Below are 55,924 nucleotides of genomic sequence, written 5' to 3'. Positions count from 1 at the left end.
AGTCCGGTCGCCGCCGGCGGGCGGGTGCTGACCACCACGACGTACGACTCACGTGGTCTCGCGGTACGCACCGACGAGCCCTACTACGACGCCTTGGCACCGGGGACCGACTTCCACCGGCCCGATGGCGCGTCCGTGCCTGGCTCGACCGTCAGCGTGTACGACGGCGCAGGCCGGGTCACCGCCACCGTCAAGCTCGCCGGCAGCCAGGAGCTGTGGCGGACCACCACGTCGTACGGCGGTGACTCGGTGACCGTGAACCCGCCAGAGGGGGACACCGTCACCACCACGGTCTCCGACGCACGCGGACGGATCACGTCGAAGCTGCTGTACCACGGTCGCACCCCGACGGGTGATGCAGACACAACCCGCTACGCCTACACCAAGGCCGGTGCGCTGGAGGCCGTCACCGATCCGGCCGGCAACGTCTGGCGGTTCGGCTACGACCTGCTCGGCCGCAAGACGTCGGCGAACGACCCGGACGCGGGCGCTTCGACCATGACCTACGACGACGCCGGTCAACTGCTCACCACCACCGATGCCCGCGGGAAGACCGTCGCGACGACGTACGACGCGCTCGGCCGCGTCGTGCAGACCCGGACCGGATCGGCTGCCGGCCCTGTGCTGAGCGAGTTCAGCTACGACACGCTGCCGGCCGGCAAAGGCATCCTGGCCTCGGCGACCAGCTACCACGACGGCCACGCCTACGTCAGCCGGACCGACTCGCTCGACCCGGCCGGACGGCCGCTCCGGACGACGGTGACCATTCCGCCCGTCACCGGCTACCTTGAACTCGCCGGGGACTATTCCACGACGTACACCTACAAGCCGGACGGCAGCCTGTCCGGCCGGACGCTGCCGCGCCTCGGCGACCTGTCGGCAGAGACCTTCACGCACACGTACGACTCGCTCGGCCTGGCCGACCGCCTCACCGGGGCGACGACGTACATCGATGCCACGGCGTACAACCAGGTCGGCGAGGAGTCCAGCGTCGTACTCGGGCCGAAACCGGCGGCGGGCCAGCCGTCCACCCAGGTGACCAGGTGGTCTGCCTTCGACCCGGCCACCCACCGGCTCACCCAGCAGCAGCTGACCAGAGTTGTCGACGGCAGCACCACCGCACAGAAGATCGATTACGGCTACGACCCCGCCGGCAACGTCACCCGGATCGTCGACCACGCAGCCGGCTCGGTCGCCGACACCCAGTGCTACCAGTACGACTACCTGCGCCGGGTGACGCAGGTTTGGACGCAGGTCACCGGCTGCGCCGAGACCCCGTCGTCGACAGTGGTCGGCGGTCCGGCGCCGTACTGGCAGGCGTTCGGCTACGACGTCACCGGTAACCGCACCAGCAAGACAATCAAGGGTCTGGGCGGCGCGGCAGACGTGGTGACGAGCTACGCGTACCCGGCTCCGGGGCCGTCGGCGGTCCGGCCGCACGCCCTCACGTCAGCGACCAGGGCGACGGACACCGTCGAGTACGGCTACGACGCCGCCGGTCACACCGTGACCCGGCCAGGCCCGGCCGGAACCCAGACACTCGACTGGGACGACGCCGGACGGCTGGCCCGGATCAGGACCGCAACCACCGAGACGTCGTATCTGTACGACGCCTCCGGCGCGCCGCTGATCCGGCGCGACAGCGGACGGGCGACCCTGTTCGTCGGTGGCGGCGAGGTGGTGCTCGACACCACGTCCCGGGTGCTGACGGGGCGTCGCTACATCGAGGGTGTCGGGGTCCGGACCAAGGCCGACGGCGTGCTGTACCTGGGTTCCGACCACCACGGCACGGCCGGAACCGCGGTCAAGGCCGACGACCCGGCCTCGATGGACGTACGTCGGATGGATCTGTTCGGCAACCCTCGCTCCGGTTCGGCCGGCTGGCGCGGTGGCGACAGGGGATTCGTCTCCGGCACGCCGACCGCCGGCACCGGTCTGACCAGGCTCGGGGCACGCGAGTACGACCCCGAGCTCGGCCGGTTCGTGTCCGTCGACCCGATCGCGGACTACCTGGATCCGCAGCAGCTGAACGGCTACGCGTACGCGAACAACAACCCGGCGACGATGTCCGACGCCACCGGCCTGAAGTACTTCATCGGCGACGACGTACGCCGCCGGCCGGCCAGAGGTGCGAGCGCGGACGTCTCCTTCAATCCGGCGAAATGGCGTCAGCACGCGACGGGGCAGATGCGCACCGGTGCGACGAGCTGGGACTCGGGAGCAGCCAGGATCCGAGCCCGCCGCCTCTGCCAGGCGGAAGCCATCGCCTGCGGCATCCGCCAGGCCAAGGAAAAAGCCCGCCTGACCGCCATCGCCAGCCGCAACGAACGGGCCCCCCTGTGGCACCGCGCCGCTCTGAAGGATGCCCGCTTCGACATCGACACCTCCAGGCCCAAGCAAAGGGATTACACAACCGCTCTTCCAGCCGGGCTCGAGTTCCGCGCCGGCCTGAGAGCGATCGGGGTGGGCGCCGCCGGACCGGCGCACGGCCTCGTCGGCCTGATCGCGGATCTGATCGGCCGGAGCAACAGCATGGTCTCGAAATGGGCGGCGATCGGCGATCCCGCCGCCAGGAACCAGATCGAAGGGGCGAAGCAGGACAACGCGATTGCGGAGTTCCTCGGCGCCGACGATCTGCTGCAGGTGGAGATGCCCAGCACAGACAACGGATCGCACACCGACGTCTATGTGACGTGGGCACGGCGGATGATCAAGGAGGGTAGACCGGTCTGGCTCGCGACTCGGGTTTCGTCCGAGCAGTTGGCGAGACCGTTCTTCGACTGGGAGGTACAGTACGCCGCCATGTACCACGAGTTCCTCGACGCCGGGTACACCCTCGACCGTGAGGACAACGCACTCGTACCCCCGGGGTAGCCGAGGGCAGGTATGCGACGGTGTTGTGCCAGAGGCGGGAGTTGAACCCGCACGCCCGGGGGCGCCGGCACCTAAAGCCGGTGTGTCTGCCGTTCCACCACTCTGGCTGGGGGAGGGTCGCCTCCCCTAGGTGGACATCCTAGGGGAGGCTGAGGGAGGGGCTGGAATCTCGTCTGTCAGCGGCTTTGCAGGGCGTCGATGAAGACGCTCTTCAGGTCGCCGGGGTTGCGGGCGACGTACGCCGCGCCGCCGGTGGCTCCGGCGAGGGCGCTGAGTTCGTCGGCGTTCGCCTCGGGGCCCATGCCCAGGGCGATGATGCGGACCGGGCGGGCCGGGTCCTGCAGGCTGCGGAGGGCCTGCACGGCCTGGGCGAGGGTCGGGCTGCCGGGGTCGTCGTTCTTGCCGTCGGTGAACAGCAGGACGGTGTTGACCGCGTTCGACTTGTACTCCTGCCGGACCTGCGTGACCGCGGCGATCGCGGTGTCGTACAGCCCGGTGCCGCCGTTCGGGATCGGGCCCTGGATCTTCAGCTGGGCGGTGATCTTGCCGCGCTGCACCTTCGACAGCGGCGCGATCGGCACCAGCGGCTTGTAGTCGGCGCCGAGCTTGCCGATCTTGGTGGAGAACGTCCACAGGCCGAGCTGGGCGCTGTCCGGGAACAGGTTCAGGCCGCCGATCGCAGCCTCGATCGTGAGCTGCATGCGGGTCTTGCCGCCGACCTTCTCGGCCATCGAGCCGGAGACGTCGATGACGGCCAGCGAGTGCGTGGACAGCGACAGCCGGGTCCAGTTCTGCAGCGTGGTGTTGATCGCCTGGCTGGTCGGCTTGGTCAGCTGGGTCATGTCCCCGACGCCGCGGCCGCCGCTCAGCGGGCTGAACGTGGTGTCCCGGAAGCCGGCTTGGTCACGGGCCTGTCCGGCGCTGTCGGTCAGCAGTTCGCCGGCCAGCGCCTGCGCGGCCCCGTTCGCGGCGTCCGTGTCGGACTTCGCGGTGACCACGATCGGGTAGTCCAGGTACAGCGTGCCCGTGCCCGGCTGGATCGCGCGCAGCTGGGTGTCCGGGTGCGACTCCTGGTACTTCAGGAAGCTCTGCTCGGTCGCCGGGACGACGGTCTTGCTGCCGTCCTGGTCGGCGCGGCCGAACAGCGCGTTCACGTCGGAGTACGGCTTGGCCATCGACCCGAGGTGCTGCGCGAGCGGTACGACGAGTTGCGAGACCTGGCTGTCGGACGCGGACGTCTTCTGCCGCTCCATCTGCACCGCCAGCAGCGTCAGCGCGCCGGGGGAGGAGTTCAGCGGGTCGAGCAGGGCCGGCTCGCTCGCGCCCAGGACGCGCAGCCAGGACGACGTGTCGCCGAAGTTGTCCCGCCGGCCGACGATGACCATCGGCGACGTGGCGATCGAGGCGACCGCGACGTTCGGGACGCTCTGGCCGTCGTCGGCCTGGGCGACCCACAGCGAGGAGTCCGGCACCCACAGGTCGGGCCGGTTGTCGCTGCCGTGCGCGACGTCCCGTGCGACCTGGGCCGACGGCGCCGCGCTGATGGTGATCTGCAGGCACGGGGCACCGTCCTTGCCGCCCTTGGCCGCGACCGCCTTGGCGGCCGCCTCGAGCGGCGCCTGCATCTCGGGCGTGGTGGACAGCTGGATCTGCGTCGGGTCGGCGCAGGCCTTACCGGAACCGAGGAACCCGTCGGCGCCCGATTCGGACCCGAAGGAGCGGACCACGAAGACGGCGCCGAGTGAAAGCACCAGTAGTCCGACAGCGGTGATGTACACCGAGCGACGGTTGTTGTTACTACGCGTCACCGCAGAGGAATGTTTTCCCATCGCGGCAGGTTCCTCCCTCCCAGAGGCTGACTGCGCGCGCAGATTACCCGGTTTCCTTACGTCACCGCGAAGGCCGGCGACGGTCGTGACACACCCGTCGCTGAACCGTAGCCGTCCCCGGAGTACGGCTCTTTCACAGGAACGCTTAAAAACTCACCCTGCGTATCGACTCCACTCCGAAGCGCTGAGCAAGTGGTGTGATCCAAATCACAACAAGAGTTCGCTCAAACGACCGTTCCATGGACCACCGTCATGAAACGGTCGAAGGTTTCCGTTGCGGGTGGGGCACTCGTTGGGCACACACTCACAGCCGCTGGCGAGGCGGTCCCGGTCTCATGCACTGGGCTGCCGGGTAGACGTTTCACAGCCACCTGCCCGGTAGCCCGGGTCTTCTGGTCGGCTCCACGTCCGTTTAACGTCTCCGCACCACTCGCGGCGTCCGCCAGCGCGGCGAGGTTCCTCGCCGCGTTCTCGTCACGGTCCATCACCAGACCGCAGGAGTTACACCGGAACACGCGTTCGGACAGGAGCAGCTTGGCTTTCACCACTCCACAGTTCGAACAAGTCTTACTGGAGGGATACCAACGGTCGGCCACGATCAGCCGCCCGCCGTTCCACTTGGTCTTGTACGCCAGTTGTCGGCGGATCTCGCCGAAACCCGCGTCCCAGATCCGACTGGCCAGCCTGCGGTTCTTCAGCATGCCGGCAACGTTGAGGTCCTCCACGACGACCGTCCCGTACTCGCGGGCAACCGCCGTGGTCAGCTTGTGTAGCGCGTCGGCACGCTGACACGCGACGCGGTGGTGGACCCGGTTGCGCTGAACGTTGGCACGCCGCCATCTCTGCGACGGCACCCGGCCGTTACGACGGTCCGGACCGACGCGGCGGGACACACGGCGCGACAGCTTGGCGAGCGGTGCCGTCGAGCAGTTCGAGCGCCGGGGTCTCGTGCAGCCGCACCCGGCCGATCCGCGGCAGTATGGCGTACCGCTCATCGCAGCCGATGGCGCCGGTGGTGAACCGGCACGACTTGACCGCCTTGTGCTTGGTCTTGAACCGCGGGAACCCCATCGCCCGACCTTGCCGCTGACGGCTACGCGAGTCGGCCCAGTTCTTCAATGCGGCGGCCAATTGGGTCAGGCCTGAAGCGTAGGCCTCCTTGGAGTAGTCAGCCCACCATGGTGCGACCGTCGGCTTGGCCTGGTTCCAGGCTTTGCGCAGTGAGTACATCGACCAGGAGATCACCGGTGTCAAGAGCTCGTCTGGCACGCCGTAAGTGCGCTCCGCTGCCCTCTGGTCCAGACCTGCTTTCACCCGGCCCAGACCCCAGTTGTATGCCTTGCGCGCCGCACCACAGTGCCCATCCAGGCATCGGACCTGACGGGGCGTGGGATCCAGCGCGTACTTGTATGCCCGCAGCGTCACAACGGCAGCGCAAGACATGTCACCATTCTCGCCGACCCCACCGACACAGATCAGGTGCCCGGCACCCCGGCTTGGCCCCTAGGCCTCCCCGAGGCCATTTCGGTCCGACCCTGCCGCGGCAGGCTCACAGGCCCAGGTCGCGGCGGAGCTTGGCGACGTGGCCGGTCGCCTTCACGTTGTACTGCGCGACCGCGATCTTCCCGTCCGGGTCGACGACGAACGTGGACCGGATCACGCCGGTCACCTTCTTCCCGTACATGGTCTTCTCGCCGAACGCGCCGTACGCGGTCAGCACCTCCTTGTCCGGGTCGCTGAGCAGCGGGAACGTCACGCCGTCGCGGTCGCGGAACTTGGCCAGCTTGGCCGGCTTGTCGGGGGAGATGCCGAGGACGGCGTACCCGGCGGCCTGCAGCGAGTCGAGCGAGTCGCGGAAGTCGCAGGCCTGCTTGGTGCAGCCCGGCGTCATCGCGGCCGGGTAGAAGTAGACGATCACGTTCTTGCCGCGCAGCCCGGCCAGCGCCACGTCGTTGCCGTCGGCATCGGGCAGGGTGAAGTCGGGTGCGGTGTCGCCGACGGACAGACGATCGGACATCAGGTCCTCCACGGGTTGGTCTCCTGCGCGCAATGTTACGTGCGCGAAAACTGCTGTCCGTTGGAGGTGCGAGCGGCGGCGCGGTAGGTGAAGATGCGCAGATGAGCCGCATACCGTCCCGCCAGTTGTTCGACGGCTATCTGGATCCGCGTCGCCCGCATGCGGGGGCGTACGACGAGATGTTCGATCCGGTCGACGGCGTACGGACGGCGTACAAGCGGCTGCACGACTCGTTGCAGCCGTTGCAGCCCACCGACCTGACCACGCGGTCGGAGGCGCTCGACCGGGCGCTGGTGGACCAGGGGATCACGTTCAGCCTGTCGGGTGAGGAGCGGCCGTTCCCGCTGGACCTGGTGCCGCGGGTGATCACGGCGTCGGAGTGGGCGCGGCTGGAGCGTGGCGTCGTGCAGCGGGTCCGCGCGCTGGAGGCGTTCCTCGCCGATATCTACGGGGACCAGCAGATCGTCGCGGACGGCGTACTGCCGCGCCGGCTGATCACCTCGTGCGAGCACTTCCACCGGCAGGCGGCCGGCATCGCACCGCCGAACGGTGTCCGTATCCATGTCGCGGGAATCGACGTGGTGCGTGACGAGCAAGGTGACTTCCGGGTGCTCGAGGACAACCTGCGCAGCCCGTCCGGGGTCTCGTACGTGATGGAGAACCGCCGGACGATGGCGCGGGTGTTCCCGGACCTCTTCGCGAAACACCGGGTCCGCGCGGTCGGCGACTACGCCGTCCACCTGCTCCGGGCGCTGCGGGCTGCCGCTCCGGCGAGCGCCACCGATCCGAACGTCGTCGTGCTGACACCGGGCGTCTACAACTCGGCGTACTTCGAGCACTCGCTGCTGGCCCGGCAGATGGGCGTCGAGCTGGTTGAGGGGCGGGACCTGTTCGCGCGCAACAACGTCATCTACCTGCGGACCACCGAGGGCGAGCAGCGGGTCGACGTGATCTACCGGCGGATCGACGACGACTTCCTGGACCCCGTGCAGTTCGTACCGGACTCCGTGCTCGGTGTCGCCGGTCTGGTGAACGCGGCGCGCGCGGGCAACGTGGTGATCGCCAATGCGATCGGCAACGGCGTCGGCGACGACAAGCTGATCTATACGTACCTGCCGGAGATCCTGAAGTACTACCTCGGTGAGACGCCGCTGCTGCCGAACGTCGACACCTACCGGTGCTGGCTGCCGGCGGAGCAGACAGAAGTACTGGACCGCCTCGACGAGCTGGTCACGAAGCCGGTGGAGGGCTCTGGCGGGTACGGCATCGTCTTCGGGCCGGACGCGTCGCCGAAGGAGCTGCAGGCGCAGCGGCGCCGCATCCGGGCCAATCCGCGCGGCTGGATCGCGCAGCCCGTCGTACAGCTGTCGACCGTGCCGACGAAGGTCGGTGAGCGGCTCCAGCCGCGCCATGTCGATCTGCGGCCGTTCGCGGTCAACGACGGTGAGGACGTGTTCGTGCTGCCGGGCGGGCTGACCAGGGTGGCGATTCCGGAAGGCAGCCTGGTCGTCAACTCGTCACAGGGCGGCGGGTCCAAGGACACCTGGGTCCTGGCGCCCCGCGCCTCCGGAGAGGACGCCGAGCTGCGCGGTCCGGGGCTCGGAACCCCCAGGGTGAAGCCCGACAGTACGCCGGAGCAGGGCCCTGAGCTGAACGTCGCCCAACAGCAGCAACAACAGTGATGGGGAGGTGCTGACGATGCTCGCACGCAACGCCGAGTCGCTGTACTGGATCGGCCGGTACGTCGAACGCGCGGACGACACCGCGCGGATCCTGGACGTCTCGGTGCACCAGCTGCTCGAGGACGCCACTGTCGACGCCGACACGGCCAGCCGCCGGCTGCTCACGGTCCTCGGGATCACTCCGCCGGACGGCAGCGAGCTGGACGTGTGGGGCCTGACCGAGCTGGTCGCGATGTCGCCGGAGACCGGGTCGATCGTGTCCTCGATCGCCAGCGCGCGGGAGAACACCCGGGTCGCACGGGAGGTCGTGTCGAGCGAGCTGTGGCAGTGCATCAACGCGATGTGGAACGCCGTCCCCGAGCGGCAGCGCGCCGCGCGCCGGGTGGGGCCGCACGAGTTCTTCACGTTCGTGGAGGACCGCGCCGCGATGTTCGCCGGGCTGGCCGACTCCACGATGAGCCGCGACGACGGCTGGCGGTTCCTGGTCCTCGGGCGGTCGGTGGAGCGCGTCGACATGATCGTCCGGCTGCTGATGTCCCGGGTCGGCGACCGGCCCACCTCACCCGGCTGGGTGACGGTACTGCGCTCCGCGGGCGCACACGACACCTATTTGAGGACGTACCGCGGTGCCCTCGACGCGTCCCGGGTGGTGCAGTTCCTGTTGCTGGACCGGTTGTTCCCGCGGTCCGTGTTCCACGCGCTGCAGCAGGCGGAGTCCTGTCTCGACCACCTCGACCACGGACCCTCGGCCCGGATCGGGGCCGGCGCGGAGGCGTCGCGGTTGCTGGGCAAGGCGCGCAGCGATCTGGAGTTCCTGCGGCCGGCCGATCTGCTGGACGACCTGACCGGCAGACTGCAGGCCTTGCAGACGACAGTGCGCGAGGTCGGTGAGGCAGTGTCGCGGCAGTACTTCCACGTGGTGCCGTGGATCGAGTGGAACAACGCGGAGGTGAACCTGTGAAGTGGCGTCTACGCGTTGTCCATACGACGGGCTACCGGTACGCGACCGCGGTGACGCAGTCGTACAACGAGGCCAGGCTGACCCCGCGGCACGACAACCGGCAGAACCTCATGGTCGCGCGGCTGGAGACCGTCCCGGCGGCCCGTGCGTACAAGTACACCGACTACTGGGGTACGGAGGTCAACGCGTTCGACCTGCAGATCCCGCACACCGAACTGAAGGTGGTCGCGGCCTCTGTCGTCGAGACGACAGACCAGGCCGCACCGACCGCTGAGGCGACCTGGGTCCAGCTGAAATCACCTGAGGTCCTGGACACGTACGCCGAGTTCCTCGAGTGGACCAGCTACGTCCCGAAGCACCGGGAGCTGTCCGCCGTCGCGCGCTCGCTGCGCAAGGGCCGCACGCCGGAGGAGACCGTCCTTGCGGTGTCGAAGTGGGTCCACGACAAGCTGAAGTACCAGCGCGGCACGACCGGCGTGCACTCGTCCGCTGTCGACGCCTGGCAGGCCGGTGAGGGTGTGTGTCAGGACTACGCGCATCTGACGCTGGCCATGCTGCGCGCGGTCGGTGTCCCGGCCCGCTACGTGTCGGGCTACCTGCACACGAAGCCGGACGCCGCCGTGGGCGAGAAGGTCGTCGGCGAGAGCCATGCGTGGATCGAGGCCTGGACCGGCGAGTGGTGGGGCTTCGACCCGACCAACGACATCTCGATCGGGCACCGGCACGTCTGGGTGGCGACCGGGCGGGACTACGCGGACGTGTCGCCGCTGAAGGGCATCTACTCCGGTGGTGCGGCGACGGCCATCGAGGTGACCGTCGACATGACCCGGTTAGCCTGAGCCGATGCGGGCCATGACAGTGACGCCGGGCAAGGCCGACTCGGCGACAGTCGGTGACGTGCCGGAGCCTCCCGTCGCCGACGGATCGATGCTGGTGGAGGGCCTGCTGACGGGCATCTGCGGGACCGACCTCGAGCTGGTGTCCGGAGCGTTCGGCAGTGGTCGCCCCGGTGCGGACCGGCTCGTCATCGGGCACGAGTCACTCGGACGGGTGCTGGAGGCGCCGGCGGGCTCGGGCTTCGCGAGTGGCGACCTGGTCGCCGGCGTCGTCCGTCGTCCCGACCCGGTGCCCTGTGTGGCGTGTGCTCGCGGCGAGTGGGACTTCTGCCGCAACGGGCAGTACACCGAGCGCGGCATCAAGGAGATGGACGGGTACGGCGCCGAGCGCTGGCGGGTCGACCCGTACTTCGCCGTACCGGTGCCGGCTGAACTGGGAGAGCTCGGGGTCCTCGTGGAGCCGGCCAGCATCCTCACCAAGGCGTGGGAGCAGGTGGATCAGGTCGGGGCCCGGTCGTGGTTCGCGCCACGGCACGTGCTGGTGACGGGCGCCGGTCCGATCGGGCTGCTGGCCGCGTTGATCGCCTGGCAGCGCGGGTACGACGTACACGTGCTGGACCGGGTCGTGGACGGGCCGAAACCGGAGCTGGTCCGGGCGCTCGGCGGGACGTACATCACCGACCTGGGGCAGCTGGACGCCGTACCGGATGTGGTGATCGAGGCAACAGGCGCCGGGCAGCTGGTGTTCGACTGTGCGTCGCTGCTGCCGCCGGCCGGGGTCATGTGCCTGGCCGGGATCCACCCCGGCCCTGCGACCGTCAGTGTGCAGCTCGACGCACTGGTCCGGCAGCTGGTGGTCCGCAACGCCGCACTGGTCGGCACGGTGAACGCAGGGAAGCGCCACTATGCGGCCGCGGTCGACGCGCTGCTGGCGGCGGACCGGGCCTGGCTGGAGCGGCTGGTCACCCGGAGCGTGCCGCTGTCCGATTGGCCGGCCGCATTGGTGCGGGAACCGGATGACATCAAGGTGGTCGTGGACTTGCGGCGATGACCTGCGAGGATGGTGGGTGACGAAGGGCAGACCGGGCCAGGCCCCGAGCTGCCCTGCCGATGGAAGGGAGCGCCGACTCGTGTCGGACACGAACGCTCGGACCGCCGAGCAGATCGAGGCGGATATCGCCGCCACCCGTGCGCGCCTGGCCTCGACCGTGGACGAGCTGGTCGACCGGGCCAGCCCGAAGAACCTGGCCCTGCGCCAGGTCGAGCAGGCCAAGTCGCAGGTCTTCGACGAGCAGGGTCAGTTGCGGACCCAGAAGATCCTCGCGGTCGTCGGCGCCGTGGCCGGTGTGGTCGGTGTGCTTCTCGTGATCCGTCGCCTGGTGGGTCGCCGGTGACTCCACGCAAGCGGCTCTCCGACGACAAGCTGCCGATCCGGATGCTGCACGACCGCGTCCTGGTCTCCCTCGAGCAGGAGGGCGAGCGCAAGTCGTCGGCGGGCATCCTGATCCCCGCCACCGCGCAGATGGGCCGTCGGCTGGCCTGGGCGAAGGTCGTCGCGATCGGCGCCAACGTGCGCACGGTCGAGGTCGACGACCGGGTGCTGTTCGACCCGGAGGACCGGGCCGAGGTCGAGGTGCGCGGCGACGACTACATCCTGCTGCGCGAGCGGGACCTGCACGCGGTGGCCGCCGGCCGCCTGGAGGACGGCCAGACCGGCCTCTACCTCTGAAACCACCTCTGAAGTTACCGCTGGAACCCGAACCGCGCCGGCGTCTGCGCCGCACCCGTGACCAGGTCGCGGACGAAGGCGCCGACCAGCGGCACGAACTTGAAGCCCTGCCCGGAGAACCCGGCCGCGACCGTGACCGGCCCAGCGCGGTCGATGACGAAGTCGGACGTCGGCGTGTTGTCGTAGAGGCAGCTGATCGCCGTGGACCGGCCGGCGTCGAGCCCCGGGAACCACTCCTCGACGTACCGCAGCAGGGTCGCGTCGCGCTCGGGCTCCGGCTGGAAGTCCCGCGTGTCGGGGTCCACCTCCGGCCCGGTCGCGTGCAGACCGACCTTGACGCCGGAGCCAGGCTCGTAGAGGCCGTAGCTGGTCGGGCCGTGGTGCACGAAGCTGGGCCACTCCAGTTGGTCCGACAAGGGCGTGAAGAACCGGGGCTGCTCCTGTGTCACCTTGAACGGCGGCAGCGTCACCAGACCGTCCGCCAGCCGCGGGGTCCACGGCCCAGCCGTCAGTACGACGTGCCGCGCCCGCACCGCCCCGCCCGGTACGTCGAGCTCGACCAGCCCTGCGTACGTCCGCAGCGCCCGCACCGGCGACTGCACGCGGAACTCGGCGCCCCACCGAGCAGCGACGACCTGTAGCGCGTGCACGGTCCGATCGGCGTACAGCCGGCCCGACCCTGGCTGGTACAGCACCGGCGTCTCAAACCGGAACCCTGGCCAGCGCTCCGCAGCCTCTGCCGCGGTCAGCACCGAGCCAGTTGCCGCGTGCAACGAGCGGAAGACGTCTACCTCCGCGTCGCTCAGCCCGTGGTCGATCCCGCCGGTCTCTTCGAGCAGGGCCTCGCCCGACTCCGCCTCCAGCTCCCGCCACAGCGGCCGGGCGCGTTCGGTCAGCTCGGCGATCTCCGCGTCGTCTGCGGCCGGCCGGAAGAGCCGCGTGGCCCCGTGCGACCCGCCCCGCTCGTGCCCGAGCGTGAACTGCTCCAGGACGACGACCTCTCGTCCCGCCGCGGCCAGCGCGCGCGCAGCGGCCGACCCCATCGCACCGGCCCCCACCACCGCCACGTCGTACGTCATCCGGTCACCCCCTGTCCGCACAGATCGTAGTGAAGTGGACAGTCGATCTCACCTGCCGAGCGGGTAGGGGAGAATGGCCAGGTGATCTTCGAGACCTCCAGCCGGTTGCCCGATTTCCCGTGGGACAAGCTCGACCCCTTCAAGCAGAAGGCGGCCGCGCACCCCGACGGCATCGTCGACCTGTCGGTCGGCAGCCCGGTGGACCCGGTGCCGGCGCTGGTCAAGCAGGCGCTGGCCGACGCCGCGGACGCCCCGGCGTACCCGACGACGATCGGTACGTCGGCTGCGCGGCAGGCGGCCGTGGACTGGATGGCGCGCCGGCTCGAGGTGACCGGGGTGGACCCGCAGCGCGGCGTCCTGCCCGTGATCGGCACCAAGGAGCTGATCATGATGCTCCCGACGCTGCTCGGCATCGGGGCCGGCGACACCGTCCTGATCCCGGACCTGGCCTACCCGACGTACGAGGCCGGTGCGGCGCTCGCCCGGGCGGCCAGCGTGCCGGTCGCGGACCCGACGGCGTACGACGGCCCCGTCCGGGTCGCGTACCTGAACTCGCCGCGCAACCCGTCCGGGGAGATCACCCTGCCGGACGACCTGCGGCGTGCGGTCGAGTGGGCGCGGGCGAACGACGTCCTGCTGGTCAGCGACGAGTGCTACACCGAGTTCGGCTGGGACGAGAAGCCGGTGTCCGTGCTGCACCCGGACGTGTCCGGCGGCAGCTTCGACAACCTGCTGGCGGTGCACTCGCTGTCCAAGCGCTCCAACCTGGCCGGGTACCGCGGCGGCTTCGTGGCCGGCGACGAGACGGTCGTGGCTGAGTTGCTCGCCGTCCGCAAGCACGCCGGGCTGATGGTGCCGTCGCCGATCCAGGCCGCGATGGCCGCCGCGTTCGCCGACGACGCCCACGTGGAGGAGCAGCGTGCGCGCTACCTGCGTCGCCGCGCCGTACTGCGGGACGCGCTGACCGACGCGGGCTGGGAGATCACCCTGTCGAACGGCGGGCTGTACCTGTGGGCGTCGCACCCGTCGTACGACGCGTACGGCTCCGTCGGTGCGCTGGCGGACCGCGGCATCCTCGTCGCGCCCGGCGCGTTCTACGGGACCGCGGGCGAGCGGCACGTCCGCGTCGCGCTCACCGGGACCGACGAGCGCGTCGACGCCGCCGTGAAGCGACTGCAGGAATAAAGAAAACTTCCCGCCTTCGTGTGACGTCTCCCTGTGTGACTGCCTCTTATAGGGGTAGGTGTTGTCGAGGGGAGGGTGAGGCGGATGAGGCGCTTCGTTGGGGTGGCGGTCGCGGTTGTGCTGAGTCTCGGGTCCGTCGGAGTGGCCCATGCGGACGAGACTCCTTCGCCGAGTGTGACTCCGTCGGCGACACCGGCTGAAACGCCGACCCCGACGCCTACGCCGACTCCCACGCCCACACCCACGCCCACACCGACACCGACGCCGTCGGCCGCGGTGACCCCGGCGGCGGCCTGGTCGATCACGCTGGACCAGCCGGCGGCCTCGTGGGAGGACAAGCCGACGGTCTTCACCGGCAAGATCAGCCAGCCGATCACCGGGTCGTACATCACGCTGTGGCAGCGGGTCCCGGGCGCCTGGGTGCTGCGCGCGTCGACCCGGACCACGACCGGCGGCGTGTACCGGTTCAGCTACGTCTCGGCGGCCCCGGGCACCTGGGCGTTCCGCACGATGATCGGGGTCAAGGCGGAGACGGCGCTCGCGATCTCGGACTACCGGACGGTGCCGATCCAGGACCGGAAGATCGTGATCACCACCCCGGCCTCCTGGTACGCGACGCTGACCGGCGTCTCGGTCACCGGCCGGATGGTGCCGGCCGAACCGGGCAAGGAGCTCGCGCTGCAGGAGTATCTCGGCAGCGGCCGCTGGGCACTGCTGAACATCGCGAAGATGGATGCGGCCGGCAATTTTCGGCTGAGGGTCCCCGACGACCTGCCCAAGACCCGCACCGTCCGCGTCGTCACGCGGTACGTCACCCAGCCCGCGATGGAGTACTCCGGTCTGGCGACGATCGTCATCAAGGCGGCCCTGAACCCCAAGGTGTACGCCGTGTCCGCCGCGATGGTGCCTTACACCTATCGCAGCGGCTGCCCCGTGCGGCCCTCGTCGCTGCGGCTGCTGCAGCTGAACTACTGGGGCTTCGACGGCCGCGTGCACCGGGGCGAGCTGATCCTGCGGGACGCCGCGGTGGCGAAGATGATCACCGTGTGGACCTCGACGTTCACGTCCAAGTTCCCGATCCGGCAGATGCGCCGGGTGGACGTGTTCGGCGGCAGCGACATCAAGTCGATGGCGGCCGACAACACGTCGGCGTTCAACTGCCGCCGCGTCACTGGCGACCCGTACTCGTTGTCGCCGCACTCGTACGGCTGGGCGATCGACATCAACACCGTCGAGAACCCGTACCTGGCCGCGGACGGCGTTTGGTACCCGTCGAACGGGCTGGCGTACCGCAACCGGTCCGTGGTGCGCCCGGGCATGCTGTTCTCCAGCAGCGTCGCCACGAAGGCCCTGATCGGACAGGGGTACTTCTGGGGCGCCGGCTGGGCCAAGCCCGACTACCAGCACTTCGAGCCGAGGTGAAGACCGTTGTAGTCGCCGGTGTCCTGGCTGCTGTCCTGGTCGGCTGCAGCTCCAAGTCGGCTGCTGAGCAACCAGCACCGAGCTCAACGCCCAGTCCGACGCCGGTGATCCCCAGCACGGTCAGCGGGACGGTGCCGGTGCCGCCGACCACATTGCCCACCAGCAACCCGACTGACGCCGCCGTCCCACCGGAGGTGCCGGAGCAAGCCACCGCCCCGCCTCCCGCGAACGCCGGTCCGCTCACCGCCCACAACCTCCCGGCTCCGGACAAGCTGGGCGCAGGGTGGAAGACGTACACGGACCCCGGCGGCGCAGAGGCGGGCTTCATCGGCAACAACACCTGGACCCGCCGCCGCGACCCACACCAGGCGTCGTACGAAGCCCTGCCCTCCGGCTGCGCCGGCCAGCCGGTCAAGGGATCCCTCCCGATCCCGCAGTACGCACTGACCGGCAGCTACCGCACCGCCGACGCCTTACCCGCCACTGCTCTCCTGCTCCGCTTCAGCACCTCCGACGCGGCCACTGCGTACTACCGCGGCTACGAGACCCGTATGAAGGCCTGCGGCACCGGCGGTGATCTGAGCGTCAAACAGCTCTGGGACACCGCCACAGCTGCCACCGCTGTTCGTACGTACGCCGGAGCGGAGTCCTACGTCGACGTGTCGATCGTGAAGGGTTCGACAGTCGCCCTGCTCGCGACGAGCTCCGCACAACCGGACAAACAGGCCGACTGGGCACACACCGTCGTACCAGCCCTGGAAGCCGTCATCGACTAGCGTCGACCACTGCCTGCGCGAACTCGCGCGGCGCCTCCTGCGGCACGTTGTGACCGACGTCGAACGTCCGGTGCTCGTACCGGCCGATGAAGTGGTCCCGGTACGACGAGCCGTCGCCGGCCGGCGTGAACGGGTCGTACCGCCCGTCGATCGTGATCGTCGGGACGCCGATCTTGGGCGCCTTCTGCAGTTGGACCTCCAGCTCGGCGTACTCCGGCTCCGCCGGGGCCAGGCTCTGCCGCCACCGGTAGTTGCCGATCACGATGGTCTCCCAGTCCGGGTTGTCGAAGGCGGCCGCGGTCCGGGCGTAAGTCGCCGCGCCGTACTTCCAGGTGGGTGAGTTGAACTTCCAGATGAACTCGCCGAGCTCCCGCTTGTACTGGTGCAGGCCCTTCACGCCGCGCTCGGTGGCGAAGTAGTACTGGTACCACCAGGCGTTCTCGGCCGCGGGCGGCAGCGGGTTCAAGTTCGCTTCGAGGTTCGTGATCAGGTACCCGGTGACCGAGACCAGAGCCTTCACCCGCTCCGGCCAGAGCGCCGCGATGATGTCCGCGGTGCGCGAGCCCCAGTCGTAGCCGGCCAGCACAGCGCGCTGGATGCCGAGCGCGTCCATCAGCGCGAGGATGTCGAGCGCGAACGCGGCCTGGTCGACGTTGCGAGGCGTGCCGGCCGAGCGGAACGTCGTACTGCCGTGGCCGCGCAAGTAGGGCACCACAACGCGGTAGCCGTGGCGGGCGAGCAGCGGGGCGACCTGTTCGAAGCTGTGGATGTCGTACGGGAATCCGTGCAGCAGCAGCACCGGAGTGCCGTGCGCCGGGCCGAGCTCGACGTATCCGACGTTGAGGACACCGGCGTCGATCTGCTTGACCGGGCCGAAGGGCAGCTTGGGTGCCGCGGCCGCGCCGCCGGTCACGAGCGGGACGACACCGGCCGCCAGTGCGGCGGCGCCGGTGGTCCGGAGGAGGGTGCGGCGGCTGACGTTCATGGAAGACCTCTCTGATCGGGCGTTGGCCTGGTTCGCCCTCAGATTCGCCCGGACCGGGCACCGCTCGAACCCGTGAGATCCACTGGTCCGCCCGCACACCACACCAGAAGTTGTATTACCTTTCAGTATTTCGTGACCTACACTCCGGTTATGGGTGACTTCGACAGGTATGCCCGGCTCACCGCGCGGCTGGACGCGCCGTACGCGGTGATCGACCTCGCCGCGTTCCGGCGCAACGCCGACGACCTGGTCCGGCGCGCCGCCGGGACGCCGATCCGGATCGCGTCCAAGTCGGTCCGCTGCCGCGCGCTGATCGCGGCCGCGCTCGAGCGTCCCGGCTTCCGCGGCGTGATGAGCTACGCGCTCCCCGAGGCGCTCTGGCTGGCGCGCAACGGCGTCGACGACATCCTGCTCGGTTACCCGACGACGCATCGGGCCGCGCTCCGCGAGCTGTCGGAAGACCCCGGGGCGGCCTCCCGGATCACGCTGATGATCGACTCGCCGGAGCACCTCGGGTACATCAAGGCCGCCGCGACCGGCCCCGCCCGGATCCAGGTCTGCCTCGACGTCGACGCCTCGCTGCGAGTCCTCGGCCGGCACCTCGGCGTCCGGCGGTCCCCGCTGCGGACCCCGGCCGAGGTCGCGGCGCTCGCCCGGACGGTCGCCGCGGACGACACGTTCGAGCTGACCGGCGTGATGTTCTACGAGGCGCAGATCGCCGGTCTCCCGGACACCTCGCCGGCAGTCCGCTGGGTCAAGCGGCGGTCGGCCGCCGAGCTCGCCGACCGGCGCGGTGCCGTCGTCGACGCGGTCAAGCAGGTTGCGCCACTGCGGATCGTCAACAGCGGCGGCACGGGCAGCCTCGAGATCAGCAGCGCCGACCCGGTCGTCACCGAGGTCACCGCGGGCTCCGGCCTCTACGGCCCGACCCTGTTCGACAAGTACGACGTGTTCCAGCCTGAGCACGCGATGGCGTACGCGCTGGACGTCGTACGTCGCCCCGCGCCGCGGATCGCCACGCTCTTCGGCGGTGGGTACGTCGCGTCCGGGCCGGCCAAGAAGTCGCGGCTGCCACTGCCGGCCGCGCCGTCCGGCCTGAAGCTGCTGGGCACCGAAGGCGCAGGCGAGGTGCAGACGCCGGTCCAGGGTCAATCGGCCGATCGGCTGCGTCTCGGAGACAGAGTGTGGATGCGCTACGCGAAGGCGGGCGAGATGCTGGAGCGGTTCGACGTCGTGCAGGCGATCGACGGCGATCAGGTGACCGAGCTGGTCACCTACCGCGGCGAAGGGAAGAACTTCGGATGAGCACCTGGCGGAACTGGGCCGGCACCGAGTCGGCGACCGGGATCGAGACCCTGCGTCCGCGCTCCGCCGACGAGCTCGCGGCGGCGGTCAAGTCCGCGGCCGAGCAGGGCAAGAAGCTCAAGGCGGTCGGATCCGGGCATTCGTTCACGGGCTGTTCGGTGCCGCAGGAGGTGATGATCCGCCTCGACGGGCTGTCCTCGATCACTCACGCGGACCAGGAGTCCGGCCGGGTGACCGTCGGTGCGGGCACCGGCCTGCGGAAGCTCAACGAGGGCCTCGCGGCCTTCGACCTGGCGATGGCGAACCTCGGCGACATCGACAAGCAGACCGTCTCCGGCGCGATCTCCACCGGCACGCACGGGACCGGCGCGCGGCTCGGCGGCCTGGCCACGCAGATCGCCGCACTCGACCTGGTCACCGCCGACGGTTCGGTGCTGCACTGCTCGCCCGACGAGAACCCCGACGTGTTCGCCGCGGCCCGGGTGTCGGTCGGCGCGCTCGGGGTGATCAGCTCGCTGACGCTGCAGTGCGTGCCGGCGTTCCTGCTGCGCGCGCAGGAGATGCCGCTGCCGCTCGGTGAGGTCCTGGACGGTTTCGACGAGCTTGCCGACGGCAACGACCATTTCGAGTTCTACTGGTTCCCGCACACCGACATCGCGCTCACCAAGCGGAACAACCGGGTCGGCCCCGGCGTCGGCGCGTCACCGGTCGGGCGGATCCGCGGCTGGATCGACGACGAGCTGCTGTCCAACAAGGTCTTCGAGCTGACCAACCGGCTCGCCGTGCGGCGGCCCGGGACGGTGCCGCGGATCAACCGGATCGCCTCCCGCGCGCTGTCCGCCCGCGAGTACGTCGACGCGTCGTACAAGGTGTTCTGTTCCGAGCGCAACGTGATCTTCCGCGAGTCGGAGTACGCCGTGCCGCGGGAGCACGTGGTCGACGTGATCCGCCGGCTGCGCGAGTGGATCGACGCCTCCGGGTCGCGGATCCCGTTCCCGATCGAGGTCCGGGTGGCCGCGCCGGACGACATTTGGCTGTCCACGGCGTCCGGCCGCGCGACGGCGTACGTCGCGATCCACCAGTACCACCGGCTGCCGCATGACGGGTACTTCCGGGCCTTCGAGGAGATCGTCGCCGACTACGACGGCCGGCCGCACTGGGGCAAGCTGCACACGCTGACGGCCGCCGAACTGCGCGGCCGGTACCCGCACTTCGACGACTTCCTCGCCGTCCGCGACCGGCTGGATCCGCAGCGAACGTTCGAGAACCCCTACACCCACCAGGTCTTCGGCGGCTAGCCTGCGACCATGAGTGAACCGCAACCGCTCGAACCGGTGACCGAAGACTGGCAGAAGGCGCTCGCTGTCGTCGCCCACCCGGACGACCTGGAATTCGGCACCGCGGCCGCGATCGCGCGGTGGACCGGACAGGGCAAGCAGGTGGTGTACTGCCTGCTGACCTCCGGCGAGGCGGGTATCGACGGCGTCGACCCGGCCGAGTGCGGCCCGCTGCGCGAGGCCGAGCAGATCGAGTCGTCCCGGATCGTCGGTGTCTCCGTGGTCGAGTTCCTCGGCCAGCCGGACGGCACCATCGAGTACGGCGTGGCGCTCCGCCGCCTGATCACCGCCGCGATCCGCCGGCACCAGCCGGACATCGTCATCACGAACAACTTCCGCGACACCTGGGACGGCGACGTGGCGCTGAACCAGTCCGACCACATCAGCACCGGTCGCGCCACGCTCGACGCGGTCCGGGACGCCGCGAACCGGTGGATCTTCCCGGACGCCGGCGACAAATGGGACGGCGTACGGCAGGTGTGGGCGGCCGGCTCTCCGAACTCGCGGCACGGCGTGGACACGACCGACACGTTCGAGGTCGGTGTCAGGTCCCTGCAGGCGCACAAGGCTTACATCGACGGCTTGAACCGCGGCTTCGACGCCGAGGAGTTCCTCGAAGGTGCGTCCCGCCCGGCCGGCACCAGGCTGGGCACGAAGTACGGGACGCGGTTCGAGGTCTTCACTCCGTGAGGTAGGCCCGCAGGTGCGGCGGCGTGGGCTTCGGGCGGCGGGGCTCGCGGTCGCCTGCGGTGTCCGGGCCGGGCGGGTTGTTCGGACCCACCCACGAGCGGACCAGTGCGCGGCCGCCCTTGCGGGTCAGCCGGTGCAGGTCGATCTGCTGGACCTGGGCGGCCGGGATGCCGAGCTGGGCGAGGCTCCGGTTGGCCATCTCGCAGGCCGCGTCGTGCTTGCGCGGCGACAGCTTCTGCTGCAGGACGATCGCTATCGTGCCGTCCGGCAGGTCCTCGATCCGCTGGAAGCGCAGGCCCTTGTCCAGGGAGCACGAGTTCAGCGCGAGGTCGATGTAGGCGGCGTTGGACAGTCGGCGATCAGGCTTCGCGCGCGCAACCACTTCGTATCGGGCCATGCTCCGATCATCCGTCGGCCCGCACCGGAATTCCAGGAATCTGCGATCAGCGAAGTCGGTCGATCGCGGCCGCCACATCGGCCGGGTGGGAGATCGGCGTGAGGTGGTTGGCGTCCGGGATCAGTGTCGGCGCGGGGGCGCCGATACGGGTCGCGGTCTCGGCCGGGTTCCCGCCGTTGGTGTCCTCGGCGCCGAAAACGACCGCTTTCGGGAGCTTCAGCGCACTGAGCATCGCCAGCCGGTCGGGGGAGACGGCCGGGATGCCGTGCGCCGTCATCTGCCAGACCGCCTGCTCCGCGCCGGGCTGCCGGAACGGGCGCGTCCACTGGTCGACATCCATTTCCGGGCAGGCGGGGGAGCAGACGCTGTTGTAGATCCGCTTCAGCAGCCAGCCCTGGTCGAGCACCAGCCGGAACAGCGAGGTCCGGTACGGCGGGACGACCAGCCAGCGCGGCGGCCCGGCCTGACCGCCCGGCAACGGCAGCCCGTCGCCGTCGAGGAACATGATCCCGCCGATCCGGTCCGGCGCCTCGAGCGTCGCCTCGGCCGCGACCCCGGCGCCGAGCGAGTGCCCGACCAGGATCGGCCGCGGTTCGCCCGGCCCGCCGAGGTGCATCGCCTCCAGGAACCCGAGCAGCTGCGCCGCGAGATGCTCGACCGTGTACGGCCCCTTGCGCTCGGAATACCCGTAGCCGGTGATGTCGTACGCGTACACGCGATGGTTGGTGGCGAGCAGCGGCACGACCCGTGACCACGTGTCGACGGACTCCGCCGAACCGTGGACGAGGACGACGGGCGCTCCCGACGTACCCCAGGTGTCGTAGCGGGTGTTGATGCCGGCCGCCTGCACGTACTTGAGGCCGGGCGGCGGCGCGGCGGTTCCGTTGGTGGCGAGGTTGTAGCCGAGAGAAGCCGCGGTGACGACCAGCCAGAGCCCGAGAAGTCCCAGGAACCCCCGCCACAGGAACCGTTTCACGGCCCCCAGTCTGACAGTGAGGCGCTGTCCGGTGATCCAGACATGGGCCTAGAGCTGCAGGATCCGCTGGGACTCGGTGAGCACTGCCGGCGAGGCGAGGGACTGCCAGCGCGGGATCTGCTCCTGGAGGAACGGGCGCAGCTGCACGGCCCGCTCGGCGTCGTGGTCGAGGACGTCGAGCTCGTTGACGATCGTCAGGTCGACGAAGTCGCGGAGCTCCTCGGTGCCGAGCTCCTCCGAGGTACCGGTGAAGCGGTCCGTCACCGTCCGGTGCTCGGCGAGGTCACGCCACGTGGTCTCCCGGTCGCACGCGCCGTACCGGTAGACGATCAGCTCGGCCTCGGTACCGATCACCGACTCCAGGACCGGACGCTCGGTCTGCCAGTCGAAGAGATGGGTCGGGAAGCCGTCGGTGCCGTACGCGGCGTGCGCCAGGCCGGCCAGCACCAGGGTGTCGGACGCACCCATGGAGCCGAGGCGCTTGGCGACGCGGTGCAGGTGGACATACAGGCTTCCGCCCGCATGGTCGATCTCGTCGGCGCCGCGCACCAGCAGCAGCGAACCCAAGTCCTGGAAAGTGCTCATCTGACCCCTTCTCACCCCGGAGCGGCCAAATCCCGCAGGGCACCCACGGTAAGGGCAATGAACGACCCCCGCCCAGCACTACGGCGTGCCGTTTCAGTCACACCGTGTTCATGTCCCGGTTCAGGTCCGGTTCGCTGCTCAGGACTCCGCCGGAGGCGATCCCGGAGCGAGCCCTGAAACCGGCCGTCAGAGGTTCCGGACGGTGGGAGCCGGCGGGACCATCAGGACATGAGCAACACCGCAGCCCGCTGGACGCTGGTGGCCGTGCTGGCCGCCGTGCTCCTGCTGACCATCACCGTCACCAACGCCCTGGCCGCCGCCGAGGACCGTCCCGGCACGCCGGCCTCCGCCACTGCCGACCGCTGACCTCAGCTGGTTGCTGCAGGCAATCAGAACCCGCCCGCAACCACCTCACACGGTTGCGGACGGGTCCTGCATTTTCTGCCCGTGGTGGTCAGGGAAGGTGACCGACCACGGGGAGTCTTCAGTCGAGGTCGGCGAGGGCCTTGCGGGCGGCTTCCAGCTCGGCCTCGAGGGCGGCGACCTTCGCGGCCTGCTGCGCGCGGGCCTCCTCGATCACCTCGTCGATCGGGGTCGACAGGTCCTCGTGCAGTTCCTTGGCCGCGCGGGACACCGCGGCCGCGGCGACGGCCAGGTCGCGCGCCAGGTAGGTCGTGCCCTGCTTCAGCTCGGCCCGCCACTCGCCGTCCGCGGTGCCGGTGACGGTCAGCGTGAGCTCGAGGGTCTTGGTCTTCTTGCCCGCGGCCTTCTTCGCCGGCGCCTTCTTCGGCTTCGCGACCTCGGCCGAGTCCGTGTCGGACGCGTCGGACGTGTCGGGGGTTTCGGCAGCCGTGGCGGCCGACGAGTTCATCAGGTCGGGAGTGTCGGCGACGTCGGACGGCGTCTCTACTGCCAGAGTGTCTACAGTCATCGTTGCGGCGATCTCCTTCGGAACTGGCACTGTGCGACTATTAGAACATATGTTCCCTTGAGCGCCAATCCTGAGATCTGGTACGTGCGATGTCTCGGGACATCCGTTGACAGTTGAGATCAGGTACTGGAAGGCCGTGCCGTGGTCCGGCCTGGAGGCCGCAGATCCACATCGATCCCCGGGCCGGACCACTCAGCGTTCGTCGGTCGTCAGCACTTCGCGTGGTTCGAATCGACGACGCTGCTGACGTTGCCGGACCACACCCAGCCGACCGTGTTCGAGGTTGCGTCGCGAACGTAGTACCAGAGGTTGCCGTAGGCGTTGAACTTCGAGCACCAGATGTAGGCCTTGCCCGACTGTGCGGGGAGCGTGGCGCACTCGCCTGCTGGTCCGGTGTGGTACGGGCCGTTCGTGTAGAGGTAGCCGCCGTCCTTGTTGGTCCCGTACTGCGTGCAGTCGATGGCGGCGTACGACGAACTGGCGCCGACCCACGCAGTCGAGGAAGCTGCGATCGCTACCGCAGCCAGTGCTCGTCCGACAGTTGTCTTCTTCGGCATGGTGTTCCTCCCCTGTGAGAAGAGTTGGTTCCGATGGCCAACGGCTCGTCACGCTAGAACGGACCGCGGCGGCCCGCGAACCGCTTGCAGGTTCCTGCAATTGCCTGCCTAAGGGGACGCCTGTTCGATTCGCACACCAACCAGCCTGACCAGGAAGCGATCGATCTGCGCTTCCAGCGGTGGCAGCTCCGCCTCCGGCTCGTTGATCCGGATCGAGACCGCGCCGTGCACGGCCGCGCGGAGATCGAGCGCCACGGCCGCCGCGTCGTCGGCCGGCGCGAGTCCGGCGTCCATGCAGGCCTGGACGGCGGCCTTCGCGCGGACCGCCAGTTCCTCCTTGAAGACCAGGTGCATCCGCCGGTTCAGCGTGCTCTCGTGCAGGACCTTGTAGAGGCCGGCGTAGTCGCGCGTCCACGCGCCGAGGAAGATCAGCCGCGCGCGTAACCGCCGTACCGGATCGTCGCCGGCGCTCGTCTCGGCCTCCTCGAGGTCGCGCAGCAGGTCGGCGGTGGACTGCTCGAGGGCGGCGAACACGAGTTCGTCGCGGTCGGCGAAGTGGATATACACCGAGGTTGCCGCGATCCCGACCTCGCGGGCGACCGCGCGCAGCGACAGCGCCTCGTCGTCGCCGAGTTCGTTGAGCATCCGCAATGCCGCGTCGATGATCTCGCGGCGCAGCAGTTCGCCCTGCCCGCGCCGGTTGCGGCTCCGCGTCGTCCCAGCGTCCATAGGCCGATTGTATTGCAACGCACGTTGCCTTACAGTCGTAGCACTACAGCTGTTCACTTAAGGATGACGATGAGCGAACGCAACAAGCAGACGGTCCGCGACTTCTACGAGGCCGGCCTGAACCAGAAGGACTTCCACGCCGCGGCCCAGCTGATCGGCGACCGCTACGTGCAGCACAACCCGCGGATCGCGGACGGCATCGCCGGTTTCGAGGCCTTCGTCGCGACCCTGCGACGGGATTTCCCCGACCTGCGGGCCGAGGTCAAGCAACTCTTCGCCGACGGCGACCACGTCATCGCCCACGTGTACGGCGTGCGCGTGCCGGGGCAGCCGGGGACGGCGATCGTGGACATCTTCCGCCTCGACGAGGACGGCAGGATCGTCGAGCACTGGGATGTCATGCAGCCGATCCCCGACACCGCCGCGAACTCGAACGGGATGTTCTAGTGGCGACCACGGCGGTGCCGGCCCAGGTTGATGCCAAGCGGTGGTGGGCGTTGGCGGCGGTGGCGACGGCACAGTTGATGGTGGGGATCGATCTGACGATCGTGAATATCGCGCTGCCGTCGATGCAGCAGGACCTGGGGTTGTCGGATCCGTCGCGGCAGTGGGTGATCACCCTCTTCGCGCTCGGGTACGGCGGTCTGCTGCTGCTCGGCGGCCGGATGAGCGACCTGATCGGGCGGCGGCGGGCGCTCCTGGCGGGGCTGACCGGCTTTGCGCTGGCCTCCGCGCTGGGCGGCGCAGCGACCGGTGGAGCCGTGCTGCTCACAGGACGTGCACTACAGGGCGTCTTCGGAGCGTTGCTGACTCCAGCTGTGCTGGCGACGCTCGCAGCCTCGTTCCCGTCTCCGGCCGAGCGTGGCAGGGCGTTCGGGATCTACGGGGCAGTCATGGGCAGTGCGTCCGGACTGGGCATCTTGGCCGGCGCTGTGCTGACGGAGTACCTGGACTGGCGCTGGGCCATGTACGTGAACCTGCCGATCGCCGCACTGGCCGCAGCAGGTGTTCTGTACGCCGTACCTCCAGTGCAGCGTGCCAGTGGCGTGCGGGTCGACGTACTAGGTGCGGTGCTGGCGACAGCAGGTCTGATGGCGGTGGTGTTCGGGTTCGGCCGGGCGGAGTCGGACGGGTGGAGTGCGCCGGCGACGTATGCATCGGTGGCTGTCGGCCTGGCGCTACTGGCCGGGTTCTTGGCCGCGCAGGCGCGCGTTGCCAATCCGCTGCTGCCGTTGAGGGTCCTCAGAGACCGCAAGCGAGCCGGCTCGTACTTGGCGGTGTTCAGCCTGGCGATCGGCATGTTCGCCGCGCTGTTCTTTCTGACCTTCTACCTGCAGACGGTCCGCCACTACACGCCGATCAGGGCCGGACTGGGCTTCCTGCCACTGACGGTCGGACTCATGCTCGGAGTGCGCGCGGTGAGCCGGCTGCTCGCCAGGGCGAGCGTGCGCGCACTCATCTGCCCCGGACTGCTCACCATCGCAGCAGGTCTCGCACTGCTCGGTCTTCTGCGCCCGGACAGCAACTATTGGCTGCAGGTCATGCCTGTCTTCCTGCTGGTCGGCCTGGGGACCGGATGGGTCCTGATCACGGCCAACAGCACCGCCACACTCGGCGCCGGCGCCGACAGTGCAGTGGCCGGCGCCATGGTGATGACGTCCCAGCAGGTCGGGGCATCACTCGGCACGGCGTTGCTCAGCACCGTCGCCGGAACAGCGGCAGCTCACTCCGACGCCGTCCACGGGTTCAACGTGGCCGGCGTCGGAGCCGCAGGCTTCCTCTGTGTTGCTGCGGCCGCTGTCTACTGGGTGCTCTCGGAGCGGTCGCCCGACCACTCGAGGTGGAAGCTGCCCTCACGGTCGACGCGCTTGTAGGTGTGCGCGCCGAAGAGGTCGCGCAGGCCCTGGATCAGGGCGGCCGGCAGGCGCTCGGCGCGGAGGCCGTCGTAGTACGACAGGGCTGCCGAGAAGCCCGGGGCCGGGACGCCGACGGTCGCCGCGGTCGCCACCACGCGGCGCCACGCCTCCTGCCCGCTTGCGACCGCGTCCCGGAAGTAGTCGTCGACGAGCAGCGATGGCAGGTCCGGGTTGCGGTCGTACGCCTCCTTGATGCGGTCCAGGAACCGCGCCCGGATGATGCAGCCGCCGCGCCAGATCGTCGCCATCGCGCCGAGGTCGATGTTCCAGCCGTACTCGTCGCTGGCGGCGCGGATCGCGTCGAAGCCCTGCGCGTACGCGACCAGCTTCGACGAGTACAGCGCGTGCCGTACGTCGTCGATGAACGCGTCCCGGTCGACGTCCGCCTTCGTCTCCGACGGACCGGGCAGTACGCCGGCGGCAGCCTCTCGCCGTACGACGTCACCCGACAGCGACCGCGCGAACACGGCCTCGGCCATGCCGCTGACCGGGATGCCCAGGTCGAGCGCCGACTGCACCGTCCACCGGCCGGTGCCCTTCTGCTCGGCCTGGTCGAGGACGATGTCGACGAACGCGCCGCCGGTCGTCGGGTCGGTCTGGCTGAGCACCTCGGCAGTGATCTCGATCAGGAACGACTCGAGGTCGCCGGTGTTCCAGTCCCGGAACACGTCCGCGAGCTCCGCGGGGGCCAGGCCGAGGACGTGCCGGAGCAGGTCGTACGCCTCCGCGATCAGCTGCATGTCGGCGTACTCGATGCCGTTGTGCAGCATCTTCACGAAGTGACCGGCGCCGTCCGGGCCGACGTGCACGCAGCACGGCTCGCCGTTCACGTGGGCGGAGATCTTGGTGAGCATCGGCTCCAGCGCCGCGTACGACTCGGGGGAGCCGCCCGGCATGATGCTCGGGCCGTTCAGTGCGCCCTCCTCACCGCCGGAGACGCCGGAGCCGACGAAGTGCAGCCCCTTGTCGCGAAGCGCCGCCTCCCGGCGCCGGGTGTCGACGAAGTGCGCGTTGCCGGCGTCGACGACGATGTCGCCCTCGTCGAGCAGCGGCACCAGCTCGTCGATGACGGCGTCGGTCGGCGCGCCGGCCTTGACCATGATGATCACCTTGCGCGGCTGCTCCAGCGACTCGACGAAGCCCGCGAGGTCCGTCGACGGCACGAACTCGCCCTCGGAGCCGAACTCCGCGACCAGTGCGTCGGTGCGGGCCTGGGAGCGGTTGTGCAGGGCGACGCGGAACCCGTTGCGCGCGAGGTTCCGGGCCAGGTTGCGGCCCATCACTGCGAGGCCGGTTACGCCGATCTGGGCTTTGCCTGACTGGGGCGGTGGGGTGGGTCCGTCAACAGAGCTGGTACTCATCGAAATCTCCCGCAGTCTCAAGTTGTGTGCTGACCAAGTCTCGCGCGACCGGCAAGGGCGGTCTGCAGCGGGCTCGGCAACTGGACAGTCATGAGCTCTTCTCAAAGCGGTGACAACGATGGTAGACATCTCAGAAATCGATTTCCCATGACGAAGGAACCGCCCATGCTCCGTCGTGTCGTCGCTCTCGCCGCCTGTGCGCTGCTCGCTCTCCCCGTCACCACGGCGTCGGCCGCGCCATCAGGAAACGACAACGGTCCCATCGGCTGGGACGTCTACCGGAACCTCGACCGCCTGCCCGAGTTGCAGGCCGGCGTCCGGACGAAGCAGTTCTCCAGCTTCGGCCGCGACGGCACCAACAACGACGGCTTCGACGGCACCTACTCGTGTCTGCGGACGACGGCCGCCGGCTGCGTGATCGCCGAGGACAGCGGTCCCGGCGAGGTCGCGTCGATCTGGTTCACGCGCGACGAGGGCAACGTCACCAGGACCGGCACGATCACGGTCGAGCTGGACGGCAAGCAGGTGCTGCACGGGTCGTTGCAGGACATCGTCGACGGCAAGCTCGGCGCACCGTTCAGCTATCCGCTGGTCGCGAACGGCGTCCAGACCAGCGGCGGCGTCTACCTCCGGGTCCCGATGCCGTACCGCTCGTCGATGCGGATCACCACGCAGACGAACCCGTACTTCTACCACGTCGACTACCGCCAGTTCCCGGACGCGAACGGCGTCCGGACCTTCGACCCGGCCGACAAGGCGGAGGACGTCCTCGCGCTGCTCAACGCCTCCGGTACGAAGGACCCGAAGCCCGCGCGACCCGACGCGCGGACGACGAGCACTCCGCTGAACCTTGCTCCCGGCAAGCAGGTGACGCTGGCGGACGCCCGCGGCGCCGGCGAGCTGAGCGCTCTGCGGCTGAAGCTGCCCGATCTCGTCGGCTTCGATCTGAAGAGCTTCGCCGACGACGGCCGGGCGTTCGTCGGCGGCAGCGCGTTCACGCTGAAGATCGACCCGGCCAACACCGGGGTGAAGCTGACCCGGCGGATGGACCTGCGGATCGGTAACCAGCGCGCCAGGATCCTCGTCGACGGCGCCCCGGCCGGAGAGTGGTCGCCGCTCAAGGCGGAAGGTGCGCAGTGGCACGACCAGTCGGTCGACCTCCCGGCCGCGCTCACGGCGGGCAAGTCGCAGATCACGATCACCAACCAGTTCGTCTCGTCCGACTTGGACTTCAACGAGTTCCTGTACTGGGCGGATTCGACCGTCGGCGGTCAGGTGCAGCGCACCGACACGCTCGATGTGGGACCGAAGCACGTCGCCGACGAGCAGGCCCACGGGTACTCGATCACGCAGCAGAACTGGAGCGGCGAGCACGCGATGGCATACGCCGCCACGGACGAGGATGCCGCCAGGGTCAAGCCGTCCGACACGCTGCTGGCGGGTGTCCGCGTGCAGGTGACGATCGACGGCCGGAAGCGTGTCGACGCACCGCTCGGCGAGTTCTTCGGCTCAGGTCTCGGTGAGAACCCGGTCCGTTCACTCTTCTTCGCGATGGACCCCGACGGCTGGTACTCCTCCTGGTGGCCGATGCCGTACGCCGCCCGCGCCACGGTGACGCTGGTCAACACCACGGCGTACCAGCTCAAAGGGCAGACCGAGGTGACATCGGCGAAGGACGCCCGCAAGGCGCTCGACCTGGCGACCGGGAAGATCGGCTACTTCACCGCGATCTCGACCCGCGGCGAGACCACGCAGGGCAGCGACTGGACGTTCGCCGACGTGGCCGGCCGCGGCAAGTTCGTCGGCGTCTCGCAGACCATGGAGGGACTGCTTGCCGACGGCAACACCCGCGGCTACCTGGAGGGCGACGAGCGGGTGTACGTCGACGGCGAGCGGACGCCGGCGATCCACGGCACCGGGACCGAGGACTACTACGAATCCGGCTGGTACTTCAACGCCGGCACGTACTCCACCCCGTTCCACGGCAACTCCGCGCACGAGGTCCGCGCCGGGTTCTGCACCAACGAGTGCGACGGGGCGTGGCGACTGCACATCACCGACTCGGTCGCCTTCGAGAACCAGCTCGACTTCGGGATCGAGCACGGTCAGCAGGACGACCACCCGGCGATCTACGGCTCGACGGCGTTCCTCTACACCGCGTCGACGTTCGGCGCCCGGGAGACGGACCGGATCGACACCGGCTCGGCGAGCAGCCGTCAGCAGCACGGGTACGCCGACAACGGCAGCCAGGCCGACCTGAGCTCGGTGTACGAAGGCGACCACGACAACATCACCCTCACCGACCAGGTCCGCTCCAGCACGCAACCGATCCGCTTCACCGTCAAGACCGATCCGGCCAACCGTGGCGTCACCCTGCGGCGGACCAGCGATCAGAACAGTCCTGGGCAATCGGCTCAGGTCATTGTCAACGGAAAAGACGCGGGCACCTGGCTGCAACCGCTCGGCAACACGCACCAACGCTGGCTCGACGACAACTACCAGTTGCCAACGGCAATCACCTCCGGACGCACGAGCCTGGCCATCGAGCTCCGACCCACCGGCCCGCCGTGGACCGCGTCCGCGTACGTCGTCCAGTCGCTGACCGCGCCGTACGACGACAACCGCGCCCCCGGCGCTGTCACCGGACCAGTAGCAACTGGTCGGGCCGACAACGCGATCAACGTGACCTGGAACGACGTCGGTGACGAGAGCGGGATCGCGTACTACAACGTGTACGGCGCCGTCGCCGGTGGCGCCGAGAAACTGGTCGGGACGAGTCCGTTGCCCGGGTTCCTGCACAGCGGGCTGGGACTGGGCGAGACATGGACGTACCGGGTGTCGGCGGTGGATCTGGCCGGAAACGCGGGCCCGAAGTCGGCGGCGGTGCAGGGGACCAGCGGGCGGACGTTGCGGGTCGAGGGCGAGGCGATGCTGCCGCCGGTCTCGTCGACCGTCGCGGTCGATCCGCAGGGGAACTGCTGCGGCGTCAGTTGGTCCGGTGGTGCGCAGGCGTGGATCCACGGCACCAAGGCCGGCGACAAGACGGTGTTCGGGTTCACCGTGCCGACGACCGGCACGTACGAGTTGTCGGCCGTCCTGACCAAGGCGGCCGACTACGGCATCGTCGACGTCCGGATCGACGGGAATGCCGCGGTCGGCTTCGACGGGTACCAGGCGTCGGGGGTCGGCACGCAGACCGTGACTCTGGGGACCGCGCCGTTGACGGCGGGCGCTCACCAGCTCGCGGTGACACTGACCGGCAAGAACGCGGCAGCGACCGGCTACCTGGTCGGTGTGGATCTGCTCGACCTTAAGCTCACCCCGTGAATCCCTTGGAGTCTCGCCGTACCGCACTGATCCTGATCGACCTGATGCCGCGGATCGTCGCGCTGCAGACCGCGCCGCTCAGCGGACCGGTCGTGCTCGAGCGATCCGTGGCGCTGGCCGCGGCGACGCGGTCGGCGGGCGGGCTGGTGGTGAACGTCCGGGTCGAGCGGCCCGGTGTGGACGTGCAGCCCGAGGGCAGCGGGTTCGCGCCCGAGGTCGTGCCGCAGGAGGGCGACCTGGAGATCGTCAAGCAAACGATCGGCGCCTTCGGGCGGTCGCCGCTCGACGCCGAGCTCCGGTCCCGTGGCATCGCGAACGTGGTGCTGGCCGGTATCGCCACGAACTTCGGCGTCGAGTCCACCGGCCGGGCCGCGTCCGACCTCGGCTACGAGACGTTCTTCGTCACCGACGCGATGACCGGCCTCGACGACCACGCCCACGACTTCGCGGTCTCGTACGTCTTCCCGCGCATCGGCGCGAGCTGCACGAGTGAGGACTACCTCAAGGCGCTGAACTAGCCGAAAAGTGCAGCGTTTTCCTGGGCCCATGCCTGGAGGGTCCGGGCCTGGTGGCCGGTGACTTCGGCGACGGTGCCGTTGACGGTGGTCTCGTCGATGGTGCCATTGCCGAAGAACCCTTCGATGGCTCGCGCGTAAGGCTCCGGCATCGACGCGAACAGGGCGTCGTGGGTTTCCGCGCGGCTCATCGGGTACGCCGTCAGCGGGCGACCGAGGGCGTCGGCGAGGATCGCGACCTGCTCGACGGGTGTGAGCGCGATCGGCCCGGTCAGCCGCAGTACCCGGCCGTCGTGCCCGCCCTGCAGGGCCCGCACCGCGACGTCGCCGATGTCCCGCGGATGGATCGTCGACACCGGTACGTCGGGGAACTGGACCCGCACCTCGTCACCGGCCCGCAGCTGGTCCCGCCAGCGCAGCGTGTTGGACATGAACGAGTTCGGCCGCAGGAACGTCCAGGCCAGACCCGACGCCCGCACGGCTTCCTCGGTGGCGTGGTGGTACGCGGCGACCGCGTTGGTCACGTCGCCGTCGAGTGAACTGCTCGACAGGACGACGACTTTCCGGACTCCCGCGTGGACGGCGTTCGCGAGCAACTCGTCGAGCCGTTCGTAGCCGCTCATCAGGAAGATCCCGGACACTGCGGGCAACGCGTCCACGAACGTCTCCGGACGGTTCAGGTCGCCGATCACCGGCTCGATCCCGGCGGGCAGCTCCCGCTCCGACCGAACGAGTGCCCGCCCCGGAATCCCCTGTTCCGCCAGCGCCTCGACCACCGCGCCACCGGCGTTCCCGGTCGCGCCGGTCACCAGAACCGTCATGATCCCCACCCTCTCGCCTCGACCCGCACAGCCTGCCACGCGCGCAGGGCCGCGCGCAGACAGATCCCGGGGTCGTCCGCGTGGTACACACGCTCGTCAGGCTCGATGTTGTCGAGGAACCGCTGGTAGGTCAGCGCGTAGGTGAGCGGGCTCAGCACGCTCATCGGCCGCAGCGCACGCAGCGGCTCGGACCCCGGGACCTCACGCCGCCAGGCCTGTGACCAGACCTCCGCGGGATGCTCACGCCGCTCCTCGGGCAGGAAGTCCTGCAGCCGCTTGATGTCGATCGCAGGATGGCCGACGAACGCGTCGGCCCAATCGACGATCCTGCGGGTCGATCCGTCCGAACGCCAGTTGCCCGGGTGGAAGTCGCCGTGGACGAGCGTGACCGGCAGCCCGGCCGAGTCGAGTTCGGCGACGACGTCGGGGAGCCTCGCGATCAGCCGATCCAGGTCGGCCACCTCGTCCGCGGTGAGGTCGACGCGAGGCAGGAGCCGAGTGAGGTCGGCGACGAGGTCGTGCGGCAACACACTCGGCACCGCGAGCTCGCCGGTCTCGGCCGCCAGGGCGGCTTGTACGGCGACCCAGCGACGGACGACGTGGTCGATGGTGTCCCGGTCCGGTTCCCAGCAGTCGATGCCTGGGGCATGAGCCAGGAGCGACCACCGGTTGTCCGGGGACTGACCGAGCACGGCTGGTACGAGCGTCGCGTCGTACCGGCTGACGTGCTGGATGATGTCCGCGTCGACACCGCAGAACCGGCCGGTCGCCTTCGCCCACGCACCTGGAAAGCGGATCAGGCACGACAGGTTCCACGTCTTCACCTGGACGGCGTCGCGCGGTCCGAGGATGCCCCGGGCCCACTCGATCATCCGGCTCGGCCCGTCCACCTCGGCCCACGTCGACCGCAGGGGATGCGGTGCGACGATCGACTCCCACGCGGGTAGCGGCGTGGTGTCGAGTACGTCCGGCCGCGGCTCCTCCAGCGCCTGCACGTGGTAGACGACCCGGCCGCCACGCCCGATCACGGCCTCGTCCGCGTGCACCAGCCGGAGGACCAGCGTCCGTACGCCGAGCAGGGCGTCGAGGTGCCGGGTGATCGCCTCGACCTCGGCCCACCACGCCGGCTCGACCTCGAACGCCGGCGCCCGCCCGGCGTAGCGGTCGCCGACGCTGACCAACGCTTCCACGGTCCTGATCTCCACCCGCCTACTCTCGCCTGATCCGGTGCCACGTGCGAGCGCCGGACTTCAGGACGACGTCCGTGCCGAGGTCGACAGGGGCCGCCGGATCGTCGGTCCGGACGCCGTTGATCGTCACCGCGCCCTGGCGGAGCAGGCGGCGGAGGTCGGAGTTGCTGTCGCCGGGACGCGCCGCGCGGAGCAGATCGAAGGCCGTGGTGATGTCGTGGGCGACGACCAGCTCGGGCATCCCGGCCGGTTCGGAACGCTCGGAAAACGTGTGACGGAAGGCGGCCAGCTCGGAGCGGGCGGCGCCGGCCCCGTGGTACCGGGTGACGATCGCGGCCGCCAGCCGGAGCTTGGCGTCCCGGGCGGCCGGCCCGGTGGCGTCCGCGAGGGCGTCGACCGTCTCCAGGGGCAGCTCGGTGTAGACCCGTGCGTACGACTCGATCAGCGAGTCCGGGATGCTCATCACCTTGCCGAACTTGTCCCGTGGGCTGTCGGTCAGCCCGATGTAGTTGTTCAGCGACTTCGACTGCTTGGCCCGGCCGTCGATCCCGGGCGTGATCGTGGTCGTGATCACCGCCTGCGGCGGCGCGCCCAGCCGCTGCTGGAAGTGCCGGCCGAGCTGCTCGTTGAACAGCTGGTCCGACCCCACGATCGTCAGGTCGCTGCGCATCGCGAAGCTGTCGTAGCCTTGCAGCACCGGGTACACCAGCTCGTGCACGGCGATCTCCCGCCCGGCCGCGACCCGGTCGCGGAACATGTCCCGGCTCATCAGCTGCGCGTGCGTGACCTGTGCGAACAGGCTGAGCAGTTCCGCGACCGGCATCGCGTCGTACCACTCGGAGTTGCGCCGTACCTCGAACACCTCCGGGTCGGTGCGCAGCACCAGTGACACCTGCTCGAGGAACGACGCCGCGTTCGCGTCGATCTGTGCGGGCGTGAGCACCGGCCGGGTCTCGGAGCGACCGGTCGGGTCGCCGACGCGGGTGGTGAGGTCGCCGAGCAGGAACACGACCCGATGCCCGAGATCCTGCAGCCGGCGCATCATCCACAGGTTCACCGCGTGCCCGAGATGCAGGTCGGGCGCGGTGCAGTCGACGCCGTACTTGATCCGCAACGGCCGGCCGGATTCCAGCCGGGCTTCCAGATCTTCGAGTCCGACGACAGTGTCGGTGGTACGGCGTAACCGGTCGATGACAGCGTTCACGAGGGTTCCTCTCAGGACGAGGCACCCGTGCACCAGTGCCTCCGGCAAACGGAAAGAGGCAGGAACCGGACGGTTCCTGCCTCGGAGGCTCTGGGGGGAGCGACTGCGGGGACTACCGAGGGCCGGCTCCTCCCAGAGCCGGTCGATAGGTCACGCAGTGCTTGGTCACACTCCCAGGCTAACAGCCGCCGCCGAGCCTCCGGAATCGGATTAGGCTCGGCCCTGTGATCGACGAGCGGGTTGTGCTGGTGGACGAGGGCGGGCGTGCGGTCGGGACCGAGGCGAAGGCGACGGTCCACCACGCGGCGACCCCGCTGCACCTGGCGTTCTCCAGCTACGTGGTCGACCCGGCCGGGCGGGTGCTGCTGACCCAGCGGGCGTTCGGCAAGCCGACCTGGCCGGGCGTCTGGACCAATAGTTGCTGCGGGCACCCACTCCCCGGCGAACCGCCCGCGCAGGCGGTCCGGCGCCGGCTCGCCGACGAGCTGGGCATCGTCGTGGACGCCGCGGAGCTGGTGCTGCCGGAGTTCCGGTACCGCGCCGAGATGCCGACGGGTGTGGTCGAGAACGAGATCTGCCCGGTGTACCGGGTGTGGTGGACCGGTGACCCCACGCCGAACCCGGCCGAGGTCGCGGACTGCCGATGGGCCGAATGGTCCGAGCTCCGGGACCTCCCGGATCTCTCGCCCTGGTGCCTGCTGCAACTCGACGAGCTCCCGGGCTCGCCGCTGGAGTGGCCGATCGCCGACCCGGCGCGGCTACCGCCGGCTGCTCAGATCCAGCTCTAGCAGATCCGCGTGGACGGCGACGGCCGCCGTACTCGCGTGACCTGCGGCTCCGATCGCGAGCAGCGCCGGACTCGCCGTCGTACCGACCGCGTAGATGCCCGGCATGGTCGTCCGCCCGCCCTCGTCGGTCACGACCGCACCGTCGGTGACCTGGCACCCGAGTCGCTCGGCCAGGTCGCTCTGCTGATGCTGCCGGACGACGACGAAGACCCGCCGCGCCGGCAGCTCGGCGCCGGTCAGCGCGACCGAGCCGGCCCGCACCTCCTCGACGCGCTCGGTGCGAACCGCGACTCCGGCCCGGTCGAGCTGATCCCGTTGAGCGGCGGTCAGTTCGTCCCCGTCGGTGCACAACGTCACGTCGTCGCTCCATCGGCTCAACAGGACAGCCCGCGCCACCGAGCGCTCAGGAGCTCCGCGCATCCCGAGCTGCACCAACGGCTGATCACGGACCTCCCACCCGTGACAGTGCGGGCACGCAACGACCGACTGCCCCCACCCGTCGGCGACGCCCGGTACGTCGGGCAGCTCGTCCCGCAACCCGGTCGCCAGCACCACGGCCCGCACGTGTTCACCACCGGCGACGAACCCGTCGTCCACCACCTCGACGTCGTCGACCCGCCCATCGCGTACGGCGACGTCGTACGTCGCGAGCTGCCGTCTCCCCACCGCCAGCAGCTCATCCGGCGCCGGCTGCTCCGCGCCGAGGAAGTTGTGCACGTGGGACGCCGCGCGGTTCCGCGCCCGCCCGTCGTCGAAGACCACCGCCCGCCGCCGGGCCCGCCCCAAGGTCAGCGCGGCCTGCAGTCCCGCCACACTCCCACCGATCACCGCAACATCCATGTGTTCATCATACGAGAGATCTGATCTCATAATATGAAATTGCATGGCAGGGCGAGATCGCGGTGGAGCCTAATGACCGGGTGATCCGGATCAGGCCCGTCGAGACCGACGCCGACTACGAAGCCTGGCGTCAGGTGCGCCTCGCCGTGCTGCCCGACGAGCGTGCGCCCAGCATCGCCGAGCTTCGGAAGGCCGAGACGCCGCAGCGGCTGTTCCTGGTCGCGGAGCTGGACGGCGAGGTCGCGGCGCACGGCACCTCCGACCGCTCGAACGAGGCGGACCGCGCGTCCGTGATCGCGCGCGTCCGTCCGGAGGCGCGCCGGCAGGGGATCGGAACCGCGTTGCTCCGTGCGCTGACCGAGCACGCGGCGGCGCAGGGCTTCACGATCGCCGGCTGCAGCATCGACGACAACGGCTCGCTCGAGTTCGCGAAACGCTTCGGCTACACCGAGTACCTCCGCCAGGTCGAGCAGGTCCGCCAGATCGCCGACGAGCCCTGGCCGCCCACGCCCACGGAGTACGACGTCGTGCAGGTCTCGGAGCGCCCCGAGCTGTGGGCCGCGGCGTACGAGCAGGTCGCCGTCCCGACTCTCCCGGATCTCGACACCACGGCCCCGATGGACGTGACGGCCGAGGAGTGGGCAACGGAGTGGATCAACGACCCGGCCGCGATGTTCCTGGCGGTGGCCGGTGACCAGGTGATCGGTGTCGCCGGTCTGATGCTCGACACCGACAAGCCCGAGCGCGCCGAGGTCGCCTACACCGCCGTCGTACCGCGATGGCGCGGCAAGGCCGTGGCGTCGACGCTGAAGCGGTCGAGTATGGCGTGGGCGGCCGAGCACGGCATCACCGAGATCTACACGTGGACCCAGCAGGGCAACGCGAACATGCGGCGGCTGAACGAGCACCTCGGCTTCACCTACCGGACGGTGAGCGTCAACGTGCGTGCGGAGCTACCGCTGAAGTTCCCGGACGAGCTCGGGTCCTGACCACGAGCGCCGGTCCGTCTCGACGGCGTGGATCAGGTCCACGAGCCGCTCGTTGACCGGCGCGGTCCGGCCGAGCGACCGCGCGAGGCGGACGACCTCGCCGTTCAGGTAGTCGATCTCGGTCGGCCGTCCGGCTTCGAGGTCCTCCCACATCGACGTCCGGGCGAGCGGATCGACCGCGAGCACCTTGCTCGCCAGCCGCCGGAACAGGAAATCGGGCAGCCGGAGGACTGTGGGGAAGCGGTGCATCGGGATCGCCAGCAGCTGGGCCGGGCGGATCCCGGCGGCGTCGAGGATCCCGAGGGTCTCGGCCTGTGCCGCGGCCAGGCAACGGCGGTACGAGCGCTGCGAGAGCTCGTCGCGCAGCGGCAGGTTCGACAGCGCGTTGATCGGGTTGTTCAGGTTCAGCAGGAGCTTCGCCCATTGCACCGGGAGGATGTCTTCGTGCTGCGTGAGCGGCAGCCCGGCGCGCTCGAACGCGCTTAGGTACGGCGTCAGCGCGGCGTCCCGCTGGACGTCGAGCGCGCCCTCGGTGCCCTGGTGGAACACGCCGGCGCCCCGGTTCAGCACGTTGAACGGGACCATCCCGGTGATCACCACCTGCTCGGTCAGCCGGGACCGCAGCAGCTCGCCGTTCCGGATGCCGTTCTGGAAGCTCACCACGACCGCGCCCGGCTTCAGGACGCCGGCGAGTTCGGCAGCGGCGCCTTCGGTCGCGGCGGACTTCACCGTCACCAGCACCAGATTCGCGCCGGCCGCACCGGACGGCGTCGTCTCGAACCGCACGTCCTCGACCCGGAGGTCCGCCCCCAGGTAGTCGGTCAGCCGCAGCCCGTTCGCGGCCAGCTCAGCGGCCATCCGCGGCCGGCCGACGAACGTCACGGGCGTACCGGTCGCGGCCAGCCGCCCGCCGACGTAGCACCCGATGCCACCCGCACCGTAAACAGCGATCACGCCGACAAGGTACCGAAGGAGTCAGCTCTTCCCGTATCCCTCCGGCGGTTTCGTCGAGACGTGCTCGTGGTCTCCGGGTTCGTAGTGCGCCGCGGTCTCGCCCGACCCGTGGCGCCGCGTGAACTTGGCGAAGCTGAATGCTTCCACCCCGACGGCGTACAGCGTCCAGAGCGCGAGAACGAGCGAGATCAGAGCGATCGTGAGCAGCGGTATTGCAATGGCTGCACCCATGGTGAGCCTCCAATCCGGCCACAGGCCCGGTACCCGACGACCGGCGCCCGCACACGGGCGGGGGTCCTGTCACCACCACCGTCCGTCCACGGCTCGTCGCCGGTCAGAGTCCGAAGACCCTCCGGCCCGGCCGAAGGTCACGGCAGGCCGGAGGGCAGGAGGCCCGTCCTGACCCGTTCCGGCGGGTCACGACGGATCACACCCCCTGCCCTCCGGGGCCGCCGCCCCGGCGTCAGTGCAGCCGGACGCGCGGGTCCAGTACGGCGTACGCGATGTCCACCAGGAGGTTGGCGACCACCACCGCGGCCGAGGCGAACAGGACGATGCCGATGATCACCGGCAGGTCCTGCTGGTTGATGGCGACGACCGCGGTCTGCCCCAGTCCCGGCAGGCTGAACACGGTCTCGATGACGACCACGCCGCCGATCAGTTGCCCGAGATCGATGCCGAACTGCGTGACCACCGGCGTCAGTGCGCTGCGCAGACCGTGCCGGACGACCACCCGGCTCTCCCGGATCCCCTTCGACCGCGCGGTCCGGATGTAGTCCTCGCCGAGCACGTCCAGCATCGAGCCGCGGGTCAGCCGGGTATACGTTGCCGCCAGCAACAGGGCGAGCGCGATCCAGGGCAGCAGCAGGTGCTGGAACCAGGGCCCGATCCCGCCGGTGATCGGCGAGTACCCGCCTGCCGGGAACCAGCTGAAGCCGCTGAGCGTGAGCCGGAAGTACAGGAAGTACAGCAGCAGCAGACCGAGCAGGAACGACGGGAACGAGTAGAAGAACAACGAGAACAACGTCAGCCCGCGATCCGCCAGCGAGCGCGGATGGGTTGCCGAGATCACGCCGTTGAAGATGCCCAGAGCCAGCCACAGTACGGCGGCGCCGAGCGCCAGCGAGACCGTGATCGGCAGTGCCTGCCCGATGATGTGCGTGACCGGCACCTGGTGGTAGTAGTCGTACCCGAGATTGCCCCGCACCGCGTTGCCGAGGAAGTCCAGGTACTGCTTCCAGACCGGCAGGTCGAGACCGAGCCGGTGCTTGATCAGCGCGATCGTCTCCGGCGTGGCCTGCCGGCCCGCGAGCGTCTGCGCCACGTTGCTCGGAGCAACGAAGAACAGGGCGAACACCGCGATGCTGATCAGCCAGAGGACCAGGATGCCGTGGCCGAGGCGGCGAATCAGGAACATGGCCATGTCAGGTCCGATCTGCGCGCGGGTCGAAGGCGTCTCGGACCCCGTCGCCGAACAGGTTGAAGGCGAGCGTGGTGATCAGCAGCGCCAGACCGGGGAACAGGATGAACCACCAGGCGGTCGTGTAGTAGTTCTGCGACTCGCTGATCATCCCGCCCCAGTCGGCCGTCGGCGGCGGCAGGCCGAGCCCGAGGAACGACAACGTCGCCTGGGTCACGATCACCACCGGGATCAGCAGCGTCGTGTAGACGATCACCGGCGCGATCACGTTCGGCAGGATGTCGACGAACATGATCCGGCTGTCGCCGGCGCCGAGCGAGCGGGCCGCTTCGACGAACTCCCGTTCGCGCAGCGACAGCACCTGGCCGCGGACGATCCGGGCGACCGACGCCCAGCTGAAGCAGCCGATCACCAGCACCGTGACGGTCAGGCTCGGCCCGGTCACCGACACCAGCGCGATCGCCACCAGCAGGAACGGTACGGACAGCACCACGTCGATCAGCCGGGCCAGGAGCGTGTCGGTGATCCCGCCGAGGAAGCCCGCCGCCAGTCCGAGTACGACGCCGATGACGACCGTGATGACGGTCGCGATCACGCCGACGAGCAGCGAGATCCGGGCGCCGTACGCGATCCGCACCAAGATGTCCCGGCCGAGGTCGTCGGTGCCCAGCCAGAACGTGCCGTTCGGCCCGCGCGGCAGGCCGTCCGGGGTCAGCCCGATGTCGCGGTACTGCTCGTTCGGCGGATGCCCGGTCACGGCCGCGAACACCGGTGCGAAGATCGCCATCAGCACGATCAGCACGATCACGGCGAGCGAGATCATCGCCACCTTGTCCTTGCGCAACCGGCGCAACGCGAGCGCGAACGGGCTCCGCCCCTCGATCACCTGGGGTTCGTCGACGACGTCGACCATCTCGATGGCGGTACTCATCGACGTCCTCGCTTCGCTCCGGGCGCCGATGAGGCACAAAGAGGGCTGTGCTTTCTGATGAGCTCGCTTCGCTCGCTCATGATGCCCTCAGGTCCGGTACGGCGGTGGACAGGTCCTCGCCCACCGTCAACGGGTAGAAGCACGCGGTGCGGTGCTCGGGCCGGTCGTCCAGGACGGGCTCCAGCACCGGCTCCTCGGCCGCGCAGTCCAGCCGCGCCTTCGGGCAGCGGGTGTGGAACCGGCACCCGGACGGCGGGTTCGTCGCCGACGGGATGTCGCCGCCGAGGATGATCTGCTCGCGGCTGTCGGCGGTGTCCGGGTCCGCGACCGGCAGGGCCGACAGCAACGCCCTGGTGTACGGATGCCGGGTCTGCCCGAACAGCTCCCCGGTCGGCGCCAGCTCGACGATCTTGCCCAGGTACATGACCGCGATCCGGTCGCTCACGTGCCGGACCACCGACAGGTCGTGCGAGATGAACACGTAGGTGAGGTCGAACTCCTGCTGCAGGTCCGACAGCAGGTTGATGATCTGCGCCTGGATCGACACGTCGAGCGCCGATACCGGCTCGTCGCAGATCACCAGCTTCGGCCGCAGCGCCAGCGCTCGCGCGACGCCGATCCGCTGCCGCTGACCGCCGGAAAACTCGGCCGGGAACCTGTTGTAGTGCTCGGGGTTCAGCCCGACCAGCTCCATCAGTTCCTGCACCTTCTTCTTCCGCTCGTTGCCGGAAGCAATGTTGTGGATGCTGAACGGGTCGCCGATGATCGAGCCCACCCGGCGGCGCGGGTTCAGCGAGCCGTACGGATCCTGGAAGATCACCTGGACGTCGCGGCGCAGCGGCCGCATCGCCTTGCGCGAGAGCTTGGTGATGTCTCTGCCCTCGAACCACACCGAGCCCGACGTCACGTCGTACAGGTGAGCCATGCAGCGGGCCAGCGAGGACTTCCCGCAGCCCGTTTCACCGACGAGACCGAGGGTCTCGCCCTTGCGCACCTCCAGCGAGACACCGGCGACTGCCTGCACCACCTCCTTGGAGGACGTCGGGAACTCCTTCCGGACGTCGTCGACCTTCAGCAGCACTTCGTTCATGACGCCATCGCCTCGTTCACGTTGTGGGGGAGCCAGCAGGCGGACTGGTGACGTGGGTCGCCGCCCACATCGGTCAGCGGCGGTGGCTCCGCGCACTTGTCGAACACGTGCGGGCAGCGGGCCGCGAACGGGCAGCCCTTCGGCAGGCTGATCAGGCTGGGCGGTGCGCCCGCGATCGGCGTCAGCCGGTCCCCGCTGCGGGCGGGCAGCGACGCCAGCAGGCCCTGCGTGTACGGGTGGTGGTTGCGGTAGAAGATGTCCCGGCGCGGCGCGCGTTCCATCACCGCGCCGGCGTACATCACCACCACGTCGTCGGCCATCTCCGCGACCACGCCGAGATCGTGAGTGATCAGGATGATCGCCGTCCCGAACTGCTCCTGCAGCCGGCGCATCACGTTCAGCACCTGCGCCTGCACGGTCACGTCCAGCGCCGTGGTCGGCTCGTCGGCGATCAGCAGCGCCGGGTCGAGCGCCATCGCCATCGCGATCATCACCCGTTGCCGCATCCCGCCGGAGAACTGGTGCGGATAGTCGTCGATCCGCTCCGCCGCCCGCGGGATGCCGACCAGGGTGAGTAGTTCGGCGGCGCGTTTCCGGGCCGCCTGCTTGCTGATCTCCAGGTCGTGCGCGCGGATCATCTCCACGATCTGCCAGCCGATCCGGTACTGCGGGTGCAGGCTGGACAGCGGGTCCTGGAAGATCATCCCGATCCGGGCGCCCCGGAGCCGCCGGAGCGTGGCCTGGTCCGCGGTGATCAGGTCGGTGCCGTCGAAGTACGCCGTACCGGAGACGGTCGCGCCGCGGGTGAGGCCGGTGATGGTCTGGGTGGCGACGCTCTTGCCGGACCCGGACTCGCCGACCACCGCGAGCGTCTGCCCGGCTTCCACGTCGAACGACAACCCCCGGACGGCACGGACGGTGCCGTCCGGGGTGTCGAAGGAGACCCTCAGGTCCCTTACTTCAAGCAGAGCCATGGGGCCTCCCGTCCTGGACTGAGGAGCGGAGGGAGCGAAGCGACCGGAGCGACGAGGGAAGGACGGGAGTCACAGCCCCATGGCTCCCGCGCGGCAGCGCGGCATTCAATACAGCCATGAGGTTTCAGCCGCCCTGCTTGTCCTTGGACAGCCAGACGTTCGTCGGGTCGTAGTTCTGCATCGACGGGACGTAGACCGCGTTGTGGACCTGCGCGGCGTGGTAGTTCGCCTGCTTGCCGTTGGTGAGCGGGTAGAAGGCCGCCTGGTCCATCACCCGGGCGTCGGCCTTGGCCCACAGGTCGGCGGCCTGGTCCTGGGTCTCCGCGGTCGCCGCCTGCTGGATCAGGCTGTTGGTCTCCGGGTCGTTGTAGAGCCCGAAGTTGGAGCCCACCGGCGGGTACGACGGCGGACCGGAGAACAGCGGGTTGAAGAACGACAGCGCCGCGTTCCCGTACCAGTCGGCGCCCCAGCCGGCCAGCGAAACGTCCCAGACACCGCGCCGCGCGACATCCGGCACCTGCAGGTACTTCACGTAGAAGTCAGCGTTCGGCGACGGTACGCCGACCACCGTGATGCCGGCCTTGGTCAGGTCCTGCTGGACCGTCTGGAAGGTCTTGCTGCTGCCCTCGGTCGCGTTGCGGTACAGGAACTTCAGCGTGAGGTGCGGGTAGCCGGCCTCGGCGAGCAGCTGCTTGGCCTTGTCAGGGTTGTACTGGTACGGGTCGATCTGCTTCGAGCCCACGATGACGTCGGGCAGCACGTGGGTCAGCGGCGGGTTCAGCGTCTTGCCGCCGAGCACCTGCAGGATGTGGTCGCGGTTGATCGCGTAGCTGATCGCCTGCCGCACCTTCGGGTTCTGCAGCGCCTTGTTGTTGTTCGGCGAGACCGTGTTGTAGATGACGTACGGGTTCGAGCCCGCGGTGTCGCCGATGGTCAGGTTCGGGTCCTTCTTGGCCTGCAGCGCGGGCAGCTGGGACGGCGGCGGCGCGACGTCGAACTCCATGTCGGCCGACGGCGTACCGGTCTGCAGCTGCTGCTGGACCGAGTCCTGCGTGACGGTCTCGTTCACCACGATCTTGTCGACGTACGCCTTGCGGACCGGGTCGGACGCCGCGTCCCAGGCGGGATTGCGGGAGTACGTGATCGACTTGGTCGGCACCCATGCGTCGACCTTGTACGGGCCGTCGGACGGGAAGTGGTTGCCGAGCTCGGTGCTGGCCGGAAGGTAGTTGAGCGACTCGACCGGCGCCGGCGAGAAGGCCGGCAGGGTGAGCATGTCGACGAAGTACGTCGCGCGCTGGGTCAGGTGGAAGACGACGGTGGACGCGTCCTTGGCCTCGACGCCCGGCAGCGGGGTCTTGTCGATGTACTCCTTGATCCCCGCGACCGTCTTCGGCGCCTTCGCGAACCCGTCGGCGAACGCCTTGTACCCGACGATCAGCGTGGCGAAGTCCGGGATGCCGCCGAACGGCTGCTGCGGGTTGGCGGTGCGCTTCACGCCCAGGACCATGTCCGCCGCGGTCACCGGGCGGGCCGGCGAGGTGTTCCACTTCGCCCCGGGGCGGATCTTGATCGTGTACGTCTTGCCGTCCGCGCTGATCCCGCCGTTCGCCTGGGTCGGGATGTCGGTGGCCAGATCGGCGACCGGCGCGGTGTTCTTGCCGTTCGGATCGGCCGGGTAGGTGAACAGCTGACGGCTCCACATCCGCAGGTTCAGGTACCCGACGGAGTAGTAGCTGACGTTGGGGTCCATGTAGTCGACGTCGCCCGCCCCGAGCATGTTCAGGGTGCCGCCGTTGACCGGTGTGCCGGCGGATCCGCCTCCGGATCCGGACGCCGTTCCGCCGCCGTTGCTGCAGGCGGCGAGCGCGATCAGGCTCGCCGCGGCGGCAAGGGATGCTGCCGCCAGCCGTCTTCTGGCCATTGGTCCTCCTCCGGGACTCGATAGCGCCGAAGCTAGGCCGCCCGGACCCGCCCGGATCCGGGGTCACGCAACCGTCATGAGGACGTCAACCGGGCCCGGCGCGAACATGACGGATTCATGACAGCCGTAATCGGCGCCCGGCCCGGTGGTGAGCGACACTGGTCGCGTGGCACACAGCTTGCTGCTGGTCGACGACGAACCGCGGATCCGGCGGGTCCTGCGGCTCGCCCTGGAGGACGAGGGGTACCAGGTCGCTGAGGCGGCCAACGGGTACGACGCTCTGGCCGCCCTGCGCCGGGAACCCCCGGACGTGGTGCTGCTGGATCTGATGCTGCCGGACCGCGACGGGTTCACGGTGTGCCGGGAGATCCGGCGCGCCAGCGACGTACCGGTGATCATGGTGACCGCCCGGACCGACAGTCACGACGTGGTCGCCGGGCTGGAGGCGGGCGCCGACGACTACGTGACGAAACCGCTCGTCGCGAAGGAGCTGTCGGCCCGGATCCGGGCGCTGCTGCGCCGGGTCGAGCCGGCCAACGCGCGGCAGGCCGACCTGCTCGAGATCGGTGACCTGCGGATCGACGTACCGGGCGCCGAGGTGACGCGGGACGGCGCGGTGCTGCCGCTGACCCGGACCGAGTTCAAGCTGCTCGCCGAGCTCGCCGGCGCCGAGGGCAAGGTGCTCAGCCGCGAGCAGCTGCTCTCGAAGGTCTGGGGCTACGGGTACTTCGGGGACAGCCGGATCGTCGACGTCCACATCCGGCGGCTGCGCCTGAAGATCGAGCGCGACCCGGCCAGCCCGAAGCACCTCGTCACCGCCCGCGGTCTGGGCTACCGACTGGTGAGCTGACCTTGCTGGGACGGTTCAGCCTGCGGGGGCGCGTGATGCTGGCGTACGGGCTGCTGGCGCTCGGTCTGTCGACTGTGCTGTCGGTAGTGACTTGGAGCGTGGTCTCGGACTACCTCGTCCAGCAGCGGGAGGCGGCGGCCGAGACGATCACCGTCGACAACGCGGCGGCGTTGCGGTACGGACTGTTCGGCCCGCCCGAGCCGTGCCGGCCCAGCCACGAGCGGGTCGAGTGCGACAGCCCGACGCTGCAGAAGGGCGTTTCGGTGACGGAGCTGATGAACAGCTTGCCGGCCACCGACGCGGCGGCGTCGATGCTGTACCTCGAGGACCACTGGTACTCGTTGACCGGGAAGCCGTCCGACCTGCCGCCGGACATGATCCAGGACGCGATCGGCGGCAACGTCGTGCAGCGCCGGATCGACGTGGGCGGCCAGCCGGTGCTCGCGGTCGGCGTACCGATCGGGCGGCAGGGCGACGCGTTCTTCGAGTGGCATCCGCTGAACAGCCTGGACGCGACACTGCAGCGGATGAAGATCACGCTGATCGCGGCGGCGATCGCGACCGCCCTGCTCGGGCTCGCGGTCGGGCGGCTGGCCAGCACGCTCGCCCTGCGGCCGCTGGCCGAGCTGACCCGGGTCGCGGACCATGTCGCGCGCGGCAAGCTGGACGCGCGGTTGCAGGCCGAGAACGACAAGGACCTCGGCGGCCTGGCGCGGTCGTTCAACCAGACCGCGGCGGCCCTGGAACGCCGGGTGGCGGCCGACGCCCGGTTCGCCGGCGACGTGAGCCACGAGCTGCGGACACCGTTGATGACGATGCTCAACTCGATGCAGCTGATCCAGAACCACCGCGCCGAGCTGCCGGCTGCCGTCCGGGAGCCGGTTGAACTGCTCGGCGACGACCTGGACCGGTTTCGGCGGCTGGTGATCGACCTGCTGGAGATCTCCCGCGACGACGGGGGCGACCGGGGGAGTCGCGAGATCGTACGGATCGCCGACCTCGTCCGGGCCGCGGCCGACGCGGCGGCCGGACGCGAGGTGACGGACGTCGAGCCGGAGGCCGAGGGACTCACCCTGCAGGCCGACAAGCGCCGGCTCGAGCGCGTGATCGCGAACCTGGTCGAGAACGCCGAGGACCACGCCGGCGGCTGCAAGGGCGTCGGCGTCGCGGCGGGCGGGCTGGGGGTCGTGATCACCGTCGACGACGCCGGGCCGGGGATCGCCGTGGAGGACCGGACCCGGATCTTCGAGCGGTTCGGTCGCGGCGAGATGTCGAGCCGCGGCCGCGGCGTGGGACTCGGCCTGGCGATCGTCGCCCGGCACGTCGAGTGGCACCACGGCACCATCCAGGTCACCGACCGTCCGGGCGGCGGCGCCCGCTTCGTCGTCGAGCTGCCCGCGAAAATCAGCTGACGGCTCTTGCCCGTCCCGGTTACCGTGGGCGCATGGCTACTTGCCTCTGTGTCTAGCTGGCGCACCCGCTTCTGCAGGTGAGGTGCGTCCACTAGCTAACACGGAGAGTAACCATCATGATCACCGTTCGCGGTGTAGATATTCGGGTCGGTGCACAGGTGCTGCTGGCCGAGCTGTCGTTCACTGTCGGCGCGGGCGACCGCGTCGGACTCGTCGGCCGCAACGGCGCCGGCAAGACCACGCTGCTGAAGACGTTGGCCGGCGAGGCCCGTCCGGCAACGGGACAGATCGCCGTGACCGGGTCGATCGGCTACCTGCCGCAGGACCCGCGCGCGGCCGATCCCGCCATCACCGTCACGGCACGCATCCTGTCCGCGCGCGGCCTGGACGTAGCGGTCCGGGAGCTCCGCGCGGCCGAGGCGGCGATGAGTACGGCGACCGGCGCGGCCCAGGAGCGGGCGATGGCGGCATACGCGCGTGCCGAAGCGGCGTTCCAGGCCGGCGGCGGATACGCGGCCGAGGCCGAAGCGGCCCGGCTGGCGGCCGGCGTCGGTCTGCCCAACCGTGCCCTCGAGCAGCCGATCGGTGAACTGTCGGGCGGTCAGCGCCGTCGCGTCGAGCTGGCGCGGATCCTGTTCGCGCAGCACGACGTACTGCTGCTCGACGAGCCGACCAACCACCTCGACGCCGACTCGGTGCTGTGGCTGCGGCAGTTCCTGCTGGCCTATCCCGGCGGCCTGATCGTCATCAGCCACGACCGTGAGTTGCTCAAGGCAACGGTCAACCGGGTCTTCCACCTGGACCCGCAGCGGCTGACGATCGACATCCACAACACCGGCTGGGCGAGGTACCTCGAGCAGCTGGACGTGGACGAGCGGCGGCGGCAGCGCGAGCGTGCGGTCGCCGAGCGCAAAGCCGCGGTCCTGCACGCCCAGGCGGCGAAGATGCAGGCCGGTGCGAACACGGCGGTCGCGGCGCGGAACATGGCCCGCCGCGCGGACAAGCTGCTCGGCGGCCTCGAACCCGTACGCCGGGCCGCGCGGGTCGCCAAGATCCGTCTCCCGGCCCCGGCGCCGTCGGGCCGGACGCCGTTGTCCGCGGTCGGCCTGAAGAAGTCGTACGGCGCCCTGCAGGTCCTGGACGGTGTGGATCTGGCCGTGGACCGGGGGAGCCGGGTCGTCATCCTCGGGCTGAACGGTGCAGGCAAGACCACGCTGCTCCGGCTCCTCGCGGGCCGCGAACAGCCGGACGCCGGCCGCGTCGTACCAGGTCACGGGCTGCGGCTCGGGTACTTCGCGCAGGAGCACGACACGCTGGACCTGGCCGGCACCGTCCGGCAGAACCTGGCGACGGTCGCGCCCGGGCTGACCGACGGCGAGGTGCGTAACGTGCTCGGCTCGTTCCTGTTCAGCGGTGACGACGTGGACAAGCCGGCCGGCGTCCTGTCCGGCGGCGAGAAGACCCGGCTGGCGCTGGCCGGCCTGGTCCATTCGAGCGCGAACGTGCTGCTGCTGGACGAGCCGACGAACAACCTCGACCCGGCCTCCCGGGACGAGGTCCTCGGCGCGGTCGGCAGCTACCCGGGCGCGATCGTGATGGTCACCCACGACGAGGGCGCGATCGAGGCCCTCCGCCCCGACCGCGTCCTGATCCTCCCCGACGCCACCGAGGATCTCTGGTCCGACGACTACCTCGACCTGGTGTCGCTGGCCTGATCACCGTCCGGGCCCGCCGCGAGCGGGCCCGGACGGTCCTGAACGGACCTTCGTCGGGTCGGACGCGGGACGTTCGTCCCTGACCGGTGCGTGGTGAGGCTCCAAGGCTGGAAGGAGCGAACCCTCGTTCCCGCCCCCGCCCGTGAGGAGGACCACCATGCTGAAACGCCGGGCCGGTCGGCCGTCGGGTACCGAGCAAACCACGAGCGACGTCATCGTGTCTGCCACCGCCGTACGGAGGACGTACGACACCGGGCAGGTCCGGGTCGCCGCGCTCCAGGGCATCGACCTGGAGTTGCGGCGCGGCGAGATGGCCGCCGTGATGGGCCCGAGCGGCTGCGGCAAGACCACCCTGCTGAATTGCCTGTCCGGGCTGGACGAGATCGACGGCGGCCGGATCCTGATCGAAGGCGTCGATCTCACCGAGCTGCCGGACCGGGCGCGTACCCGCTACCGGGCCGAGCGGATGGGGTTCGTCTTCCAGTTCTACAACCTGATGCCGGTGCTGTCGGCGGTGGAGAACGTCGAACTGTCGCTGCTGCTCGCCGGGCGGGCGCCGAAGGCGGCCCGCGAGCGCGCGATCGAAGCGCTCGAGCTGGTCGGCCTGGCCGACCGCGCCACGCACGTCCCGGACGAACTGTCGGGTGGCGAGCGGCAGCGGGTCACCATCGCCCGGGCCCTCGTCAACGAGCCCGCGATCGTCTGGGCCGACGAACCGACCGGCGACCTGGACAGCGAGTCGGCGGAGGACATCACGTCGCTGATGCGGCGGCTGAACCGGGAGCGGGGCCTGACCTTCCTGATCGTGACCCACGACATCGCCGTCGGCCGGCGGACCGACCGGATCATCAGGATGCTCGACGGCCGGGTGGTCGACGAGCAGGTCGTGAACGAACGGAGGGAGCCCAGCCATGTTCACGCGTCTCACGTTGCTTGAGATCGACACCGTCCGGATCGACACCGCGTCGGCGGTCGAGCGGTTCCGGGCCGAGGTGCTCCCGGAGCTGCACGAGCAGCCCGGGTACGCGGGGGTGCTGGTGATGGCCACGCCGGAGGGCCTGGGCGCGATCATCAGTTTCTGGGAGACGCCGGAGGCGGCTGACGCTGCCGGCTCGCGAGGCTTCTACGCCGAGACCCTGGAGCGCTACACGACGATCTTCCGGTCTCCGCCGGGACGTGAGCGCTACCAGATCGCGCTGGCCGAGCTGCCGTCCATGGAAGTCACCGCCCCCGCCGCGAACTGAGGGGGTGCCGGCCATGACCGAGCTGTTCGGAATTCCGGTCAGGGCACTGGCCGTCGTACTCGGCCTGCTGGTGGTCGTCACGCTGGCCGTGGTGGCCGCACTGGCGGTGCGGAACCGGGTGCTGTTCAAACTGGGTGTCCGCAACATGGCCCGGCGCCGCGGCCGGACCGCCATCATCGTCGGCGGCCTGATGCTCGGGACGATGATCATCGCCTCGGCCCTCGGCTTCGGCGACATCATCTCGCACACGGTCCGGACGTCGGTGATCACGACGTACGGCCAGACCGACGAGATCATCTCGGCACGCTCCACCGACGAACCGGACATCGCGACGCTCGGCCGGGGCGCGGGCGCGCGCTTCCTGTCCGCGACCGAGGCGGCTCGCGTGGTTGCCGCCGCCGGGCAGGTGCCGGCCGTCGACGCGGTGGCGCCGGCGATCAGCGAGTCGATCGCCGTCCAGAACTCCCGCAGCCGCACGAGCGAGCCGAGCGTGACGCTGTTCGCGACCGACCCGGCGTCGCCGTTCGCGCGGATTCGCACGACATCAGGTGCGAGCGTGCGGCTGGACGAGCTCGCGGCCGGACAGGTCTACCTGAACACCGAAGCGGCGGACGACCTCTCGGCGGCGGCCGGCGACGAGCTCGTGGTGTTCGCGGGCGGCCGTCAGCAGCGGCTGACCGTCGCCCGGGTGGTCGACCACGACGGCGCCGGCACCGACGGCGGCGCCTTGCTGATGCCGTTGCGATCGGCGCAGCAGCTGCTCGGCGTCGGATCCGCGGTCCAGCAGGTCGTGGTGTCGAACGACGGCGACGAGGTCGGCGGCGCGGATCGCACCGACGAGGTCGTCACCGCGCTGCGGCCCACGACGTCCGCGCTCGGTCTGTTCGTCGACCCGGTGAAGCGCGACGGACTCGACCAGGCCGACGAGCAGGGCGCGAGTTTCCTGTCGATGTTCTCGACGATGGGCACGTTCACCGTCTCGGCCGGCGTACTGCTGATCTTCCTGGTCTTCGTCATGCTCGCCGCGGAGCGCCGCGGTGAGATGGGCACGGCGCGGGCGATCGGCACCCAGCGCCGCCAGCTGGTGCAGATGTTCGTGTTCGAGGGCGTCGCGTACGACGTCCTGGCCGCCGTCGTCGGTGCCGTGCTGGGTCTCGCCCTGTCGGTGGGCATGGTCCGGGCGATCGCCGGTGCGCTGTCAGGCCCTGGCATGGTGACGATCCGGTACCGCCTGACGCCGACCAGTCTGGTCGTCTCGTTCGCGCTCGGGGTGCTGCTCACGCTCGCGGTGGTGCTGATCGCTTCCTGGCGGGTCAGCCGGCTCAACATCGTCACCGCGGTCCGCAACCTCCCGCAGCCGCCGCGGCGTCGCCGGCGGAGGTCCTGGGGTGTCCACATCGCCTGGACGCTCCTGCTCGGCGCCGCGTTCATCGCGCTGGCCTACCGCGGCAAGAGCGCGGAGCTGCTGCTCGCCGGCGGTACCCTGGTGATCTTCGCCCTGGTCCCGCTGATCCGCCTGCTCGGCGGCAGCGAACGGCTGACGTACACCGTCGCGGGCCTTGGCGTCCTGGTGTGGAACCTGCTGCCGTTCTGGGTCTACGAGAAACTCGTGCCGGGGCTGCGGATGGGGTTCTCGGTGTTCGTCCTGGCCGGGCTGCTGCTGGTGGCCGGCGCGACCATGGTCGTCGTCTACAACGCGACCGCCGTGCAGTCCGCGCTGATGTGGGCGTTCGGCCGGTCCCGGCACGCCGCACCGGTGGTCCGGACGGCGATCGCCCAGCCGCTGCGAACCCGGTTCCGCACCGGCGCGACGATCGGTCTGTTCATGCTGGTCGTGTTCACGCTGGTCGTCGGATCGGCCACGTCCGGCTCGTTCGTGGCGGCGTACAACGACGAGGAGACGTTCGGCGGCGGGTACGACGTCACCGCGCAGACCTCACCGCTCACCCCGATCACGGACATGAACCAGGCGCTGGCCACCGCGCCGGGGATCGACCGGTCCACCATCACCGCGGTCGCCGGCCAGTCGTACCTGCCCGTGCAGGCCCGTCAGACCGGGCAGAGCGGGTTCCCCGGCTACGTCCTGAGGGGACTCGACGACGAGTTCACCCGGTCCACCACGTACGGATTCGCGATCCGGGCTGCGGGATACGGCTCCGATCGTGCGGTCTGGGACGCGGTGGCTGCCAACCCCGGCCTCGCCGTCGTGGACGCGTACTCCGTTCCGCGCCTGGACAACTTCGGTACGCCGAAGGTGTCGGACTTCGGGCTGACGGGATTCCACCTCGAGGACGCCAGCTTCCGGCCCGTGCCGATCGAGGTCCGCGACATCCAGTCCGGCAAGACCCTCCGGCTCACGGTCATCGGTGTCCTGGCCGACACCGTGCCGCTCGCCATGGTCGGCATCTCGACGGCGCAGCGGACCGTGGCGCCGCTGGGCGCGGCGGCGGCACCGAGCGTCTGGTACTTCCGGACCGCTCCGGGCACCGACCCCGAGGTCGTGGCGCAGCAGTTGGAGTCGGCCTTCCTGGACAACGGGATGCAGGCCACGGCGCAGCGTGAGGCGCAGCGGGACGCGGTCGGCGCGAGCCTGACCTTCCAGTACCTGATCCTGGGATTCCTGGGGCTCGGGCTGGTGATCGGCGTCGCCGCGCTGGGCGTGATCAGCGCCCGCTCGGTGGTCGAGCGGCGCCAGCAGATCGGCGTACTGCGGGCGATCGGCTTCCAGGCCCGGATGGTCCAGATGACGTTCCTGGTCGAGTCGCTGTTCATCACACTGACCGGAGTGGTCGTCGGCGCCGTACTCGGGCTGGTGGTCGCGGCCAACGTCATCTCCGACGCCGCCGACCAGCCGGGCATGGAGAACCTGACCCTCCAACCGCCGTGGGCTGCGCTGGGGATCATCCTCGTCGTCGTGGTGATCTCGACGATCCTGACCACCTGGCTGCCCAGCGTGAAAGCCTCCCGCACCTACCCCGCGGCCGCGCTCCGCTACGAGTGAGCGGTCAGGCTCGGTCCCCCGCGAAATGGGTCTTTGGTCCCGACAGGACGGGACCCAAGATCCTTGGTTGGCCCTGACCATCGGCCGCTTGATGAGAGGACCAACTGTCGCAGGGGGAGGAAGCGGCGATGGAACTCACGAGCAGGGAGTGGTGGGGCCTGATCCACGGGATGGTGCTCGGAGCACTGTTCCTGCTGGGTTTCGCGGGCGGACTGGCCGAGCTGCATGCCTTGCGGCCCGCAGCCGAGACAACCGCCGGCATCCGGACCTCGGCGCGTCGGCTCCGGCTGGGTGTGTCGTCGATGGCAGTGGCGGCGTGGGGCACCGTCGTCACCGGAACGTGGATCGTCTATCCCTGGTACCGGGAGAAGAACCCGGCCAGCCCACGGTCGGTGTTGCTCGCCGACCCCAACACCGAGAGATGGCACACGTTCGGGATGGAGTGGAAAGAGCACCTCGCCTGGCTCAGCCCGATGCTCGCCACCACGGCCGCGTTCCTGGTGCTCTACTACGGAGCCGGCCTGGCGCGTAACGACCGGCTTCGCCGCGTCGCGATGGGTTTGTTCATCACGGCGTTCGCCACCGCCGCGGTCGCCGGAACCTTCGGTGCGCTGATCACCAAGGTCGCACCGGTGCAATGAGGAGCTGATCATGACTGACTTCGATGATCCGCGGACCGCGGAGCAGGTGGTGGAGGAACCGACGCGGAGCGCCGCGGAGGTCGACGAGAGCCCCGGAAAGCCGGAGGGACCGGCGGTCGCCGCCGTGCTGGCCGTCGGGATCGGTGCCCTCACGCTCGGTGTTGTGACGACCGTTGCGGAGATGAGTACGTCGGTGAGCGACTGGCTCAACTGGTACAACCGGGTCGGTCCACTGTCGGGAAAGACGATCCTGACTGTCGCCGTCTGGCTGCTCAGCTGGGCCGTCCTGCACGCGACGCTGCGCCGCCGCGCGGTGATGAGCCGCGCCGTGGTGCTCACCGCCGTGATCCTGATCGCCCTCGGCCTGCTCGGTACCTTCCCGCCCTTCTTCGACCTGTTCGCAAGCGACTGAAGTGAGGGCCCGCCGGACGTCTACCAGTTCGACCTCGCCGGCGGGGACCTCTGGGTAACCGTTCACGGAGGGCAGTGTTGCCAGTGGGTGGGCTCGTGGCCTACCGTGAATATATGAAGAGTTCTGCAGATGTGCAGCCGGATGCCTGCAGTGTGCGGCTCGTCGACCCGGAGCGGGTGGCGAGTGTCAATGCCAGGATGCCGGGCGAGGAGGACATCGTCGACACGGCCGACGTGTTCGGGCTGCTCGGCGATCCGCGGCGGCTGAAGCTGCTCGTCGCGCTGCTCGACGGGGAGCTGTGTGTCTGCGATCTCGCCGCGATCACCGGCCTGAGCGAGTCGGCGACGTCGCACGCGCTCCGGCTGCTCCGGGCGCACCGCGTGGTCGCCGTCCGGCGCGACGGGCGGAACGCCTTCTACCGGCTCGACGACGCCCACGTGCGGATGCTGCTGGACCTCGCGGTCGCGCACACCGAGCACACCGACGCCATCCACCCCGAGAGGTCGGAAGCATGAGCGCCGGTCACGGACACGGACATGGGCGCGGGGCCGGCGCGCAGGCCGACAAGAAGCTGCTCGGCGGTGCGCTCGCGCTGATCGTCGGCTTCATGATCGCCGAGGTGATCGTCGGCGTCGCGGCCGGCTCGCTGGCCCTCGTCACCGACGCCGCGCACATGCTCACCGACGCGATCGCCATCGCCCTGGCACTGCTGGCGATCCGCCTCGCCGCCAAACCGCCGGCCGGCGGCTTCACGTACGGCTTCAAGCGGGTCGAGATCCTGTCCGCCCAGGCGAACGGCATCACGCTGCTGCTGCTCGCGGTCTACTTCGTGTACGAGGCCGTCAGCCGGCTGATCCACCCGCCCGAGGTGAAGGGCGCGCTGGTCCTGATCACCGGCGTCGCCGGCATCGTGGTGAACCTGTTCGCCACCTGGCTGATCAGCAAGGCGAACCGCTCCAGCCTGAACGTCGAGGGCGCGTTCCAGCACATCCTCAACGACCTCTTCGCGTTCGTCGCGACCGCGATCGCCGGTCTCGTCGTCCTGCTCACCGGGTTCGCCCGGGCGGACGCGATCGCGGCGTTCGTGGTCGCCGTGCTGATGCTGAAGGCCGGCGTCTCGCTGGTCCGGGACTCGGGCCGGATCTTCCTCGAGGCCGCGCCGGCCGCGATCGACCCGCAGGCGCTCGGCGCCGAGCTGTGCGCGGTGCCGGGTGTCGTCGAGGTGCACGACCTGCACGTCTGGGAGATCACCTCCGGCGAGCCGGCCGCGTCCGCGCACATCTTGGTTGCCGAGGGCCTCGACTGCCACCAGATCCGGGTCCGGATCGAGCAGTTGCTTGCCGAGCGCCACCAGCTGACGCACTCCACGCTCCAGGTCGACCACGCCGCCGCGGAGGCGCCGGCGCACTGCAGCGACGCGCACGGTGCGGTCCACCGCGCGGTCACAGGCGCTGGACCAGCACCTGACCCGGCCAATCCACATCATTGACCCGCGGTACGGAGAACGCGGTGTCGCGCGTGAA

55 protein-coding genes, 1 tRNA gene and 1 pseudogene (2 of these 57 cut by a window edge) are annotated in these 55,924 nt (G+C 69.7%); 30 read left to right on the top strand and 27 right to left on the bottom strand.

Features of this window, described 5'->3' with window-relative positions:
- Positions 1–2,874: the 3' portion of an RHS repeat-associated core domain-containing protein gene (locus ACWEOO_RS03715; RefSeq protein WP_452141635.1), read on the top strand. The gene continues 3,309 nt to the left of window position 1, outside the view; only the last 2,874 of its 6,183 coding nucleotides appear in the window; its start codon lies off the left edge, out of view; its stop codon occupies positions 2,872–2,874.
- A 26-nt stretch (positions 2,875–2,900) separates the two neighbouring features.
- Here ACWEOO_RS03715 and ACWEOO_RS03710 read toward each other — a convergent pair.
- The 6 genes and pseudogenes from ACWEOO_RS03710 to bcp form a co-directional block, all read right to left on the bottom strand.
- A tRNA-Leu gene (locus tag ACWEOO_RS03710) sits at positions 2,901–2,981 on the bottom strand.
- Between the two features lie 69 nt (positions 2,982–3,050).
- The gene (locus ACWEOO_RS03705) at positions 3,051–4,652 is read right to left on the bottom strand and encodes a substrate-binding domain-containing protein (RefSeq protein WP_452141634.1); all 1,602 of its coding nucleotides are present in this window, start codon (positions 4,650–4,652) and stop codon (positions 3,051–3,053) included.
- A 275-nt stretch (positions 4,653–4,927) separates the two neighbouring features.
- On the bottom strand, positions 4,928–5,596 hold the full coding sequence (locus tag ACWEOO_RS03700; RefSeq protein WP_452141633.1) for an RNA-guided endonuclease InsQ/TnpB family protein: 669 nt from the start codon (positions 5,594–5,596) through the stop codon (positions 4,928–4,930).
- Positions 5,565–5,972 carry a hypothetical protein gene (locus ACWEOO_RS03695; protein ID WP_452141712.1) on the bottom strand — a complete coding sequence of 136 codons (408 nt, stop codon included), beginning with the start codon at positions 5,970–5,972 and terminating at the stop codon, positions 5,565–5,567. Before ACWEOO_RS03695 ends, ACWEOO_RS03700 begins: the two co-directional genes overlap by 32 nt.
- 54 nt (positions 5,973–6,026) lie before the next feature.
- Positions 6,027–6,146: pseudogene (locus ACWEOO_RS03690) on the bottom strand (helix-turn-helix domain-containing protein); the annotation flags it as partial.
- 106 nt (positions 6,147–6,252) lie between these two features.
- Positions 6,253–6,720 (bottom strand): thioredoxin-dependent thiol peroxidase, encoded by a 468-nt coding sequence (bcp, locus tag ACWEOO_RS03685; RefSeq protein ID WP_355472747.1) that lies wholly within the window; start codon positions 6,718–6,720, stop codon positions 6,253–6,255.
- A gap of 101 nt (positions 6,721–6,821) precedes the next feature.
- Between bcp and ACWEOO_RS03680 the strand changes: the two genes are divergently transcribed.
- From ACWEOO_RS03680 to ACWEOO_RS03655, 6 genes are all read left to right on the top strand, one after another.
- Positions 6,822–8,402 carry a circularly permuted type 2 ATP-grasp protein gene (locus ACWEOO_RS03680; RefSeq protein ID WP_452141632.1) on the top strand — a complete coding sequence of 527 codons (1,581 nt, stop codon included), beginning with the start codon at positions 6,822–6,824 and terminating at the stop codon, positions 8,400–8,402.
- A gap of 16 nt (positions 8,403–8,418) precedes the next feature.
- A complete protein-coding gene (locus tag ACWEOO_RS03675) occupies positions 8,419–9,363 on the top strand; it encodes an alpha-E domain-containing protein (RefSeq protein ID WP_359936382.1) in 945 nt (314 codons plus the stop codon).
- Positions 9,360–10,202: a transglutaminase family protein gene (locus tag ACWEOO_RS03670; RefSeq protein ID WP_452141631.1), complete on the top strand. Its 843-nt coding sequence runs from the start codon at positions 9,360–9,362 to the stop codon at positions 10,200–10,202. The genes ACWEOO_RS03675 and ACWEOO_RS03670 overlap by 4 nt, the downstream gene beginning before the upstream one ends.
- A gap of 4 nt (positions 10,203–10,206) precedes the next feature.
- On the top strand, positions 10,207–11,250 hold the full coding sequence (locus tag ACWEOO_RS03665) for a glucose 1-dehydrogenase (protein WP_452141630.1): 1,044 nt from the start codon (positions 10,207–10,209) through the stop codon (positions 11,248–11,250).
- Positions 11,251–11,329: 79 nt separating this feature from the next.
- Complete coding sequence (locus tag ACWEOO_RS03660) at positions 11,330–11,593, top strand: DUF3618 domain-containing protein (protein WP_452141629.1); 264 nt, start codon at positions 11,330–11,332, stop codon at positions 11,591–11,593.
- Positions 11,590–11,928: a GroES family chaperonin gene (locus ACWEOO_RS03655; protein ID WP_185759412.1), complete on the top strand. Its 339-nt coding sequence runs from the start codon at positions 11,590–11,592 to the stop codon at positions 11,926–11,928. The genes ACWEOO_RS03660 and ACWEOO_RS03655 overlap by 4 nt, the downstream gene beginning before the upstream one ends.
- A 14-nt stretch (positions 11,929–11,942) precedes the next feature.
- Here ACWEOO_RS03655 and ACWEOO_RS03650 read toward each other — a convergent pair whose 3' ends face one another.
- Positions 11,943–13,007: an FAD-dependent oxidoreductase gene (locus tag ACWEOO_RS03650; protein ID WP_452141628.1), complete on the bottom strand. Its 1,065-nt coding sequence runs from the start codon at positions 13,005–13,007 to the stop codon at positions 11,943–11,945.
- An 84-nt stretch (positions 13,008–13,091) separates the two neighbouring features.
- Between ACWEOO_RS03650 and dapC the strand changes: the two genes are divergently transcribed.
- The 3 genes from dapC to ACWEOO_RS03635 all read left to right on the top strand — a co-directional run bounded on the left by dapC (position 13,092) and on the right by ACWEOO_RS03635 (position 16,390).
- Positions 13,092–14,192: a succinyldiaminopimelate transaminase gene (dapC, locus tag ACWEOO_RS03645; protein ID WP_452141708.1), complete on the top strand. Its 1,101-nt coding sequence runs from the start codon at positions 13,092–13,094 to the stop codon at positions 14,190–14,192.
- An 84-nt stretch (positions 14,193–14,276) separates the two neighbouring features.
- Complete coding sequence (locus ACWEOO_RS03640) at positions 14,277–15,614, top strand: M15 family metallopeptidase (RefSeq protein ID WP_452141627.1); 1,338 nt, start codon at positions 14,277–14,279, stop codon at positions 15,612–15,614.
- Positions 15,611–16,390: a hypothetical protein gene (locus ACWEOO_RS03635; RefSeq protein WP_452141626.1), complete on the top strand. Its 780-nt coding sequence runs from the start codon at positions 15,611–15,613 to the stop codon at positions 16,388–16,390. Before ACWEOO_RS03640 ends, ACWEOO_RS03635 begins: the two co-directional genes overlap by 4 nt.
- Here the strand turns inward: ACWEOO_RS03635 and ACWEOO_RS03630 are convergent.
- Entirely contained in the window at positions 16,380–17,375 is a 996-nt protein-coding gene (locus ACWEOO_RS03630) for an alpha/beta fold hydrolase (protein WP_452141625.1), read from the bottom strand. The genes ACWEOO_RS03635 and ACWEOO_RS03630 overlap by 11 nt on opposite strands.
- Positions 17,376–17,525: 150 nt before the next feature.
- On the opposite strand from ACWEOO_RS03630, the gene ACWEOO_RS03625 reads away from it, so the two are divergent.
- From ACWEOO_RS03625 to ACWEOO_RS03615, 3 genes are read left to right on the top strand one after another with little or no spacing between them, the layout of a single operon-like run.
- Entirely contained in the window at positions 17,526–18,680 is a 1,155-nt protein-coding gene (locus tag ACWEOO_RS03625; RefSeq protein ID WP_452141624.1) for an amino acid deaminase/aldolase, read from the top strand.
- A complete protein-coding gene (locus ACWEOO_RS03620; protein WP_452141623.1) occupies positions 18,677–19,978 on the top strand; it encodes a D-arabinono-1,4-lactone oxidase in 1,302 nt (433 codons plus the stop codon). The genes ACWEOO_RS03625 and ACWEOO_RS03620 overlap by 4 nt, the downstream gene beginning before the upstream one ends.
- Before the next feature lie 9 nt (positions 19,979–19,987).
- Positions 19,988–20,707 (top strand): PIG-L deacetylase family protein, encoded by a 720-nt coding sequence (locus ACWEOO_RS03615; protein WP_359936363.1) that lies wholly within the window; start codon positions 19,988–19,990, stop codon positions 20,705–20,707.
- On the opposite strand, the gene ACWEOO_RS03610 is transcribed toward ACWEOO_RS03615, so the two are convergent.
- The 3 genes from ACWEOO_RS03610 to ACWEOO_RS03600 are packed head-to-tail and all read right to left on the bottom strand — an operon-like array spanning position 20,697 to position 22,665.
- Positions 20,697–21,104, bottom strand: a complete 408-nt coding sequence (locus tag ACWEOO_RS03610) for a hypothetical protein (protein ID WP_359936361.1) — start codon at positions 21,102–21,104, stop codon at positions 20,697–20,699. The genes ACWEOO_RS03615 and ACWEOO_RS03610 overlap by 11 nt on opposite strands.
- 46 nt (positions 21,105–21,150) lie before the next feature.
- Positions 21,151–22,080: an alpha/beta fold hydrolase gene (locus ACWEOO_RS03605; RefSeq protein WP_452141622.1), complete on the bottom strand. Its 930-nt coding sequence runs from the start codon at positions 22,078–22,080 to the stop codon at positions 21,151–21,153.
- 48 nt (positions 22,081–22,128) lie between these two features.
- Complete coding sequence (locus tag ACWEOO_RS03600; RefSeq protein WP_452141621.1) at positions 22,129–22,665, bottom strand: DUF6817 domain-containing protein; 537 nt, start codon at positions 22,663–22,665, stop codon at positions 22,129–22,131.
- Positions 22,666–22,893: 228 nt separating this feature from the next.
- Between ACWEOO_RS03600 and ACWEOO_RS03595 the strand changes: the two genes are divergently transcribed.
- Positions 22,894–23,031, top strand: coding sequence for a hypothetical protein (locus tag ACWEOO_RS03595; RefSeq protein WP_359936355.1), 138 nt, complete (start codon positions 22,894–22,896; stop codon positions 23,029–23,031).
- Positions 23,032–23,149: 118 nt separating this feature from the next.
- Here the strand turns inward: ACWEOO_RS03595 and ACWEOO_RS03590 are convergent, their stop codons facing one another.
- The 3 genes from ACWEOO_RS03590 to ACWEOO_RS03580 all read right to left on the bottom strand — a co-directional run bounded on the left by ACWEOO_RS03590 (position 23,150) and on the right by ACWEOO_RS03580 (position 24,882).
- A complete protein-coding gene (locus ACWEOO_RS03590) occupies positions 23,150–23,596 on the bottom strand; it encodes a DUF6319 family protein (protein ID WP_452141620.1) in 447 nt (148 codons plus the stop codon).
- Positions 23,597–23,805: 209 nt separating this feature from the next.
- A complete protein-coding gene (locus ACWEOO_RS03585) occupies positions 23,806–24,153 on the bottom strand; it encodes a hypothetical protein (protein ID WP_452141619.1) in 348 nt (115 codons plus the stop codon).
- A gap of 108 nt (positions 24,154–24,261) precedes the next feature.
- Positions 24,262–24,882, bottom strand: coding sequence for a TetR/AcrR family transcriptional regulator (locus ACWEOO_RS03580; protein ID WP_452141618.1), 621 nt, complete (start codon positions 24,880–24,882; stop codon positions 24,262–24,264).
- 69 nt (positions 24,883–24,951) lie between these two features.
- Between ACWEOO_RS03580 and ACWEOO_RS03575 the strand changes: the two genes are divergently transcribed.
- Positions 24,952–25,329 carry a nuclear transport factor 2 family protein gene (locus ACWEOO_RS03575; RefSeq protein ID WP_452141617.1) on the top strand — a complete coding sequence of 126 codons (378 nt, stop codon included), beginning with the start codon at positions 24,952–24,954 and terminating at the stop codon, positions 25,327–25,329.
- Positions 25,329–26,756, top strand: coding sequence for an MFS transporter (locus tag ACWEOO_RS03570; protein ID WP_452141616.1), 1,428 nt, complete (start codon positions 25,329–25,331; stop codon positions 26,754–26,756). Before ACWEOO_RS03575 ends, ACWEOO_RS03570 begins: the two co-directional genes overlap by 1 nt.
- On the opposite strand, the gene gndA is transcribed toward ACWEOO_RS03570, so the two are convergent.
- On the bottom strand, positions 26,684–28,159 hold the full coding sequence (gndA, locus tag ACWEOO_RS03565) for an NADP-dependent phosphogluconate dehydrogenase (protein ID WP_452141615.1): 1,476 nt from the start codon (positions 28,157–28,159) through the stop codon (positions 26,684–26,686). The genes ACWEOO_RS03570 and gndA overlap by 73 nt on opposite strands.
- Before the next feature lie 165 nt (positions 28,160–28,324).
- On the opposite strand from gndA, the gene ACWEOO_RS03560 reads away from it, so the two are divergent.
- Positions 28,325–31,486 carry a DUF2961 domain-containing protein gene (locus ACWEOO_RS03560; protein WP_452141614.1) on the top strand — a complete coding sequence of 1,054 codons (3,162 nt, stop codon included), beginning with the start codon at positions 28,325–28,327 and terminating at the stop codon, positions 31,484–31,486.
- Positions 31,483–32,004, top strand: a complete 522-nt coding sequence (locus tag ACWEOO_RS03555) for an isochorismatase family protein (protein ID WP_452141613.1) — start codon at positions 31,483–31,485, stop codon at positions 32,002–32,004. Before ACWEOO_RS03560 ends, ACWEOO_RS03555 begins: the two co-directional genes overlap by 4 nt.
- Here the strand turns inward: ACWEOO_RS03555 and ACWEOO_RS03550 are convergent.
- Genes ACWEOO_RS03550 through tyrS form a run of 3 tightly spaced genes read right to left on the bottom strand, consistent with a single transcriptional unit; the run spans position 32,001 to position 35,216 of the window.
- Entirely contained in the window at positions 32,001–32,822 is an 822-nt protein-coding gene (locus tag ACWEOO_RS03550) for an NmrA family NAD(P)-binding protein (RefSeq protein ID WP_452141612.1), read from the bottom strand. The genes ACWEOO_RS03555 and ACWEOO_RS03550 overlap by 4 nt on opposite strands.
- Positions 32,819–34,027 carry an aminoglycoside phosphotransferase family protein gene (locus tag ACWEOO_RS03545; RefSeq protein WP_452141611.1) on the bottom strand — a complete coding sequence of 403 codons (1,209 nt, stop codon included), beginning with the start codon at positions 34,025–34,027 and terminating at the stop codon, positions 32,819–32,821. Before ACWEOO_RS03545 ends, ACWEOO_RS03550 begins: the two co-directional genes overlap by 4 nt.
- Before the next feature lie 4 nt (positions 34,028–34,031).
- On the bottom strand, positions 34,032–35,216 hold the full coding sequence (tyrS, locus tag ACWEOO_RS03540) for a tyrosine--tRNA ligase (RefSeq protein ID WP_452141610.1): 1,185 nt from the start codon (positions 35,214–35,216) through the stop codon (positions 34,032–34,034).
- Positions 35,217–35,440: 224 nt separating this feature from the next.
- Between tyrS and idi the strand changes: the two genes are divergently transcribed.
- Complete coding sequence (gene idi, locus ACWEOO_RS03535; RefSeq protein WP_359936334.1) at positions 35,441–36,004, top strand: isopentenyl-diphosphate Delta-isomerase; 564 nt, start codon at positions 35,441–35,443, stop codon at positions 36,002–36,004.
- Here idi and ACWEOO_RS03530 read toward each other — a convergent pair.
- Positions 35,975–36,844 (bottom strand): NAD(P)/FAD-dependent oxidoreductase, encoded by an 870-nt coding sequence (locus ACWEOO_RS03530; protein ID WP_452141609.1) that lies wholly within the window; start codon positions 36,842–36,844, stop codon positions 35,975–35,977. The two genes, idi and ACWEOO_RS03530, sit on opposite strands and share 30 nt — an antisense overlap.
- Before the next feature lie 62 nt (positions 36,845–36,906).
- On the opposite strand from ACWEOO_RS03530, the gene ACWEOO_RS03525 reads away from it, so the two are divergent.
- Positions 36,907–37,833: an N-acetyltransferase family protein gene (locus ACWEOO_RS03525; RefSeq protein ID WP_452141608.1), complete on the top strand. Its 927-nt coding sequence runs from the start codon at positions 36,907–36,909 to the stop codon at positions 37,831–37,833.
- On the opposite strand, the gene ACWEOO_RS03520 is transcribed toward ACWEOO_RS03525, so the two are convergent.
- The 7 genes from ACWEOO_RS03520 to ACWEOO_RS03490 all read right to left on the bottom strand — a co-directional run bounded on the left by ACWEOO_RS03520 (position 37,798) and on the right by ACWEOO_RS03490 (position 45,126).
- Positions 37,798–38,787 (bottom strand): 2-dehydropantoate 2-reductase, encoded by a 990-nt coding sequence (locus tag ACWEOO_RS03520; protein ID WP_452141607.1) that lies wholly within the window; start codon positions 38,785–38,787, stop codon positions 37,798–37,800. The two genes, ACWEOO_RS03525 and ACWEOO_RS03520, sit on opposite strands and share 36 nt — an antisense overlap.
- Before the next feature lie 21 nt (positions 38,788–38,808).
- Positions 38,809–39,018, bottom strand: a complete 210-nt coding sequence (locus ACWEOO_RS03515; RefSeq protein WP_452141606.1) for a hypothetical protein — start codon at positions 39,016–39,018, stop codon at positions 38,809–38,811.
- 232 nt (positions 39,019–39,250) lie between these two features.
- On the bottom strand, positions 39,251–40,210 hold the full coding sequence (locus ACWEOO_RS03510) for an ABC transporter permease (protein ID WP_452141605.1): 960 nt from the start codon (positions 40,208–40,210) through the stop codon (positions 39,251–39,253).
- Position 40,211: 1 nt separating this feature from the next.
- The gene (locus tag ACWEOO_RS03505; RefSeq protein WP_452141604.1) at positions 40,212–41,138 is read right to left on the bottom strand and encodes an ABC transporter permease; all 927 of its coding nucleotides are present in this window, start codon (positions 41,136–41,138) and stop codon (positions 40,212–40,214) included.
- 76 nt (positions 41,139–41,214) lie between these two features.
- The gene (locus tag ACWEOO_RS03500; protein ID WP_359936321.1) at positions 41,215–42,228 is read right to left on the bottom strand and encodes an ABC transporter ATP-binding protein; all 1,014 of its coding nucleotides are present in this window, start codon (positions 42,226–42,228) and stop codon (positions 41,215–41,217) included.
- Positions 42,225–43,202 (bottom strand): ABC transporter ATP-binding protein, encoded by a 978-nt coding sequence (locus tag ACWEOO_RS03495; protein WP_452141603.1) that lies wholly within the window; start codon positions 43,200–43,202, stop codon positions 42,225–42,227. The genes ACWEOO_RS03500 and ACWEOO_RS03495 overlap by 4 nt, the downstream gene beginning before the upstream one ends.
- 124 nt (positions 43,203–43,326) lie before the next feature.
- Positions 43,327–45,126: an ABC transporter substrate-binding protein gene (locus ACWEOO_RS03490; protein ID WP_359936317.1), complete on the bottom strand. Its 1,800-nt coding sequence runs from the start codon at positions 45,124–45,126 to the stop codon at positions 43,327–43,329.
- 166 nt (positions 45,127–45,292) lie between these two features.
- On the opposite strand from ACWEOO_RS03490, the gene ACWEOO_RS03485 reads away from it, so the two are divergent.
- The 10 genes from ACWEOO_RS03485 to ACWEOO_RS03440 all read left to right on the top strand — a co-directional run bounded on the left by ACWEOO_RS03485 (position 45,293) and on the right by ACWEOO_RS03440 (position 55,890).
- Positions 45,293–45,976, top strand: coding sequence for a response regulator transcription factor (locus ACWEOO_RS03485; RefSeq protein ID WP_359936315.1), 684 nt, complete (start codon positions 45,293–45,295; stop codon positions 45,974–45,976).
- Between the two features lie 2 nt (positions 45,977–45,978).
- A complete protein-coding gene (locus tag ACWEOO_RS03480) occupies positions 45,979–47,388 on the top strand; it encodes a HAMP domain-containing sensor histidine kinase (protein ID WP_359936314.1) in 1,410 nt (469 codons plus the stop codon).
- A 116-nt stretch (positions 47,389–47,504) separates the two neighbouring features.
- Positions 47,505–49,103 (top strand): ABC-F family ATP-binding cassette domain-containing protein, encoded by a 1,599-nt coding sequence (locus ACWEOO_RS03475; RefSeq protein ID WP_452141602.1) that lies wholly within the window; start codon positions 47,505–47,507, stop codon positions 49,101–49,103.
- 157 nt (positions 49,104–49,260) lie between these two features.
- On the top strand, positions 49,261–50,040 hold the full coding sequence (locus ACWEOO_RS03470; protein WP_452141601.1) for an ABC transporter ATP-binding protein: 780 nt from the start codon (positions 49,261–49,263) through the stop codon (positions 50,038–50,040).
- A complete protein-coding gene (locus tag ACWEOO_RS03465) occupies positions 50,015–50,347 on the top strand; it encodes a hypothetical protein (RefSeq protein WP_452141600.1) in 333 nt (110 codons plus the stop codon). Before ACWEOO_RS03470 ends, ACWEOO_RS03465 begins: the two co-directional genes overlap by 26 nt.
- 13 nt (positions 50,348–50,360) lie before the next feature.
- Entirely contained in the window at positions 50,361–53,348 is a 2,988-nt protein-coding gene (locus tag ACWEOO_RS03460; RefSeq protein WP_452141599.1) for an ABC transporter permease, read from the top strand.
- Positions 53,349–53,476: 128 nt separating this feature from the next.
- Positions 53,477–53,989 (top strand): hypothetical protein, encoded by a 513-nt coding sequence (locus ACWEOO_RS03455; protein ID WP_452141598.1) that lies wholly within the window; start codon positions 53,477–53,479, stop codon positions 53,987–53,989.
- Positions 53,990–53,999: 10 nt separating this feature from the next.
- Complete coding sequence (locus ACWEOO_RS03450; protein WP_452141597.1) at positions 54,000–54,401, top strand: hypothetical protein; 402 nt, start codon at positions 54,000–54,002, stop codon at positions 54,399–54,401.
- Between the two features lie 113 nt (positions 54,402–54,514).
- Entirely contained in the window at positions 54,515–54,916 is a 402-nt protein-coding gene (locus ACWEOO_RS03445; RefSeq protein ID WP_452141596.1) for an ArsR/SmtB family transcription factor, read from the top strand.
- Positions 54,913–55,890 (top strand): cation diffusion facilitator family transporter, encoded by a 978-nt coding sequence (locus tag ACWEOO_RS03440; RefSeq protein WP_452141595.1) that lies wholly within the window; start codon positions 54,913–54,915, stop codon positions 55,888–55,890. Before ACWEOO_RS03445 ends, ACWEOO_RS03440 begins: the two co-directional genes overlap by 4 nt.
- On the opposite strand, the gene ACWEOO_RS03435 is transcribed toward ACWEOO_RS03440, so the two are convergent.
- A protein-coding gene (locus tag ACWEOO_RS03435) for an N-acetyltransferase family protein (RefSeq protein ID WP_452141707.1) crosses the window boundary here: on the bottom strand, positions 55,844–55,924 show its 3' end. Its footprint extends 432 nt past the window's final position; the window shows 81 of its 513 coding nt (coding positions 433–513); its start codon lies off the right edge, out of view; its stop codon occupies positions 55,844–55,846. The genes ACWEOO_RS03440 and ACWEOO_RS03435 overlap by 47 nt on opposite strands.

Source organism: Kribbella sp. NPDC004138 (assembly GCF_053603655.1).
Note: the sequence above shows the minus strand (reverse complement) of the source record. Positions and strands in the feature narration are given on the sequence as shown.

What these genes read in the sequence shown, in the direction of transcription:
- ACWEOO_RS03475 (WP_452141602.1), top strand. Translation starts at nt 47,505, where the DNA reads ATGATCACCGTTCGCGGTGTAGATATTCGGGTCGGTGCACAGGTGCTG.
- ACWEOO_RS03680 (WP_452141632.1), top strand. Translation starts at nt 6,822, where the DNA reads ATGAGCCGCATACCGTCCCGCCAGTTGTTCGACGGCTATCTGGATCCG.
- ACWEOO_RS03590 (WP_452141620.1), bottom strand. Translation starts at nt 23,596, where the DNA reads ATGACTGTAGACACTCTGGCAGTAGAGACGCCGTCCGACGTCGCCGAC.
- ACWEOO_RS03505 (WP_452141604.1), bottom strand. Translation starts at nt 41,138, where the DNA reads ATGAGTACCGCCATCGAGATGGTCGACGTCGTCGACGAACCCCAGGTG.
- gndA (WP_452141615.1), bottom strand. Translation starts at nt 28,159, where the DNA reads ATGAGTACCAGCTCTGTTGACGGACCCACCCCACCGCCCCAGTCAGGC.
- ACWEOO_RS03515 (WP_452141606.1), bottom strand. Translation starts at nt 39,018, where the DNA reads ATGGGTGCAGCCATTGCAATACCGCTGCTCACGATCGCTCTGATCTCG.
- ACWEOO_RS03490 (WP_359936317.1), bottom strand. Translation starts at nt 45,126, where the DNA reads ATGGCCAGAAGACGGCTGGCGGCAGCATCCCTTGCCGCCGCGGCGAGC.
- ACWEOO_RS03625 (WP_452141624.1), top strand. Translation starts at nt 17,526, where the DNA reads ATGGGTGACTTCGACAGGTATGCCCGGCTCACCGCGCGGCTGGACGCG.
- ACWEOO_RS03465 (WP_452141600.1), top strand. Translation starts at nt 50,015, where the DNA reads ATGTTCACGCGTCTCACGTTGCTTGAGATCGACACCGTCCGGATCGAC.
- ACWEOO_RS03560 (WP_452141614.1), top strand. Translation starts at nt 28,325, where the DNA reads ATGCTCCGTCGTGTCGTCGCTCTCGCCGCCTGTGCGCTGCTCGCTCTC.
- ACWEOO_RS03500 (WP_359936321.1), bottom strand. Translation starts at nt 42,228, where the DNA reads ATGAACGAAGTGCTGCTGAAGGTCGACGACGTCCGGAAGGAGTTCCCG.
- ACWEOO_RS03630 (WP_452141625.1), bottom strand. Translation starts at nt 17,375, where the DNA reads ATGAACGTCAGCCGCCGCACCCTCCTCCGGACCACCGGCGCCGCCGCA.
- ACWEOO_RS03530 (WP_452141609.1), bottom strand. Translation starts at nt 36,844, where the DNA reads ATGGATGTTGCGGTGATCGGTGGGAGTGTGGCGGGACTGCAGGCCGCG.
- ACWEOO_RS03495 (WP_452141603.1), bottom strand. Translation starts at nt 43,202, where the DNA reads ATGGCTCTGCTTGAAGTAAGGGACCTGAGGGTCTCCTTCGACACCCCG.
- ACWEOO_RS03595 (WP_359936355.1), top strand. Translation starts at nt 22,894, where the DNA reads ATGAGCAACACCGCAGCCCGCTGGACGCTGGTGGCCGTGCTGGCCGCC.
- ACWEOO_RS03615 (WP_359936363.1), top strand. Translation starts at nt 19,988, where the DNA reads ATGAGTGAACCGCAACCGCTCGAACCGGTGACCGAAGACTGGCAGAAG.
- ACWEOO_RS03440 (WP_452141595.1), top strand. Translation starts at nt 54,913, where the DNA reads ATGAGCGCCGGTCACGGACACGGACATGGGCGCGGGGCCGGCGCGCAG.
- ACWEOO_RS03580 (WP_452141618.1), bottom strand. Translation starts at nt 24,882, where the DNA reads ATGGACGCTGGGACGACGCGGAGCCGCAACCGGCGCGGGCAGGGCGAA.
- ACWEOO_RS03620 (WP_452141623.1), top strand. Translation starts at nt 18,677, where the DNA reads ATGAGCACCTGGCGGAACTGGGCCGGCACCGAGTCGGCGACCGGGATC.
- ACWEOO_RS03665 (WP_452141630.1), top strand. Translation starts at nt 10,207, where the DNA reads ATGCGGGCCATGACAGTGACGCCGGGCAAGGCCGACTCGGCGACAGTC.
- ACWEOO_RS03445 (WP_452141596.1), top strand. Translation starts at nt 54,515, where the DNA reads ATGAAGAGTTCTGCAGATGTGCAGCCGGATGCCTGCAGTGTGCGGCTC.
- bcp (WP_355472747.1), bottom strand. Translation starts at nt 6,720, where the DNA reads ATGTCCGATCGTCTGTCCGTCGGCGACACCGCACCCGACTTCACCCTG.
- ACWEOO_RS03455 (WP_452141598.1), top strand. Translation starts at nt 53,477, where the DNA reads ATGGAACTCACGAGCAGGGAGTGGTGGGGCCTGATCCACGGGATGGTG.
- ACWEOO_RS03460 (WP_452141599.1), top strand. Translation starts at nt 50,361, where the DNA reads ATGACCGAGCTGTTCGGAATTCCGGTCAGGGCACTGGCCGTCGTACTC.
- ACWEOO_RS03585 (WP_452141619.1), bottom strand. Translation starts at nt 24,153, where the DNA reads ATGCCGAAGAAGACAACTGTCGGACGAGCACTGGCTGCGGTAGCGATC.
- ACWEOO_RS03650 (WP_452141628.1), bottom strand. Translation starts at nt 13,007, where the DNA reads ATGACGTACGACGTGGCGGTGGTGGGGGCCGGTGCGATGGGGTCGGCC.
- ACWEOO_RS03450 (WP_452141597.1), top strand. Translation starts at nt 54,000, where the DNA reads ATGACTGACTTCGATGATCCGCGGACCGCGGAGCAGGTGGTGGAGGAA.
- ACWEOO_RS03575 (WP_452141617.1), top strand. Translation starts at nt 24,952, where the DNA reads ATGAGCGAACGCAACAAGCAGACGGTCCGCGACTTCTACGAGGCCGGC.
- ACWEOO_RS03600 (WP_452141621.1), bottom strand. Translation starts at nt 22,665, where the DNA reads ATGAGCACTTTCCAGGACTTGGGTTCGCTGCTGCTGGTGCGCGGCGCC.
- ACWEOO_RS03470 (WP_452141601.1), top strand. Translation starts at nt 49,261, where the DNA reads ATGCTGAAACGCCGGGCCGGTCGGCCGTCGGGTACCGAGCAAACCACG.
- ACWEOO_RS03675 (WP_359936382.1), top strand. Translation starts at nt 8,419, where the DNA reads ATGCTCGCACGCAACGCCGAGTCGCTGTACTGGATCGGCCGGTACGTC.
- ACWEOO_RS03640 (WP_452141627.1), top strand. Translation starts at nt 14,277, where the DNA reads ATGAGGCGCTTCGTTGGGGTGGCGGTCGCGGTTGTGCTGAGTCTCGGG.
- ACWEOO_RS03510 (WP_452141605.1), bottom strand. Translation starts at nt 40,210, where the DNA reads ATGGCCATGTTCCTGATTCGCCGCCTCGGCCACGGCATCCTGGTCCTC.
- ACWEOO_RS03610 (WP_359936361.1), bottom strand. Translation starts at nt 21,104, where the DNA reads ATGGCCCGATACGAAGTGGTTGCGCGCGCGAAGCCTGATCGCCGACTG.
- ACWEOO_RS03550 (WP_452141612.1), bottom strand. Translation starts at nt 32,822, where the DNA reads ATGACGGTTCTGGTGACCGGCGCGACCGGGAACGCCGGTGGCGCGGTG.